At 63.6% G+C, this 57110-nt stretch carries 61 protein-coding genes and 1 pseudogene (1 of these 62 running past the window's edge); 4 read left to right on the forward strand and 58 right to left on the reverse strand.

Annotated elements, in window-relative coordinates:
* The 3 genes and pseudogenes from C7438_RS09415 to acpS all read right to left on the reverse strand — a co-directional run.
* Positions 1 to 149, reverse strand: a pseudogene (locus C7438_RS09415) (transposase); the annotation flags it as partial.
* Positions 150 to 1375: 1226 nt separating this feature from the next.
* A complete protein-coding gene (locus tag C7438_RS07245) occupies positions 1376 to 2395 on the reverse strand; it encodes a LolA family protein (protein WP_121444707.1) in 1020 nt (339 codons plus the stop codon).
* 58 nt (positions 2396 to 2453) lie between these two features.
* A complete protein-coding gene (gene acpS, locus C7438_RS07250) occupies positions 2454 to 2864 on the reverse strand; it encodes a holo-ACP synthase (RefSeq protein WP_121444708.1) in 411 nt (136 codons plus the stop codon).
* Positions 2865 to 2951: 87 nt separating this feature from the next.
* Here acpS and C7438_RS07255 point away from each other — a divergent pair, with 87 nt between their 5' ends.
* Positions 2952 to 3269 carry a hypothetical protein gene (locus tag C7438_RS07255; RefSeq protein WP_121444709.1) on the forward strand — a complete coding sequence of 106 codons (318 nt, stop codon included), beginning with the start codon at positions 2952 to 2954 and terminating at the stop codon, positions 3267 to 3269.
* Between the two features lie 65 nt (positions 3270 to 3334).
* Here C7438_RS07255 and C7438_RS07260 read toward each other — a convergent pair whose 3' ends face one another.
* The 4 genes from C7438_RS07260 to C7438_RS09275 form a co-directional block, all read right to left on the reverse strand.
* Positions 3335 to 4201 carry a 2-oxoacid:ferredoxin oxidoreductase subunit beta gene (locus C7438_RS07260; RefSeq protein WP_121444710.1) on the reverse strand — a complete coding sequence of 289 codons (867 nt, stop codon included), beginning with the start codon at positions 4199 to 4201 and terminating at the stop codon, positions 3335 to 3337.
* Positions 4170 to 5927 carry a 2-oxoacid:acceptor oxidoreductase subunit alpha gene (locus tag C7438_RS07265; protein WP_121444711.1) on the reverse strand — a complete coding sequence of 586 codons (1758 nt, stop codon included), beginning with the start codon at positions 5925 to 5927 and terminating at the stop codon, positions 4170 to 4172. The genes C7438_RS07260 and C7438_RS07265 overlap by 32 nt, the downstream gene beginning before the upstream one ends.
* Positions 5928 to 6100: 173 nt before the next feature.
* Positions 6101 to 8869 (reverse strand): phosphoenolpyruvate carboxylase, encoded by a 2769-nt coding sequence (gene ppc / locus C7438_RS07270; RefSeq protein WP_211322135.1) that lies wholly within the window; start codon positions 8867 to 8869, stop codon positions 6101 to 6103.
* Positions 8866 to 10371 (reverse strand): HD domain-containing protein, encoded by a 1506-nt coding sequence (locus tag C7438_RS09275; RefSeq protein ID WP_121444713.1) that lies wholly within the window; start codon positions 10369 to 10371, stop codon positions 8866 to 8868. The genes ppc and C7438_RS09275 overlap by 4 nt, the downstream gene beginning before the upstream one ends.
* 95 nt (positions 10372 to 10466) lie before the next feature.
* On the opposite strand from C7438_RS09275, the gene murG reads away from it, so the two are divergent.
* Together murG and C7438_RS07285 are read left to right on the forward strand one after the other, a co-directional pair.
* Positions 10467 to 11555, forward strand: coding sequence for an undecaprenyldiphospho-muramoylpentapeptide beta-N-acetylglucosaminyltransferase (gene murG, locus C7438_RS07280; protein WP_211322136.1), 1089 nt, complete (start codon positions 10467 to 10469; stop codon positions 11553 to 11555).
* A gap of 78 nt (positions 11556 to 11633) precedes the next feature.
* Entirely contained in the window at positions 11634 to 12341 is a 708-nt protein-coding gene (locus C7438_RS07285) for a peroxiredoxin (protein ID WP_121444714.1), read from the forward strand.
* Between the two features lie 90 nt (positions 12342 to 12431).
* On the opposite strand, the gene C7438_RS09165 is transcribed toward C7438_RS07285, so the two are convergent.
* The 43 genes from C7438_RS09165 to upp form a co-directional block, all read right to left on the reverse strand.
* Positions 12432 to 12977, reverse strand: a complete 546-nt coding sequence (locus tag C7438_RS09165) for a M15 family metallopeptidase (RefSeq protein WP_170143634.1) — start codon at positions 12975 to 12977, stop codon at positions 12432 to 12434.
* Positions 12978 to 13474: 497 nt separating this feature from the next.
* Positions 13475 to 14350: a peptidoglycan DD-metalloendopeptidase family protein gene (locus C7438_RS09570; RefSeq protein WP_170143635.1), complete on the reverse strand. Its 876-nt coding sequence runs from the start codon at positions 14348 to 14350 to the stop codon at positions 13475 to 13477.
* Positions 14351 to 14601: 251 nt separating this feature from the next.
* Positions 14602 to 15441 (reverse strand): M15 family metallopeptidase, encoded by an 840-nt coding sequence (locus C7438_RS07300; protein ID WP_170143636.1) that lies wholly within the window; start codon positions 15439 to 15441, stop codon positions 14602 to 14604.
* A 16-nt stretch (positions 15442 to 15457) separates the two neighbouring features.
* Positions 15458 to 16192: a glucosamine-6-phosphate deaminase gene (gene nagB / locus C7438_RS07305; protein WP_121444718.1), complete on the reverse strand. Its 735-nt coding sequence runs from the start codon at positions 16190 to 16192 to the stop codon at positions 15458 to 15460.
* 133 nt (positions 16193 to 16325) lie between these two features.
* Positions 16326 to 17465, reverse strand: coding sequence for a tRNA 2-thiouridine(34) synthase MnmA (mnmA, locus tag C7438_RS07310; RefSeq protein ID WP_121444719.1), 1140 nt, complete (start codon positions 17463 to 17465; stop codon positions 16326 to 16328).
* Entirely contained in the window at positions 17462 to 18340 is an 879-nt protein-coding gene (locus C7438_RS07315) for a DegV family protein (protein ID WP_121444720.1), read from the reverse strand. The genes mnmA and C7438_RS07315 overlap by 4 nt, the downstream gene beginning before the upstream one ends.
* A gap of 50 nt (positions 18341 to 18390) precedes the next feature.
* Positions 18391 to 19461 (reverse strand): GGDEF domain-containing protein, encoded by a 1071-nt coding sequence (locus C7438_RS07320; RefSeq protein WP_121444721.1) that lies wholly within the window; start codon positions 19459 to 19461, stop codon positions 18391 to 18393.
* A gap of 11 nt (positions 19462 to 19472) precedes the next feature.
* The gene (locus C7438_RS07325) at positions 19473 to 20201 is read right to left on the reverse strand and encodes a response regulator (protein WP_121444722.1); all 729 of its coding nucleotides are present in this window, start codon (positions 20199 to 20201) and stop codon (positions 19473 to 19475) included.
* A gap of 14 nt (positions 20202 to 20215) precedes the next feature.
* Positions 20216 to 21370, reverse strand: coding sequence for a sensor histidine kinase (locus tag C7438_RS07330; protein WP_121444723.1), 1155 nt, complete (start codon positions 21368 to 21370; stop codon positions 20216 to 20218).
* Between the two features lie 134 nt (positions 21371 to 21504).
* On the reverse strand, positions 21505 to 22725 hold the full coding sequence (gene metK / locus C7438_RS07335; protein ID WP_211322138.1) for a methionine adenosyltransferase: 1221 nt from the start codon (positions 22723 to 22725) through the stop codon (positions 21505 to 21507).
* Between the two features lie 127 nt (positions 22726 to 22852).
* Positions 22853 to 23659, reverse strand: a complete 807-nt coding sequence (locus C7438_RS07340) for a twin-arginine translocase subunit TatC (protein ID WP_121444725.1) — start codon at positions 23657 to 23659, stop codon at positions 22853 to 22855.
* Between the two features lie 31 nt (positions 23660 to 23690).
* A complete protein-coding gene (locus C7438_RS07345) occupies positions 23691 to 24572 on the reverse strand; it encodes an ROK family protein (protein ID WP_121444726.1) in 882 nt (293 codons plus the stop codon).
* Between the two features lie 35 nt (positions 24573 to 24607).
* Positions 24608 to 25528, reverse strand: coding sequence for a UTP--glucose-1-phosphate uridylyltransferase GalU (gene galU, locus C7438_RS07350; protein ID WP_121444727.1), 921 nt, complete (start codon positions 25526 to 25528; stop codon positions 24608 to 24610).
* Positions 25525 to 25986, reverse strand: a complete 462-nt coding sequence (gene fabZ, locus C7438_RS07355) for a 3-hydroxyacyl-ACP dehydratase FabZ (protein ID WP_211322150.1) — start codon at positions 25984 to 25986, stop codon at positions 25525 to 25527. Before fabZ ends, galU begins: the two co-directional genes overlap by 4 nt.
* 37 nt (positions 25987 to 26023) lie before the next feature.
* A complete protein-coding gene (locus C7438_RS07360; RefSeq protein WP_121444729.1) occupies positions 26024 to 26254 on the reverse strand; it encodes a DNA-directed RNA polymerase subunit beta in 231 nt (76 codons plus the stop codon).
* Positions 26255 to 26259: 5 nt separating this feature from the next.
* Positions 26260 to 27021 carry a flagellar hook basal-body protein gene (locus tag C7438_RS07365; RefSeq protein ID WP_121444730.1) on the reverse strand — a complete coding sequence of 254 codons (762 nt, stop codon included), beginning with the start codon at positions 27019 to 27021 and terminating at the stop codon, positions 26260 to 26262.
* Positions 27022 to 27087: 66 nt separating this feature from the next.
* The gene (locus C7438_RS07370; RefSeq protein WP_121444731.1) at positions 27088 to 27879 is read right to left on the reverse strand and encodes a flagellar hook-basal body protein; all 792 of its coding nucleotides are present in this window, start codon (positions 27877 to 27879) and stop codon (positions 27088 to 27090) included.
* A gap of 13 nt (positions 27880 to 27892) precedes the next feature.
* Positions 27893 to 28894 (reverse strand): rod shape-determining protein, encoded by a 1002-nt coding sequence (locus tag C7438_RS07375; RefSeq protein ID WP_121444827.1) that lies wholly within the window; start codon positions 28892 to 28894, stop codon positions 27893 to 27895.
* A gap of 105 nt (positions 28895 to 28999) precedes the next feature.
* A complete protein-coding gene (spoIIID, locus tag C7438_RS07380) occupies positions 29000 to 29293 on the reverse strand; it encodes a sporulation transcriptional regulator SpoIIID (protein ID WP_121444732.1) in 294 nt (97 codons plus the stop codon).
* A 96-nt stretch (positions 29294 to 29389) separates the two neighbouring features.
* On the reverse strand, positions 29390 to 30154 hold the full coding sequence (locus C7438_RS07385) for a M23 family metallopeptidase (protein ID WP_121444733.1): 765 nt from the start codon (positions 30152 to 30154) through the stop codon (positions 29390 to 29392).
* A gap of 95 nt (positions 30155 to 30249) precedes the next feature.
* Positions 30250 to 31296, reverse strand: a complete 1047-nt coding sequence (gene spoIID / locus C7438_RS07390; RefSeq protein ID WP_121444734.1) for a stage II sporulation protein D — start codon at positions 31294 to 31296, stop codon at positions 30250 to 30252.
* 172 nt (positions 31297 to 31468) lie between these two features.
* Positions 31469 to 32800, reverse strand: coding sequence for a UDP-N-acetylglucosamine 1-carboxyvinyltransferase (gene murA, locus C7438_RS07395; RefSeq protein WP_121444735.1), 1332 nt, complete (start codon positions 32798 to 32800; stop codon positions 31469 to 31471).
* An 85-nt stretch (positions 32801 to 32885) separates the two neighbouring features.
* Positions 32886 to 33128 (reverse strand): DUF1146 family protein, encoded by a 243-nt coding sequence (locus C7438_RS07400; RefSeq protein ID WP_121444736.1) that lies wholly within the window; start codon positions 33126 to 33128, stop codon positions 32886 to 32888.
* Positions 33129 to 33255: 127 nt separating this feature from the next.
* Positions 33256 to 34749 carry an NADH-quinone oxidoreductase subunit N gene (locus C7438_RS07405; protein WP_170143637.1) on the reverse strand — a complete coding sequence of 498 codons (1494 nt, stop codon included), beginning with the start codon at positions 34747 to 34749 and terminating at the stop codon, positions 33256 to 33258.
* Between the two features lies 1 nt (position 34750).
* Positions 34751 to 36610 (reverse strand): NADH-quinone oxidoreductase subunit L, encoded by a 1860-nt coding sequence (gene nuoL / locus C7438_RS07410; protein WP_121444738.1) that lies wholly within the window; start codon positions 36608 to 36610, stop codon positions 34751 to 34753.
* A gap of 30 nt (positions 36611 to 36640) precedes the next feature.
* A complete protein-coding gene (gene nuoK / locus C7438_RS07415) occupies positions 36641 to 36970 on the reverse strand; it encodes an NADH-quinone oxidoreductase subunit NuoK (protein WP_121444739.1) in 330 nt (109 codons plus the stop codon).
* On the reverse strand, positions 36967 to 37458 hold the full coding sequence (locus C7438_RS07420) for an NADH-quinone oxidoreductase subunit J family protein (protein WP_245956580.1): 492 nt from the start codon (positions 37456 to 37458) through the stop codon (positions 36967 to 36969). The genes nuoK and C7438_RS07420 overlap by 4 nt, the downstream gene beginning before the upstream one ends.
* The gene (locus C7438_RS07425) at positions 37458 to 37895 is read right to left on the reverse strand and encodes a NuoI/complex I 23 kDa subunit family protein (protein ID WP_121444828.1); all 438 of its coding nucleotides are present in this window, start codon (positions 37893 to 37895) and stop codon (positions 37458 to 37460) included. The genes C7438_RS07420 and C7438_RS07425 overlap by 1 nt, the downstream gene beginning before the upstream one ends.
* A gap of 75 nt (positions 37896 to 37970) precedes the next feature.
* On the reverse strand, positions 37971 to 38984 hold the full coding sequence (gene nuoH, locus C7438_RS07430) for an NADH-quinone oxidoreductase subunit NuoH (RefSeq protein WP_121444741.1): 1014 nt from the start codon (positions 38982 to 38984) through the stop codon (positions 37971 to 37973).
* A complete protein-coding gene (locus tag C7438_RS07435; RefSeq protein WP_121444742.1) occupies positions 38985 to 40091 on the reverse strand; it encodes an NADH-quinone oxidoreductase subunit D in 1107 nt (368 codons plus the stop codon). It lies immediately after the preceding gene.
* 3 nt (positions 40092 to 40094) lie between these two features.
* Positions 40095 to 40595: an NADH-quinone oxidoreductase subunit C gene (locus tag C7438_RS07440; RefSeq protein ID WP_121444743.1), complete on the reverse strand. Its 501-nt coding sequence runs from the start codon at positions 40593 to 40595 to the stop codon at positions 40095 to 40097.
* Positions 40588 to 41127 (reverse strand): NuoB/complex I 20 kDa subunit family protein, encoded by a 540-nt coding sequence (locus C7438_RS07445; protein ID WP_121444744.1) that lies wholly within the window; start codon positions 41125 to 41127, stop codon positions 40588 to 40590. Before C7438_RS07445 ends, C7438_RS07440 begins: the two co-directional genes overlap by 8 nt.
* Positions 41118 to 41486, reverse strand: a complete 369-nt coding sequence (locus C7438_RS07450; protein ID WP_121444745.1) for an NADH-quinone oxidoreductase subunit A — start codon at positions 41484 to 41486, stop codon at positions 41118 to 41120. Before C7438_RS07450 ends, C7438_RS07445 begins: the two co-directional genes overlap by 10 nt.
* A gap of 155 nt (positions 41487 to 41641) precedes the next feature.
* On the reverse strand, positions 41642 to 42061 hold the full coding sequence (atpC, locus tag C7438_RS07455) for an ATP synthase F1 subunit epsilon (protein ID WP_121444746.1): 420 nt from the start codon (positions 42059 to 42061) through the stop codon (positions 41642 to 41644).
* A gap of 12 nt (positions 42062 to 42073) precedes the next feature.
* Complete coding sequence (gene atpD / locus C7438_RS07460) at positions 42074 to 43489, reverse strand: F0F1 ATP synthase subunit beta (protein WP_121444747.1); 1416 nt, start codon at positions 43487 to 43489, stop codon at positions 42074 to 42076.
* A 63-nt stretch (positions 43490 to 43552) separates the two neighbouring features.
* Positions 43553 to 44473, reverse strand: coding sequence for an ATP synthase F1 subunit gamma (gene atpG / locus C7438_RS07465; protein WP_121444748.1), 921 nt, complete (start codon positions 44471 to 44473; stop codon positions 43553 to 43555).
* A 39-nt stretch (positions 44474 to 44512) separates the two neighbouring features.
* A complete protein-coding gene (gene atpA / locus C7438_RS07470) occupies positions 44513 to 46036 on the reverse strand; it encodes a F0F1 ATP synthase subunit alpha (RefSeq protein WP_121444749.1) in 1524 nt (507 codons plus the stop codon).
* 18 nt (positions 46037 to 46054) lie between these two features.
* Positions 46055 to 46618, reverse strand: a complete 564-nt coding sequence (gene atpH / locus C7438_RS07475; RefSeq protein WP_121444750.1) for an ATP synthase F1 subunit delta — start codon at positions 46616 to 46618, stop codon at positions 46055 to 46057.
* Complete coding sequence (gene atpF / locus C7438_RS07480) at positions 46618 to 47148, reverse strand: F0F1 ATP synthase subunit B (RefSeq protein ID WP_121444751.1); 531 nt, start codon at positions 47146 to 47148, stop codon at positions 46618 to 46620. Before atpF ends, atpH begins: the two co-directional genes overlap by 1 nt.
* 87 nt (positions 47149 to 47235) lie before the next feature.
* Positions 47236 to 47451, reverse strand: a complete 216-nt coding sequence (gene atpE, locus C7438_RS07485; RefSeq protein WP_121444752.1) for a F0F1 ATP synthase subunit C — start codon at positions 47449 to 47451, stop codon at positions 47236 to 47238.
* Between the two features lie 77 nt (positions 47452 to 47528).
* Entirely contained in the window at positions 47529 to 48242 is a 714-nt protein-coding gene (gene atpB / locus C7438_RS07490; protein ID WP_121444753.1) for a F0F1 ATP synthase subunit A, read from the reverse strand.
* Positions 48243 to 48684: 442 nt separating this feature from the next.
* Positions 48685 to 48936, reverse strand: coding sequence for a hypothetical protein (locus tag C7438_RS07500; RefSeq protein ID WP_121444755.1), 252 nt, complete (start codon positions 48934 to 48936; stop codon positions 48685 to 48687).
* Positions 48937 to 49107: 171 nt separating this feature from the next.
* Positions 49108 to 49737: a uracil phosphoribosyltransferase gene (gene upp / locus C7438_RS07505; protein ID WP_121444756.1), complete on the reverse strand. Its 630-nt coding sequence runs from the start codon at positions 49735 to 49737 to the stop codon at positions 49108 to 49110.
* Positions 49738 to 49906: 169 nt separating this feature from the next.
* Here upp and C7438_RS07510 point away from each other — a divergent pair, with 169 nt between their 5' ends.
* Positions 49907 to 50680, forward strand: a complete 774-nt coding sequence (locus tag C7438_RS07510) for an ABC transporter ATP-binding protein (protein ID WP_170143638.1) — start codon at positions 49907 to 49909, stop codon at positions 50678 to 50680.
* Here C7438_RS07510 and glyA read toward each other — a convergent pair.
* The 8 genes from glyA to C7438_RS07550 all read right to left on the reverse strand — a co-directional run.
* Positions 50659 to 51948 (reverse strand): serine hydroxymethyltransferase, encoded by a 1290-nt coding sequence (gene glyA / locus C7438_RS07515; RefSeq protein WP_121444829.1) that lies wholly within the window; start codon positions 51946 to 51948, stop codon positions 50659 to 50661. The two genes, C7438_RS07510 and glyA, sit on opposite strands and share 22 nt — an antisense overlap.
* Before the next feature lie 14 nt (positions 51949 to 51962).
* Positions 51963 to 52535: a TIGR01440 family protein gene (locus C7438_RS07520; protein WP_211322139.1), complete on the reverse strand. Its 573-nt coding sequence runs from the start codon at positions 52533 to 52535 to the stop codon at positions 51963 to 51965.
* A gap of 4 nt (positions 52536 to 52539) precedes the next feature.
* Positions 52540 to 52998 (reverse strand): ribose 5-phosphate isomerase B, encoded by a 459-nt coding sequence (rpiB, locus tag C7438_RS07525; RefSeq protein ID WP_121444758.1) that lies wholly within the window; start codon positions 52996 to 52998, stop codon positions 52540 to 52542.
* A 65-nt stretch (positions 52999 to 53063) separates the two neighbouring features.
* Positions 53064 to 53354, reverse strand: coding sequence for a DUF1292 domain-containing protein (locus tag C7438_RS07530; protein ID WP_121444759.1), 291 nt, complete (start codon positions 53352 to 53354; stop codon positions 53064 to 53066).
* A 12-nt stretch (positions 53355 to 53366) separates the two neighbouring features.
* Positions 53367 to 53969: a low molecular weight protein arginine phosphatase gene (locus tag C7438_RS07535; protein WP_211322140.1), complete on the reverse strand. Its 603-nt coding sequence runs from the start codon at positions 53967 to 53969 to the stop codon at positions 53367 to 53369.
* Positions 53966 to 55102, reverse strand: coding sequence for an L-threonylcarbamoyladenylate synthase (locus C7438_RS07540; RefSeq protein ID WP_121444760.1), 1137 nt, complete (start codon positions 55100 to 55102; stop codon positions 53966 to 53968). Before C7438_RS07540 ends, C7438_RS07535 begins: the two co-directional genes overlap by 4 nt.
* 157 nt (positions 55103 to 55259) lie before the next feature.
* Positions 55260 to 56558 carry a homoserine dehydrogenase gene (locus C7438_RS07545; RefSeq protein ID WP_211322141.1) on the reverse strand — a complete coding sequence of 433 codons (1299 nt, stop codon included), beginning with the start codon at positions 56556 to 56558 and terminating at the stop codon, positions 55260 to 55262.
* A 125-nt stretch (positions 56559 to 56683) separates the two neighbouring features.
* Positions 56684 to 57110, reverse strand: the 3' portion of a protein-coding gene (locus tag C7438_RS07550) for a stage II sporulation protein R (protein ID WP_121444762.1). It continues 317 nt past the right edge of the window; 427 of the gene's 744 nt are visible here — the last part of the coding sequence; its start codon lies off the right edge, out of view; the stop codon is at positions 56684 to 56686.

The raw sequence follows: 57110 nt of genomic DNA on the forward strand, positions 1-57110 counted from the left end.
GAATGATGGCCACCAGGCTTTCTCGGCTCGCTGGCTCCGCTCCAAAAGGATGGGGAAGCAGCTGCCTTTGCGGAACTTGGGGTCTTGAACTCAATGGTACCTAGGCGGGTATCCCAAAGGCGAGACCGATAGCCGTTTCGATACGCCTTACCTTACACCTTTTGGCCCGTTCATTCGTATATATATTCTTCCATGCAAACTTAATAAGGAATACCACTAGGCCAGGTAGAATTGGTAAGATAAATGGTTACAAAAATACATTAAAACAGAAAAATTGCCATTACTTTTTCAAACGACTACTGAGCTGTTCTGCATTGACCACTCGTAATTGGTAGCCAAAGCAATCTCTCCATCCAAAATTTAAACACTGAAAGTAAAAAATCTCTAAATTGTTGCCAGTCATAATAGGAAAATGAATATATTCAACTACTCAATTCCTGAAAAAATTTTAAAAATATCAAAATTTAACACTTCATTCCTGTAATAGACTTTAATAGTTACAGCGAAAAAGCCTCCCCGAAATGTCGATGTACGTATCTTCCGCCACAGTATGTTACAGTGCAAGTAGCCATCAATAGGTCGATAATAGGCCAACAGAAGCGTATCAGGGGGAATCCAGATCATAATATCATGAACATGTATCATTTTTCTTTTCATTTTTTTATTTTTCATACATCTTCCCGTTCACATCCTTATGCACATGATGGTTTTTTTATTATGACTTGTACACAAGAGACAAACCCCTCGTACTCATACGTTGTCAACGCCACAGCTCACATACACTATTCTTTCTGACAAAAGTGTATCAAAGAGTCTAAAAGGCAGACAAGCACCGCTAGTATAAATCGAAATGCTTAACCTTGAGCCGGTAAACGCCCCAGAACCACTTCTGGGCAAATCCGCACTTAGAACAGGGATCCGCGAGAAGATTTAAGAATTATAAGGAATACAACTAAGAATCATGGGTAGGACAACTCGGCGACATAGGATGTTAGTCATCTATCTTATAGGAGGGCCTCGAAGATGTTGTGCAGTTCTGCATATCCTGATACTTGAACCAACAGACGTTGAAACGGTACGTATATTCTTAAAGAACACGCCAGGTGATCTGAGAGAAGCAGAACAGAACTTCGATAAAGGCATCTAACTTACTATATTATTTGCCGATATTAACATTTTTGGAAGGCTGGATTTCAGGGATGGGCGCAGGTGAGAGACGAAGGCCGAGTCGCATATCGAGTTCGATGCGCGAGGCACGACAGGTTCGAGGATCCACGCCGGTCCCCTCCTCGTCCTCATCTTACCCGACGCGAAAAGGGGAGGCAAGAAGACCTGCCTCCCCGACGAATGCCCCAGACGTGCACACGAACGTCGGCTACTTCCGCGGCAGGAAGATGGACTGGGCGACAGCGACAAGTTCGTCTTCCGGGACGTCTGTGCTCATGAGGCGGACGTCGAGACCGCGGTAGGTGAAACGCAGGATCCGCAAGTCGTCGCTCCGCGTGAGCCCTCCCCATGTGAACAGAAGGTCGACGGGGACGCCGTCTTGGGCGGTCACCATGAGCTCCCGCGCCGGCGAGACGGTGAGGGTGAAGCTCCGGCTCCCCCCGTAGCTCACGGTGAGGGTAGGAACGCCGTCGTCGTAGGTGAGCTGCGAACCCCTCCGCACGACCCCCTCCGGAAGGTACGTAGGTTCGACGCCTGCGAGGTCTTGGGCGCTCGGCGCCGCGGCGCCCGCCTGCGAAGTCGGGTTCTGCCCGAACTGCTTTTCCACGGCTTCTCTTCGGAAGTCCTCGGGCGATAGCGTCGGATTCCAGGTAAAGCCTTCGACGACGAAGCTCGCAAGCGTCTGGCCCTCGGAATCTAAGACGTCTACCTGTTTGGGGGCCAGGGTGTCGCGGTCAAATCGAACGACTTGCTGAGACAGAAGTCGGTTGGGGGCGTGGGCCTTGACGCGGAAGACGTACGTGCCGTCCTCTACTTCCATCGCCCGACCCTCGTCGGCGCGAACGCTTTCGACGAGGGATTCGAGGAGGTAGATCTGCCCCCCTTCTCCCGGCCAACGACTCTGAAAACGGAAGGTCTTTTTGAGTTCGGGCGCAAAGATGAACACGCCCTCCTCGTTCTTCAAGACGACCTGCCGGGTCTCGTTCTTCTCGCCGAGGATTTCCACTCGGTAGTACGTAGGCTTGAGGTGGGCAACGCGCACGCGGTACGCGACGGGCTCTCCGCCCGTCTTGAGCGTGAGCGTCCCCGTGGTTTCGTACGCCTTGGCTTCCTCTGCGCGCTTGGCGATCCTGCCGACGACGTCTTCCGGACGATCGGATGCACGACAACCCGCGACGACGAGCATAAGAAGCGTGACCAACACCCCGAGGATGTACCCTCGCCGCACGCCTTTCGCCCCCTCCGGACGTTTGTCTCACCCCATGTCTATGGGGAGTCGGAAAAGCCTATGCCTCGTCGGAGGTGCCGGAACCGTCGATCCGGAGGGCGAGGACGAAGGCGACGCTGTAGTTCCGTTCATGGGAAAGGGTAGCGTACAATAGGACGGGAAAGCGTCGCCTCGCTTCCGGTGAGAGTTCGACGAGGGGCGCCCCGGAAGGAGTGCGAAAGACGCGCACGTCGTGAAAGCGAAGACGCCCCCCGATTCCAGTCCCCAAAGCCTTGGCCGTGGCCTCCTTCAAGGCGAAACGGCCCGCCAGGAATTCTCCCTGTCGCCGGGGCTCGTCCGGAAATTGTTCGCGTTCGCAAGGGGCGAGAAGGCGCGCGACGAGCTTAGGCTTGCGCGCCAAAATCTCGGAGATGCGGCGGTTGTCTACGATGTCTACGCCGATTCCCACGACGGCAAGCGGTATATGCATCTTCCCCCTCCCCGGTCGCGCAGATCCATCCCGCCTCGAACGAAGGGCAAAGGGCAGGAACCGGCCCGATGCGAAAGGAGATCCTCCGTGGAACACGTACCCTTTACCCTCGTCCACGACGAAGAGCTCGACCTCGAGCTTCCCGTAGCCCACATCCCGCCGGAGCGCATGCCACCCGCGGCTCGCGATGCCTACTTCGCCGCCGTCGAGCGGGCGAGCGCTGCAATTCGCGACGGACTACGCCAGCGGGAAGCGCGCTTTTCCGATCTATACGCGAAAATTTCCGGCGGAGAAGTTGACCTCGAACTCTGGGAAGCGCTGGGAAACCTCACGCGCGAAATCGAGCGGCTCAACGTGCTCTACTACCAGCTTCAGGGGGAGCACCTCACGCCCCCCCGCTGCTAGGCCGCTATTTCCCAGGAAATACCAAATCGAGAAACGGGCGGCGCCGTGCGGCGCCGCCCGTTCGCTCAACGGAACTCCTCTTCGAGCTCGCGCAAGAGGGCTTCGTCCATCGGCCCCTCCGGAATTTCTCGCGTCCGAAGTTCGTATCCGAGGGCCGTTTGGTAGTCCGGCGTTTCCGGGTCCACGTAGAGGATCCCGTGTACGAGTCCCCTGTGCTCTTTGACGAAGCGGATAGCCTCTTCGCGGGTCGGGAAGGGTTCCTCGACGGTCACGAGGTGCTCCTTGTAGTAGTCGTACGTGAGTACCTTGTTGTACGTGACGCACGGGCTCAGGACGTTTACGAGGGCAAAGCCCTTGTGCTGGATCGCCCGCTCCAGGATCTCCGTGAGGCGCTTTACGTCACCGGAAAACCCTTGGGCGACAAACGTCCCTCCCGCCGCAATGGCTACGGACAGCGCGTCTAAAGGACGTTCCTTGTTGCCGTACACGGTCGTACGCGTCACAAACCCCAGGGGGCTCGTGGGCGACGTCTGCCCTTTCGTGAGGGAATAGACGCCGTTGTCCATGACGACGTACGTGATGTCCATGTTGCGCCGGACGGCGTGGAGGAAGTGGTTCCCTCCGATGCCGTACCCGTCGCCGTCTCCCCCCGTCACGATCACGTGCAAGTCCTTCGCCCCCATCTTGGCCCCCTGGGCGATGGGCAGGGCGCGGCCGTGGAGGGAGTGAAACCCGTAGCTCCGCATGTACTCCGGAACCTTGGACGAACAACCGATCCCCGAAACGTTGATGACCTCGTGCGGGGGAATTTTGAGGTTCACCAGCGCCCGCTGGAGGGCGGCGAGAACGCCGAAGTGGCCGCAGCCTGGGCACCAGGTGTTTACGTCGCCGCGGTAGTCCTTAAGCGTGGGCGCGCTCGGCGCGATGCTCATCGGCAATCCGCTCCTTTGCCTCCCGGACGATCCGCTCCGCAAAGAACGGACGCCCGTCGTATTGGGTAATTGCGGTCGAGTGTTCGTGGATGGGAAGGTGGCGCCGGAGCCACCCGAGGAGCTGGCCGGTGTAGTTGTGCTCCACGGTGATCACGTGCCGCCCGACGAGGAGAGTGCGGAGCTCCTCCACGGGGAGGGGTGCGAGTTGCTGGAGAAAGAGCGTACCCACGTCGTACCCCTCTTCCCGAAGGGCCGCGGCCGCCTCTTCCACGGGCCCGCGCGCCGAACCTACGGCGACGAGGAGCGTCGCGGCATCCGGGTGATCCACGTAGAACGGGTTTTGGATCCTGAGGCCTGTGAGCTTGCGCATCCGCTTTTCCATCTGGGCATTGCGTGCCTCGATCGTCTCGTCGATGTGGCCGTCCTCGCGGTGCTCGTTGGAGCTCGTGAGCGCGACGGCGTAGGGGTTCCCCGGGAGCGGCCGCGGAGAAATCCCGTCCTCGGTGAGCCGGTAGCGCTTGAAGAAAAACTCTCCGAGGGCCTTGGCCTCTTCTTCGCTCACGATCTTTCCCCGCCGGATCTCCACGCGGCGCGGGTCAAAACGCGGGGTCGTCTGCTTGTTCATCCCCAAACCGAGGTCGGAGACGAGGAAGACCACGGTTTGGTAAATTTCGGCGAGGTTCAAGGCTTCGGCGGCGAGGTAGAAGGCGTCTTCTACGCTCGACGGGTAGAGGACGATGCGCGGGAAATCGCCGTGGGCGGCGTGCAGGAGGTGGTTGAGGTCCCCCTGTTCGTGGCGCGTGGGCATCCCCGTGGAAGGACCCGCCCGCTGCACGTCTACGACGACCACGGGGGTCTCGCTCTCCCCGGCGAGGGCAATGGCCTCCGTCTTCAACGCGATTCCCGGACCCGAAGAAGTCGTCATCGCCCGTGCTCCGGCAAACGAGGCACCGATGGCAAAGGTAATCCCCGCAATTTCGTCTTCCACCTGCATTACCGCTCCGCCCCGCTTCGGAAGCTTGGCGGCGAGCCATTCCATGATCTCGCTCGCCGGCGTGATCGGGTAGGCGGAGAGGAAGGTGAGCCCGGCCATGTACGCACCGAAGGCAATCGCTTCGTTCCCCGAAAGGTAGAGGCGGTTGGGATCGATCTCCCGCGCGGGAAGGGTCTTTACCTTGTGGGCCAGGTGCTCTTGGGCGATCTCATATCCGCGATCTACAGCCCGCTTGTTCGAGGAGATGACGTCTGCGCCCTTTCTCTTGAACTGCTCCTCGATGAAGTGGTAAAACGCCTCCCGCGGGAGGGAAATGAGCCCGCCGGTGATCCCCAAGGCGATCATGTTTTTGGCGAGCGGGTTCCCCAACTCCGTGGCGATCGCCTTGAGGGGAAAGACGGCGAGGGTGTAGCCGTCCTCTTCGGTCACCTTGGTCCCATCTCCCTCGAGGATTACCACGGCACCGGGCTTTAGCTCCGAACGGTGCACGGGAAGCGTCTCGTCGTCGAAGCCGACGAGGATGTCTACTTTGTCCCCGTGGAAGTGCGTCGGAGTGGGCGTCGCACGCACCTTGAAATCCGTGTGCCCGCCCTTGATCCGACTCTCGAATTGGCGGTACGTGGTCACGTAGTACCCGTAGCGGAAGAGCGTGCGGGCGAGAATCTCTCCCGTCGAGTCGATTCCTTCACCCTGTTGCCCACCCACCTTCCATTCCAGGGCCGCGAGTTCCATCGACTTCACCCCGCCTCAAGTGTTGTTCCGCCCTTCCCGCAGGGAGGGGCGGTCTGTGTATATGGGAAAGTATAGGGAAACGGCTCCTGTACTGCAACATCTCTTTGGGAAAATTTTTTCTTACCTGCGAGCCTCGCCGGACCGAGGAGCGCGCCCGCAGCCTGCCGCCGGAGCTACCCCGTGTTCCTCAGACCCACGGCGATTCCCCCGATGGTGAAGAGGACCTCCTGCGTGAGGGCGTGGATTTCCGAAGGATCGGCCCCTTCTTCGCGCCGACGGCGGAGGAGTTCGAGGAGCATGACCTGGAACACATTCAGTGGGTCGACGTGCGGATTTCGAAAGGCGATGGAGGCGCGAATGGTCGGAGAACGCTCGAGGAAATCCTTCTGCTCGGTGATCGCGAGAATCGCCTGGCGCGCGAGCTGGTAGTCGCGGGAGATCTCGGCAAAGATCCGCTCGGCTTCCGCAGGATTCCGCGCAAGGCGCAGGTAGCGCCGCGCCGCACCGAGGTCGGCCTTAAGGAGCGCCATCTGCAGGTTGTCGATGAGGGTTTCGAAAAACGGCCAGTGGCGGTACATCTCCCGGAGGCGCTCGAGCCCACCTTCCCGTGCGAGGAAGGAGGCGAGCGCCTCGCCAGAGGCGTACCAAGCGGGGACGAGCTGACGGCTCTGCGTCCAGGCAAAGACCCAGGGAATCGCCCGCAGGTCTTCGAACCCCCGACTCTCGCGGCGGCGGATGGGGCGCGACCCGATCTCGAAGTACTGCAGCTCTTCAAAGGGCGTCGTCTCTTCGAAGTAGCGGAGGAAGTACGGATCGCCGAAGACCGTCTCGCGGTAGCGGCGAAAGGACGTGGCGGCGATCTCCTCCATCGCCTCGCGCCATTCGGGATGGTTTTGCTCGTCAGCCCCGCCCAGGCGGTCGGCGAAGTAGTGGGCGAGCATCGCCGCCGCCGCCTGTTCCAAGCTGCGCAGGGCGATTTCCGGGAGGAGATAGCGGTCGGAAAGCACCTCGCCCTGCTCGGTGAGCTTCATTCCCGAACCACGGAGGACGAGGGGCCGGGAAAGGATGCTCCGGTGCAGGGGAGCTCCGCCCCGCCCCAATGCGCCCCCCCGCCCGTGGAAGAACTTGAAGCGTACGTGGAACCGCTCGCCCAAGGCGGCGAGCTCGACCTGCGCCTTGTAGATGTACCAGTTGGCCGCAAGCGTCCCGCCGTCCTTGCTCGAGTCGGAATACCCCACCATGACCTCCTGGAGATCGCCCCGCGACCTTAGGATGTCCCGATATGCGGAGAGGAGGAAGAGTTCGCGCATGACCTGGGGGGCGCGCCGGAGGTCGTCGATCGTTTCGAAGATCGGAACCACGTCGATGTCGCTCTCGGGAGTTCCGTCGGCGGAGAGGCGCACGAGCCCCGCTTCCTTGGCGAGCAGGAGGACTTCCAAAAGGTCGCTCGGTTCGGTGGCCATGCTCACGATGTACGTGTGCACCGCCTCGCGGCCGTACTCGCGCTGAAGCTCGCGCATGGCTACAAAGACGCGAAACACTTCCTCGGCCTCTGGATCGTAGCTGTAAAACTCCGAGCGAAGGGGGCGAGGGTCGCGAAGCAGGCGGGAGAGAAGCTCGACCTTGACCTCTTCGGGAAGCCGGGTGTAGTCGTCGGCGACGCCAGCCGCCTTGAGGTAGGCGGCCACGGCGCGCTCGTGCCGCGAGCTGTGTTCCCGAATGTCGAGCGAGGCGACGTGAAACCCAAAGAGTTCCACCTGGCGGATGAGCTTGCGCAGCGCCTCGGGCACGCGGCGCTTGGGGTGGTGTGCCTCCATACTCCGGGCAATCTGCCTGAGGTCCTGGAGGAACTCTTCAGCGCCGCGGTAGCGGCCCTCTTCCCCCCGCTCCGTGCGGCGGAGGCGCTCGGCGACGATCCTAAGCTTTCTCCGGTAGATCTCCCGCTTCCCCTTCCACGGGTACCCGTCTTTCAGGTAGCGGGCTTCTTCCTCCTCTACTTGGGCGATGAGCGTCGGGCTCACGGGAACGAGATCGGCCGACGGGCTTAGGCGCATGACCAGGTCTTCCACCTGGGCGAGGTACTTCCGTACGGCGAGTTCCCTGTGGCGTCTGAGCGTTTCCAGCGTCACGTCCACGGTGACGTGCGGATTGCCGTCGCGGTCGCCTCCGATCCACGAACCAAAGCGGATCACCGGGGGTACCTCGAAGCGAAACTCCGGATAGGCGCGGCGGAGCTCGTAGGCGAGCATCTCGTGGACTTCGGGAAGGACGTCCCACAAGGTCACGTCGAAGTAGAAGAGGCCGTGCATGACCTCGTCCAAAACCTTGGGGCGCTCCTCTTTGAGTTCCATCGTCTGCCAGAGGATTACGATCTCGTCGAAGAGGTCCTCTTCGAGGCGCTCCCGCTCGTCCTCCGTGAGGTCCTCGCGGTCGAGGCGGGCGAGGAGCGAAGCGATGCGCCGGTGGCTCTCCAATGTGGTGCGGCGTGCCGCCTCCGTCGGGTGGGCGGTAACCACGAGCTCGAGGGAAAGCGTATACAGGGCCGTCTGAATGCGTTCCGGGGGAACGCCCCGCTCGCGCAACCGGAGGAGGATGTCCCGGATGGAATTCGGCTGTGCCCCCTCCTTGAGGAGGTACTCGCGGCGGCGGCGGATTCGGTGGTTTTGTTCCGCGATGTTCACGAGGTGGAAGAACACGGCAAAGGCGCGGATCACGTCCCGGCGGAGCGTGGGAGAAAGGCGTGCAACGTAGGACCAGAGACGTTCTTCGGCTTCCGGACTCGGGGAGTTTCGCAGTTCGGTGGTGAGGGCGCGGATTTCCCGAAAGGCGCGCACGAGTTCCTCGCCGCCGTGAAAGGCGAGGACCTCCTCGAGGCGCGCGCCCAGGCGGGCTACGTCTTCCAGAAGAGGGCGCAGGCGAACTTCGAGCGCTTCCGTAGTCACGTGTTCACCTCCCCGGAGCCGCGAAGGGGGGAACCCTTCCGCCGTATTTTCTCCCAAATCTCTACGGCAAGGTCGGAAAGCTCGCGAAGGACGTAGATGCGCCGCTGCGTGAGGGGGCGGTTCGTGAGCACCTGAAGGAGGAGGGACACCTCCGAAAGCGGTTTCGCCCTGCCTTCGCGGTCGTACACGTAGACGTGGAGGTCTTCGGCGCCCGCCGCCTTCCCGTTCTTCCCGCGGGAAAAGAAGGTATCCTTGTACGGTACCGTGTCCGTGGAATCGTAGGCTACGGCGTACTCGCGGATTTCCTCTTCCCTCCACCCCGAAAGGGAGGGCGGTTTGCGGCGGAGGAGTTCCTCGAGGAGGGCATCGCGAAAGCGGACATAGACGGGGGGAAGCTCGCCCCCGCTGGGCGACTTTGGGGGGGTACTTTCGAAGGTGGCGGGATCCCCCTCCTCTTCTACGTCCAGCCCGCGCATGGGCCGCCTGGACCAAAGATCCTCCGCGAGCTTTCGGAGGACCGGATCGTCGCACGTACGGCGCACGTCGCTCACAAACGCCCACACGCTTTCGTCCGTAAGGGAGAGGTACGTAGCGACATCTTCGGGGCGGTTCGGTTGCAAATCCCCACGGAGGAAGGCGACTAGCGGCCGATCTACCGTGCATCCCCCGCGCACGGCGAGGTCGCGCGCGCGGCGGAAAAGCGAACGGGCGAGGATTTCCGCACCTCGGGTTGTCTTGTGGAGGTAAACGTGCTTATACATATAGTACCGAGCCATGAAGAAGTCTTCTGCGATGCTCACCCCCTTCTCACGGTCGAGCCCGACCTCGATGACGCCGTGCACGCGTCCCAACCGGAGCGAGTGGATAAGCCACGGCAGATCGAAACGCCCGTAGTGCGCCCCGGTCATATAGGCGTCGCGAACGAGGTAGTCCATGCGGTCTACGTCGAGTTGGCTCGCCAAAAGCTTCCGGAGGGCCGCCTCCCCGGGCTCTTCTTGGGACGCGTTGGCCGCGTGCGGTCGCTCGAGGATGCGCGCGACGGCCTCGGGAAGTTCGGCCCCTCCCGCACGCTCCAGGACTTTGCGCACGTCCGAATCGGAACGCACCACTGCCGCACTCCACATCTCGTGCGGCGCGTGTACGGCGTCTTCAAGGGCGTGCGAAAACGGCCCGTGGCCGACGTCGTGGAGGAGGGCGGCGGCGAGGGCCACCTTTCGCCGCTCGAGCAGAGCCTCGACGGCTTCACGGCCTTCGGGAGAACGCGACCGGAGCTCCGCCAGCTCCTGGTGAAAACGGTCGAGAACGCGGCGCATGAGGTGCGCCACGCCCAGGGAATGAAGAAAGCGCGTGTGTTGGGCACCGGGATAGACGAAAAACGAAAGGCCGAGCTGACGAATGTGATGTAGCCTTTGAAAGGCGGGCGTATCCACGAGGTCGAAGAGGAAGGCGTCTTCGTCGGCAAAGACGATGAGGTCGTGCAGCGGATCGCGAATCGCCCGCACAGCAAACCCTCCTCGCGCCCGCCGGATCCTGCGGGATCTGGGCGGGCGGTGGACAATTCTCCTGCCCCGCGCAGCCAGGGAAGGGGGCTTCCCGATTGAACAACCGACTTCCCAAGCGCATCGTCCTCACCGGCGGCGGAACGGCCGGGCACGTGATGGTCAACGTAGCGCTGATCCCGCACCTCCGCGCCCGCGGCTGGGAAGTACACTACGTGGGATCGCCCGACGGCATCGAACGCGACCTCATCGCCCGCATCGAGCCTCCCGTACCTTACACCGCCGTAAAAAGCGGGAAACTTCGAAGATACCTGGACTACAGGAATTTTATCGATCCCTTCCGCGTCCTGCAAGGAAGCGTCCAGGCCGCGCGCGTCCTCGGGAAACTCCGCCCGCGCGCCGTCTTTTCCAAGGGGGGGTTCGTCGCCGTCCCCGTGGTCTGGGCGGCGGCCCTGCGAAGAATCCCCGTCTTTCTTCACGAATCCGACCTCACTCCCGGCCTCGCCAACCGCCTTTCCCTACCCTTCGCCACGGAAGTGTTCGTCACCTTCCCCGAGAGCGCGGCGTTTTTCCCCCGGAAAAAGAAGGTAGTTCCCGTAGGCCCGATCGTGCGCGAAGAGCTCTTGCGGGGCGATCCGGCCCGCGGGAGGTCGATCTGCCGGTTCTCGTCCCATCGGCCGACCCTCCTCGTGATGGGGGGAAGCTTGGGTGCGGAGCCGATCAACCGCACGCTCCGCGCCGCCCTCCCCCTCCTCGACACCTTTCAAATCCTCCACCTCACGGGCCGCGGGCGCATCGATCCTGCGGTGCGGGCCGTCGGGTACTGCCAGCGGGAGTTCCTCTACGACGAACTTCCGGACGCCTTGGCCGCAGCCGACCTCGTCATCTCGCGCGCGGGAAGCACGGCGATCTTCGAACTCTTCGCCCTGCGAAAGCCTATGCTCCTCATTCCGCTCCCGCGCGGGAAGGGGCGCGGAGATCAGGTGGAAAACGCCCGGTATTTCGCCGATCGCGGGTGGGCGCGCGTACTCCCCGAAGAAGACCTCACGCCGGAACGCCTCACCGAAGAGATCCGCCGCCTCTACCGCGAACGCGAGGCGTACGTTCGTCGCATGGAGGCCGCGGCCGGAAACTTAGGCAACGGCCTCGAGACGATCGTCGCGCACCTCGAAACGCTCGTCCGCTGAAAAAAACGGGTAACCTGTGCACGGGATTCCGTCCCCCCGCATAGGGTGAAAGGGAAATCGCCTACGGGAGGGACGGGGATGGAGGACTTCGTGCGTATCGGCGACCGCTTCCCCGAGATGGAGGTCCTCACCACGCAGGGAACCCTTCGGCTCCCGGAACACTTCCGCGGCAGATGGTTCGTGCTCTTCAGCCACCCCGGAGACTTCACCCCCGTGTGCACGAGCGAGTTCATCTCCTTCGAACGCCATATCAACGAATTCCGCCGCATGAACACGGAGCTCATCGGCCTCTCCGTCGACGAAGTATACGCCCACCTGAAGTGGCTCGAGTGGATCCAACAGAAGTTCGGGATCCCGATCACCTTTCCCGTGATCGCAGATCCCCTGGGACGCGTGGCGAGCCGCCTGGGCATGTTGCCGCGCGGGGGCACCGCAACCGTGCGCTCCGTCTTCATCGTAGACGAAGCGGCGACCGTTCGCCTCATCCTGAACTACCCCGCCGAGGTAGGGCGCAACATCCCGGAAATCGTGCGCGCGGTTCGCGCCCTGCGCCTCGCCACCAGCCTCCACGTATCCACCCCGGCAAATTGGCCGCAAAACGAGATCATCGGCGCCCAGATCTTCCTCCCGCCGCCGCGGACGGGCGAGGAAATCCGCGAGCGCTACGAGCAGATGAAAAAGGGCGAGATTCAGTGCTTCGACTGGTGGATGTGCGTGGCGCAGGCCCAAGACGAAAAAAAGGCGCCTCCAAGCAAGCGGGGAGAGGCGGCCGCGAATCCTTCGTAGGCGCGGCGTCCGGCGAACGGAAAAAGGCCCCGGCCTTTCGGCGCGGGGCCGTTTTCCTCACGTTCACGCGTTTTAGGAAACACCAATTGGCTAGGGGGTTCCCCCGCCGGCCGAGGCGCGGCGGGCGAGGTATTCTTCCAGAACTTCCCCCGTTCGCGCCATCTCCAAAGCCGCCTCGCGACCCACGTACCGAAAGTGCCAAGGCTCAAACACCACGCGCGTCACGCTTTCTTTGCCCCGAGGGTAGCGAAGGACAAAGCCGTACTCCGGCGCGTGCGCCGCAAGCCACTTGCCGAAGGGAGTGTCGGCAAAGGTGGCGTCCATCCCGCGACCTTCTTCCAAGATGTCCGCCGCAAGTCCTGTCTGGTGCTCGCTCGCGCCCGGCGGCGCCACGCTGTAGATGTGGGGCTCATCCGTCCGGTTCCCGTACAGCGTGGCCTGAAGCTCGTAGGAACGGAAACCGGAGACGAGAATGGGGCGAAAGCCGGCCGCCTGGGCGTCGCGGAAGAGGGCCTCGAGCGCACGGGCCGCCTCCGCCCTAAGCAGGGCCCGTTCGTCCCCCCACGCGCTCCGCACGTTCACGCGCACGAGGTCCGGTGGGCGATACCCTTTGGGCAGGCGGTGCTCTGCGTTCACGAGGACGAGGATGCTCTCCCGTTCCGCGGGGGGGATAATCCCAGGCGACGAAGAAGGCTTCTCTGGTGGGGGCGTCGGCGGTTTCGAAGGCGGAGCTTGCGGCGGAGTCTGCGCGGGAGGAGGCTCTGGCCCGGAAGGCGTTTCCCCAGCTCCGGGCTCCGGAGCTTGTGGGGGCGGCGGAGGGAGATCTTGGGATGGGTCCTTCAGCGAAGTATCGGAAGAAGGAGGCGGTACCGCAGGCGGGGGTGTGGTCTCTTCGCCGCATCCTGCGAGCAAGACAAGAGAAAGGAGGAGTGTCCCGATCCCTGGCACCACTCGGATCTTTCTCCTGCCCGCTTCGGCCCCCTCTCTTCCCTTCCTGCGCGGCATCGGAATCCTCCTTACGGAACGTCTTTATCACTTGGAGTATACTCCGAAATCCTCTACTAGGAAACCGCCGCGACCCACTCCGAGACGAAGTGCCTGCGAACGCGCAAGAGACGTGTCTCAGGAGGAGATCAAGGCCGACGCACGAGCGTGAGGGGATCGACGGAGCGCCCGTTCACCCACGTACCGAAGTGTAGGTGAGGGCCCGTGCTTCTCCCCGTGTTCCCTGAGAGGCCGATGGTCTGTCCCAGGGAGACGCGCTGGCCTACCTGGACGTCCACCCGGCTCAGGTGCCCGTAAAAGGAGGTCACGCCGTCGCCGTGGTCGATGCGGACGTAAAGCCCGTACCCTCCGTTCCACCCGGCGTACGTCACCGTGCCGGCGCGAAACGCAAATACGGGCGTTCCCGAAGGTGCCGCGATATCGATACCGTCGTGAAATTTCCATTGTCCGTCAATAGGATCGATCCGCATCCCCCACGGGCTCGTAATCGTTCGGTAGGCGGTGGGAAGAGGCCATACGGATGCCGGACGTGTGTACTCCGCGGCGATGTACGCCGTATTGCCCCGGTATACAATCAGGTACCAGTTGTACGGAGAGCCGCGGACGAGGTGGACGACCTCAACCCGTTCTCCCCACCGCAGTTGGCCCAAGATGGCGTACCCCGTTCCCGGACCGCTGCGGACGTTGAGGACGTCCGCCGTGACCTCGACGACAGGCCATCCGCGGACTACGCGGGTATAGGCCCCGGAAATCCACCCACGCCCCGCCACGTGGTACCACGTGCTTACGCCCTCGATCGTCTGCCCCGACGGGGTGAGGTCGTCTACCGTTACCCTTTGCCCTCGGTATAGGACGCCGACGATGCGCGCGTTTGTCGTCGGCGCTTCGCGAATGTTGAGGGCGTCTGCCGTCACTTCGACCTCCGCCGTAGGGTCAATCGGCGGCCCGTCTGCCCAAACCGGAGCGGGAATGAGAAAGCTCGTCCAAAGCAGAAAAAGTACCATCGCGCTACCCGCTAAGCGCGCCGCCATGCGCCTTCTGTTTCCGGAAAACACCGATCCTACGCCTCCTTTCTTCTTCATCTCGGGATCCATGGAATCCCCAGAATTCATTGTACTTCGCGCATCCGTCCTTTTGTGTAAATTTTTGGTTAAGCACGAGCAAAAAAAAATGCTCCCGGGAAGTCCCTTCCCGGGAGAAAGCGTCGCCTTTTCGTCGGGCAGACGAAAGACAGAACGGCAGAAGGGGCCCAAACTCAGTTCCCTTCGCCCCGCGCGGCGAGGTACTCTTCGAGCACGACGTTTGTTCGCGCCATCTCTTCGGCGGCTTCGCGTCCGACGTATCGGTAGTGCCAAGGCTCGAAGACCACGCGGGTGATCGCTTCCTTTCCTGCAGGGTAGCGGAGGACGAAGCCAAATCGCGGCGCGTTTTCGCTCAACCACCGGGCGAGCGCCGTGTGCGCGAACTCGGGCTGCAAAAGGTACTTCCCGTCTTCTTGGCCCAGATCGACGGCGAGTCCCGTCTGGTGCTCGCTTGCGCCCGGCGGCGCCACGACAAAGACTTCCGGCTCTTCGTCTCGGCCCCCGGTCTGCCGCGCGTAGAGTTGCGCCTGAAGGGCGTAGGAGCGGTATCCCGAAACGAGCACGGGGCGAAACCCTCTCTCTTCCGCGGCGCGAAAGAGCTCTTCTAATGCCCGGGCGGCTTCTCTTCTGAGCAAGCCCCGCTCGTCTCCCTCGGGAATCCACGCCCGCACGGCGGGGCGGACGAGGTCCGGGGGGCGGTACTCGGCGGGCAGACGCCGCGTTGCGTTAACGAGGACGAGAACGCTTTCCCGCTCTTCCGGCGGAACGAACACCCACTTCGGCCGTTCCGCGTCGGAATGGAGGGGTTCTTTGGATTCCCCGGAAGGCGTCCCCGCTCCCTCCGAGGGAGCCGACGGTTCCTCCGAGGGAGCGGGAGAAGGGGAAGAAGCGTCGGACGACCACGACGGAGGGAGATGCGGGGAAATCCGGGCCGAACAACCTACCCCGCAAAAGGAAAGCCCGAAAAGCGCAAGGGCGAGCCCCAAGACCGCCTTCCGGGGGCGTAGGCGCAAAATTCCACCCCCTACCCTACCTGCGCACGCGCGAAAGCGCCGCTTCGTCCGCGATGACCCATACCTCGGGGTGGCGGTGGAGGGCAGAAGCGGGAAGTTCGGGATCGAAATCGCTCAACGATAGGAGTTTGGCCATCGCCTCGGCTTTGCTCTCCCCGCTCGCCAGGAGGATGATCTCGCGGGCGCGGAGGATCGTCCCAAGGCCCATGGTGATGGCGTGCGTGGGAACCTCCTCCGGTCGCTCGAAAAAGCGAGCGTTTGCCCGACGGGTGCTTTCCGTAAGCTCGACCACGTGCGTCCGGCTTTCCAGGGGAGTTCCCGGCTCGTTGAACCCGATGTGCCCGTTCGGGCCGATGCCGAGGATCTGCAAGTCTATCCCACCGGCGGCTTCGATGGCTGCTTCGTAGCGCGCGCACTCCTCGTCGAGGTCGGGGGCGATTCCGCTCGGAATATCCCACCGTCCCGCAGGCAGGTCGATGTGGTCGAAGAGGTGCTCGCGCATGAAATACGCGTAGCTCTGAGGGTGATCGGGAGCGAGGCCGACGTATTCGTCGAGGTTGAAGCTCCGGGCCTCGCGAAAGCTCAGCTTCCCCGTCTGAACGGCGGAAACCAAACGTTCGTACAGGCCCACGGGGGTCGACCCCGTTGCCAACCCCAAGGTGAGCTTCGGGTTGGCCGACATGCGCTCGTACACGATCGCAAAGGCTTCGTCGGACATCGCAGCGTAGTCCTTGACGCGGATGAGGCGCATCTCCTTCGCCCCCTACCCATTCCGAATCGGTCCCCGGAGGACCACGACGAATACTTTACGCCTCCCGAGGTCGGGTGAAAAGGGGGAATTTCGCAAAAGAAAATTCTGTGTTTCGGGGACGATGGGGGGGCATCTACACGAGTCGACCGAACGGGCGATCGGCGAAAAAGGGGCGCTCCACGCGAACAATCGTCGCGCCCCCTACCACCATCTCGCCCTCGTAGAGGACGAGGGCCTGGCCCGGCGTGACCGCCCATTGGGGGGTGGCAAAGCGAAGGTATACTCGGGTTTCGTCGGCGTCGAGGACTACGGCCTCCGCCTCCCGCTGGCGGTAGCGCGTGCGCGCGGCGAGGCGCGTTCCAGGGGCGGGTATTTCTCCGGCGGTCCACACGGCCTCCTCCGCCTCCAACCCGACGGCAAAGAGGGAAGGGTGTTCCCTCCCCTGGGCGACGTAGAGAATTCGGCGATCCACGTCTTTGGCGGCGACGTACCAAGGACCTCGCTTGCGACGTCCGCGGCCGCCGAGGCGCAACCCCTTTCGCTGCCCGTGGGTATAGAAGTGCACGCCCTCGTGCATGCCGAGGAGTTCTCCGTCGTCTACGTCGCGTATTTCCCCCGGGGCTTCCGGGAGGAAGGCGCGGAGAAACGGGCGCATGTCTTCCTCCCGACCGACAAAGCAGAGCCCCACGGAGTCCGGCTTCTCCGCCGTGGGAAGTCCTACAGAACGGGCAAGGGCGCGTACCTCGCGCTTCCGCCACGTTCCCAAGGGAAAACGGAGAAAGGGGAGCACGTGCGGCGCAAGCGCGTAGAGGAAGTACGACTGGTCCTTCGTTTCGTCGACGCCCTTGTAAAGGGCAAGGGCTCCGGCCTTTCTCGGGTGGGGAAGAATGCGCGCGTAGTGTCCCGTGGCGAGGAATTCGGCCCCCCGTTCGAGGACGTATTCGAGGAGGAGGCCAAACTTGACCTCGCGGTTGCAGAGGACGTCCGGGTTTGGGGTAAAGCCCTTCCGATAGGCGTCGAGGACCGGCGCAAGAACGCGTTCGCGAAAGGCTTCCGTAAAGCGCACCTCTTCTACGGAGATCCCGAGAAACTCCCCGACGCGGCGAACGTCGGCAAAGGAGTCCGCGCCGCACGTACCGCCGCAGGGAGCGTCCCAGTTGCGCATGTGCACGCCTCGGACCTCGTAGCCTTCCTCGCGCAAAAGGTACGCGACGACGGAAGAGTCCACCCCCCCGGAAAGGGCGACGGCAGCCCAACCGCTTCCGCTCTTCAGCCGATCTCACCTGCCCGTTCGGCAGCACTCAAGGTATACCACCCGAACCCCACGGTCCCCGGACCTACGTGTGCGGCGATGACCGGCGGAAACGTGCGGAGGACGAGCTCGACTTTGTCGCCGTAACGCCCCCGCAAATCTTCTACCCAGCGGCTCGCCTCTTCTGCCATGGCGCAGTGGATCACACCCACGCGGGCGAAATCGACATCTGCCAAAGCGCGGTCAAGTTCTGCAAACACGCGCGCCTTCGCACGGGCGAACGTTCGTTCCTTGTCGAACGGGACGAGTTTCCCGTCCTCAAAGGTGATGATCGGCTTGATGCGGAGGAGTGAACCTACGATGTACTCCGCACGCGTGAGGCGGCCTCCGCGGTGCAAATGGGAGATGTCGTCTACGACGAAGAGGGCGCGCAGGCGCGACGCCACCTCGTTCATCCAGCGGACGACGACTTCCACGGGCTTTCCCGCCCGGTGAAGGCGCATCCCCTCTTCGAGGATCCATACCATGGGGTGGACAGTCATCTTGGAGTCCACGGCGTAGAGGGGAAACCCGACCATCTCCGCTGCCTTCACCGAAGTCGCCCAAGTTCCGCTTAAGCCAGAGGAAATGTGGACGGCGATGCCTAGGTCGTAGGAGGCTTTGAGGCGCGTGTAGAGCTCTACGAATTCCCCGATCGTAGGTTGGGTCGTCGTCGGCAGGACGCGCTCTTCTCGGAGGCGGCGGAGGAATTCCTCTTCGCCGATGTCGAGGTTTTCCCGGTAGGCCTTTTCTCCAAAGACGACGGACAAGTAGACGATGTGCACGTCGTTCGCGCGGGCGAATTCGGGGTCGATGTTCGACGTGGAATCGATGATCCACGCGATGCGCTCGCCCATGGAGTCACCGTCCTTCGACAGGCATTCGTTCGCAGCGCGAAACTCTGGGTTCACGGTGGAGCTTGGTTTGCGCTGGCGATGCGGTTGCGGCCCCGGCGCTTCGCCCCCAGGTACATGGCCCGGTCGGCACGGTGGATGAGGCCGGCAACGTCATCGGCATGTTCGGGAAACGTGGCAACCCCGATAGACACCGTCACCCGGGGCGGATCGAGATCGGGGGTGGGAGAGGGAAGCTCGAGTCGGGCCACCCCGCCGCGCAGGCGCTCGGCGACGCGCAACGCCGCAGCGTGGTCCGTTCGTGGCAAAAGTACGAGGAACTCCTCTCCCCCGTATCGGGCGAGGACGTCTTCCTTGCGCGTCATTCCCTTGAGGAGCGCTGCAAGCTGGCGGAGAAGTTCGTTCCCCATCTCGTGCCCGTACGTGTCGTTAAAGCGCTTGAAGAAGTCGATGTCGAGGAGGAGGAGGCTCACCTGCTCGCCCCGCTCACGCGCCGCCCGAAGCACGCGTTCGCCGATCTCGCGGAAGGGGCCGAAGAGGAGAAATCCCGTGAGGGCATCGCGCTGCGTTTCGGCTTCTTCCTCGAGTAGGTGGCGTACCCGGACGAGGACGTCCTCCAGAAGTCGGGCCGCAAAGCGCAAACGCCGCTCTTCGCGAGACGTGAACGGGCGGAAAGACGGGCGCAAAAAGACGAGCGTACCCCCATCTTCCCACCGGGCGGCGAGGACAGCGTAAGGGCCTACGACGGTTTGAAGGAGGAAACGCCGGACTTGGCCGCGGCTTAAGCTCCCGCTTTCGAGAACTCGAGACTGCAATTCGCGGCAGAAAACCCCTTCGCGGTCTCTCCCCCACCCGAGGGCGTCCGCGTGCTTCCCGACGTAGCACTCGTCGCCTTCGGAAAGGTAGAGAGAAAAATCGAAGGGAAAGATCTTCTCGAACTCCGCAAAGGCCCGCGCGACAAACCTCTCTTCGTCGGGGGAGGAGTGAAGTTCCGCAAGAAGGCGGTGCAGGCGTGCGTATACCTCTGCCTCTTCTCGCCAAAGGTTCCACGTAAGGGCTCCCCCTGCGGCAAGCGCCAGAGCTCCCCCGCCCAAACACGCTAGAGAAAGCACTCCGGGTTCCATGGCCCGATGCCTCACGTCTTGCCCGCGGCGTCGCTTTCGCCGACGCGGCGGACGTAGTGGAGGGCTTCGATGGCGAGCTTGGTTCGCTCGCTGATGTTCAACTTGATCCGAATGCTCGCAAGGTGGTTCTTGACCGTCTTTTCGCTGATCCCGAGCCGTTTGCCGATCTCCCCGTTGGACAGCCCTTCGGCCATGAGGAGGAGGATGTCGCGCTCGCGCGCGGTTAGGCGTTCCCATCGTTCTCCAAGGACAGAATCTCGTTCGGCGGGAGAAGGAGCGCTGCTCGCGCGCGCCGGGCGCTCTTGAAGCGAAAGACGGCGAAGCTCAGCGATCACGTACCCGGCGAGCCGCGGATGGAGGTACGCACCCCCGGCGTGTACGGCGCGCACGGCGGAGACGAGCGTCTGGGCGTCGATCTCCTTGAGGAGGTAGCCGTCCGCCCCGGCAAGCAAAGCGCGTCGCACGTACTCCTCGTCGTCGTGAATGGAGAGCACGATCACGCGCGTGGGAAGTTGCAGGGCTCGGATCTTACGCGTGGCCTCGATTCCGTTCATTTCCGGCATGTTGATGTCCATGAGGACGACGTCGGGGGTGAGAAGCGCCGCCTTGTCTACGGCCTCGTGGCCGCTTCGGGCTTCCCCCACGATCGTAAATCCCTCTTCCTGGCCCAAGATGTGGCGCAACCCCTCGCGGAAGAGGGCGTGGTCGTCCGCCAAGAGGATCGTAATGCGCTCATTCACGCAGGAACCCTCCTTCATTCGCCGACGTCCCTCGGGATCTCCACCGTCACGATTGTCCCGCGGCCGGGCTCGCTCAGGACGTTGGCCTTCCCACCGACGAGCTTTGCGCGTTCGACGATTCCCATGAGTCCGTACGTCCCCCGCCCATCCCGCACCTTTTCGGGTACGAACCCCCTTCCGTCGTCGGCTACCGTTGCCCGAACGACGTGGGGGAGAAACGCGATCTCCACGGAGACGTTCCGCGCCTCTGCATGCTTGATCGCATTGGCCACCGCCTCTTGCACGATGCGAAACAAGGCGATCTCCACGGGACCGGACAGGCGTTGCTCTTCGCCGACGACGTGGAGTTCCACGGCAGGAAACCCCTCACGTCGGTACATCTCCAAATGCTTGGATAGGGCGGAAACGAGGCCAAGGTCGTCGAGATGCATGGGCCTTAGGTCGTAAATCACCTTGCGCACGTCGGCGAGGGCGGCGCGCAAGATTTCCCGGAGAGAACGCAACTCCTCTGCGGCGAGGGCGGCATCGCCTTCGCGGATTCGCCTTTCCACCAGTTCGACCTTGAGCAGGGCGAGGGCCAAACTTTGGGCGGGGCCGTCGTGAATGTCGCGGGCTATACGACGCCGTTCTTCTTCCTGCGCCTCGATTACCTTAAACCCGAAGAGCTGCCGCGAAAGGGCCGACTGAACTGCCTCGGACATGCGCGCGAGGTCGCCCTTGAGATAGTCGAGCACCACGCTCATCTGGAGGAGGATGGACTCCGCCTTGTCGATCGTGCGCAAGAGGTTCTTGTACCGCTGTTCGAGCTCGTCACGGCGCTTTCGCAGGAGCTTTTCGCGTTCCTGTCCGAACTGGAGCGTCGCGAGCATCTCGCTCGCCGCCTCGTACGCCTCGCGGATGTCGCGTTCCGAGTAGCGGGAAAAGTTCCTGCTCACCTCGACGAGGCGCTGGCGGAGCTTGCGGTATTCCCGCTCGCGTCGGTCGTTTTCGGCGATGAGGAACTCGATCTCCCGCTTGAGCTTTGCGAGTTCCTCTTCGACGGTCCGGCTTTCTTCCCGCGCCTGCTCCGCGATGTCGAAGACCTGGGCCTTTGCCGCCTCCATCGTGCGCACGGTGTGGTCGAGGATGCGCTCCAGCGTTTCCAGGGCAGGAAACGTCCCTTCCTCCATCCCGTTGCCCCCGCAGCATGCCTTTGTGCACGATTCTACCACAAGTGCCCGCCCGGGCGGCAAAAGGCCAGAATGAGAAAGCCCGGCACGTGTCGTGCCGGGCGGGGGATGTGCCACAGCCTTGGAGGAACCCTTTAGCGACCCCCACGGGCCGAAAGCCAAGCCTCGGCCGCGCGGCGGAGTACCTCGGCGCGGTCCGTCCGTTCCCACGGGACGTCCAGGTCCTCTCGGCCGAAGTGCCCGTAAGCCGCCAGGTTCCGGTAGATCGGCCTCCGCAGGTCGAAGTCGCGGATGATCGCGCCGGGGCGGAGGTCGAAGTGTTCGCGCACGAGCTCGACGAGCTTCGCATCGGGAATGCGGCCGGTGCCGTACGTATCCACGCGGATGGAAATGGGATGCGCCACGCCGATGGCGTAGGAAATCTGCACCTCCGCGCGGTCCGCAAGACCTGCAGCGACGATGTTCTTGGCGACGTAGCGGGCGGCGTAGGCCGCAGACCGGTCGACCTTCGTCGGATCCTTGCCGGAAAACGCGCCGCCGCCGTGGCGGGCGTATCCGCCGTAGGTATCTACGATCACTTTGCGTCCCGTCAGGCCGGCATCTCCCTGAGGCCCCCCGATGACGAAGCGCCCGGTCGGGTTGATGAAAAAGCGCGTACGCTCGTCGAGGAATTCCCGGGGGATCACCGGCCCCACGACGTGCTCGAGCAGGTCCTCCTTGAGCACTTCGTACGGAACGTCGGGGTCGTGCTGGGCCGAGATGACCACCGTATCGATACGCACGGGGCGATGGCCCTCGTATTCTACGGTCACCTGGGTCTTTCCGTCGGGACGAAGGTACGCGAGAAGGCCGCTCTTCCGCACCTCCGCCAGGCGACGGGCGAGGCGGTGGGCCAAGTCGATAGGAAGCGGCATGAGCGTCGGCGTTTCGTTTACGGCGAAGCCGAAGACCATACCCTGGTCTCCCGCCCCGATGCGCTCGGCTTCGTCTTCCGCTCCTCGGTCGCGCGCTTCCCACGCACGATCCACACCCATGGCGATGTCTGGCGACTGCTCCTTGAGCGACACGAGGACGGCACACGACGTCGCGTCGCAGCCGTACGCGGGATCCGTATAGCCGACTTCGTGGATCACCTGGCGCGCGATGTTGGCCACGTCTACGCGCGCCTTCGAGCTGATCTCCCCGAAGATGAAGACGAGTCCGCCCGTGGCCACCGTTTCGCAGGCGACGCGGGCGAAAGGATCTTCGCGCAGGTATGCGTCGAGCACCGCGTCGGAAATCTGATCACAGAGTTTGTCGGGATGGCCCTCGGTGACGGACTCGGAGGTGAAGTAGTGCCGTTCACCCGTGTCCACAAAGATCCCTCCTCTCGTTACTTCTGTTGTTCTCTCGCCCTCCTCGCAAGTATGCGCAAACGAATTGCGAACGCGATCTCTTTGGGGGGAGAAGTCGCGTCAAGTATAGTCAAGCCCTTCGGGGGTGTCAAGAAAGAGGCGGGGAGCTCTCTCCGGCGGTCGAAGAGGGAGGACGGTCGAGAAAGCGCGTCGAAAAAATCCCCGCTTCGTAGAGGAGGATCAAGGGCACGGCCCCCGAAAGGTGGGCCAAGATGTCCGGCGGGGTGATCATGGAAGCCGTTACGTACAGAATGAAGTAGGCGTACTTTCGGTAGCGGCGGTACACGGCGGGCTTTACCCATCCCAGGCGGGCCAAGGTGTACATGACGAGCGGCGTCTCGAAAAAAAAGGCCATGGGAAGCGACAGGCCCACCATGAAGGCGAAGTAGCGCTGCACGCTGTAGTACGGCTCGATGTGGAACGCCTGACTCAAAGTCAGGGTGAAGCGAAACAAAAACGGAAAGAAGACAAAAAGCCCGAAGAAGAGCCCAAGGACGAAGAGGAAAAAGGCGATGAACACGTAGCGAAACCCGCGGAAGGGACGTCCCGTGACCGAAGCGTAGACGAAGAGGGCCTCGCGAACGACAAGGGGGATGAGGCAGGCGATGGCGATCACGTTGCTCAGGAGGAAGTACACCTGAAAGCCGTCCATGGGGGCAAGCACGTAGAGGGTGATCTCAGGGCGAAAGAGCCGATACAGGTGCGGAGCCCCGAAGAACCCGAGTACGAGGAAGGCCGCGTACCCTACGAGGAGACGGATGAGCGACTTCCTCAACGCCGGGCCGTATAGGCGGAGCCATTCTGCCAGGGACTCCCGACCTGCGGCCACGATGTCGCGGCGGAAGCGCCGCCGGAGATACCGTTGCCCGGCCCGCACGAGAAGTTGCCAGGGCATGACCCTTCCTCCTTCTCCGCCGCTGCGCCGGCTAGGCGGGAAATTCTTCGCGCGCCAAAGCGAGGGCGCCGAGCACCCCCGAACGATCTCCCAAGGCCGGCGGCACGAGGTACGTCTCCGCGTGCATTGGGGCGTCGAAAGAAGTATACCCCGCCAGAAGAGCGGAGAACTTGGCGCGTACCAGCCGAAGCACGACCGGACGGCTTCCTACTCCGCCTCCGAGGACGATCCTCTCGGGGGCGTAGGCGTACGTCACCGCAAGGAGGCCGTGGGCGACGTAGTGGGCGACCGTGGGCCATACGGGGTCGTCTTCGGCGAGTTCTTCGCCCCGCCTTCCCGTCCGCCGTTCCACCGCAAAACCAGAGGCCAGTCCCTCCCAGCAAGACCTGTGGTACGGACATGCTCCGGGAAAATCGTCCCCATCGGCACGCGGGAGAAAGATGTGTCCGAACTCCGGGTGCCCGCCTCCGCCGACAAACCTACCCCGCTCTACGTAAGCCACGCCGATCCCCGTCCCTACCGTGACGTAGGCGAGGGAACGAAGTCCGACCCCAGAACCGAGGTGCAGCTCCCCCCACGCGGCGGCGGCGACGTCGGTGACCACGCGCACGGGGGCGCCGAGGACCTCTTCCAGGCGGGCACGCAAGGGAAATCCCTGCCAACCGGGCTTCGGCGTGGCCCGGAGCACACCGTAGTCCGGGCGTTCCGGAACGACGCCGACGGGGCCAAAGCTTCCCAGCCCCACGGCGACCAACGGATATGCGGCGAGCGTTTCCGCAACGCGACGGACGGTCCGCTCGGGATCTTCCGTTGGGATGCGGCATGTGCAGAGGGGAGGACCCGACCGTCCGCCTACGGCGAGGAGCCACTTCGTCCCCCCGGCTTCGATGCCCGCCCAATACCTACCTACCATCCCGCGCACCCCCGGGAACGACTGCGGCCGCGGAGCTACTCCCGCGCCGAACGACCCCGCCCACTTCCCCGCGGAGAAAGCTCCTCCCGCTCGCGGCGAATGCGTTCCTCGAGGAAGCGGAGCAAGGGAGCCCTCAGGTCTTCCCGCCGCAGGGCGAATTCGATGGAAGTGATGAGGTAATCGAGCTTCTCGCCTACGTCGAAGCGCTCGCCTTCGATCACGTACGCGTATACCGCCTCGTGTTCGTTGAGGCGGGCGATGGCGTCCGTGAGCTGGATTTCGCCGCCCCGCCCCGGAGGAAGTTCGTCGAGGATGGCGAAAATACGCGGCGTGAGGACGTATCGGCCTACGATCCCCAAATTCGAAGGGGCTTCTTCCGGGGAGGGTTTCTCCACGAGCCCTTCCACGGCGTAAAGCCCGGGAGCGATTTCCTTCCCGGCAATCACCCCGTAGCGATGGATTTCTTCCGAAGGAACCGGACGCACGGCGAGGATCGAGGCGCGGTACCGCTCGTAAAGGTCGAGGAGTTGGCGGAGACCCGGCTTTTCGGCGACGATGAGGTCGTCGCCGAGAAGCACGGCAAAGGGTTCGTCGCCGACGAATTTCCGCGCCGACCATACGGCATGCCCCAACCCTCGGGGTTCCTTTTGCCGGATGTAGTGGATGTCCGCTAGTTCAGAAGAGCGGAGGACCTCCTTGAGGAGGTCTTCCTTCCCTCGGGCCCGCAAAATCGCCTCGAGTTCCAGGTTGCGGTCGAAGTGGTCCTCGATGGCCCGCTTTCCCTTTCCGGTCACGACGATGATGTCCTCGATGCCCGATGCCGCCGCCTCTTCGACGATGTACTGGATCGTCGGTTTGTCGACGATGGGAAGCATCTCCTTGGGCATGGCCTTCGTCGCGGGAAGAAAGCGCGTCCCCAGGCCAGCCGCAGGAATGATGGCCTTGCGCACCTTCATCGGGCATCCACCCCTTCGGAAGCTCGAGCCTCTCGGGGGACGAGGCCGAAGGAAAGTTCGCCCTCGGCAGCAACTTCCCCCTCTACACTCGCCTTTCCGTATCCCTTTCCGGCCCTACCGCGCTGCCAGAGGAGCTCGACCTCCAGACGTAGGACGTCGCCGGGAACCACGGGGCGGCGGAAACGAAAGCGGTCGATCCCGCCGAACATCGCGAGCAGATTTCGATCCCTTTGGCTTTCGAGGACGAGGAGCGCACCCACCTGCGCAAGAGCTTCGACGACGAGCACACCGGGGTACACGGGGTACCCGGGGAAGTGCCCGGAGAGAACCGGATCGCTCATGGAAACCGCCTTGATCCCCACGGCACGCCGCCCGGGATCCAACTCGAGAATTCGGTCCACGAGGAGAAACGGCGGACGGTGGGGCAAAATCTCCGTGATCCACGAGACATCCCGCACGCGCATCGACTCCCTTCCCGATCCGGATGGAAACCGCTCAAAGCGACGTGAGAAAGCGGAAGAGGTGCCCCCAGGTACTCCCAGAAAAGAATCCGAGGACGGACCCCTTTCCGAAAACGACGTACCCGAGAAACACCCCGCCTACGAAGGCGAGCGTCCAGACGAGGAGGACGGCGAGCGCCGCAACCCTCCCCCAACGAATTTGCCTCCGGGGGGAGCGCCCCTGCGGGGGTGTACGCGACGGAGGACCCGACGTCGCCTGTGGCATCGCATCTACCTCCGAACGAGATCGGCGGCCATCCCCGCAAAGGCGTCCGCAACGCCCAACGTCCGGGCCGCCAGGGAAAGGTAGCGCGCCGCGGGAAGCGTTCGGGCGAGCACTTCCGCGTCGCCGGGAACCCCACGAACTCCTTGGCGAACAGCCACGGGAAGCGAAAACTCGAGAACGCCTGCGCCGGACGCGTAAAGGCCGTCCCCTATCGGGCGCAAGGCGTCGGGATTGGCAAGGCGTCCCACGGCAATGCGCGCGAGGAAGCGTTCGCCCCCTCCCTCCCGTACGAATACCCTTCCTTCTCCGTCCACGCGAAATGCCGCCCCGGGAGGAAGGACGAGCGGCTCGCCACCCTCCGCGAGCAAAACGTACCGCCCTACCGCGAGGCGATCTCCGTCCGCACCGGGAATACGCGTCAGGGAAAGGGTGGGGGCGTACACCACCTCACCCCCGTCCGTCGACCGAAGGGCGAACCACCCCCCGTCTTCGGCAAAGAGGTCGGTTGCACTTCCGGTTTCCACGGGAATTCTCCGATCTTCCCCAAGCGGCGTAGCGGCCAAGCGGATCCCCGCGCCCAGGTACACACCGCGCGGGTCGCTTTCCGGAGGCAAGAGGGTAAACCGAAGTCCGGGGTTTTCTTCGAGAACCGCCTCCCGCGGCAGCGCCCCGGGGGTGTCGAGGTTGGCGATGCGGTGCGCGAGAACGTCGAGCTGGCGATAGCCGGCAACCAATCCCTGAACGGACAGTGCGAAGCTTCGCTCCACGGGTAGAGGCCCCCTTCTCCTCTTCTCTCCCACATCGGGGATTCCTTCTTCGGGCCGAGGATCCGATTACCAGCGTCCGGCGGCGTCGGAAAGCCGTTGCAGGGCTTCGTAGGCAGACGCAAGGCTTCTGCCGCTGAATTCGGCAAACCTCAAGTTCGCCATGAGGGCCGGGAGCTCGCGCCCGAGGTCGACGTTGGAGCCTTCGTACACGCCGTTCCGTACGGTAACCCCCTCAGGAGGAAGCCAAGGCCCTCCGACCGCTACGTCCGTCAGGCGGAACACGCCGCCGCCGACGCGGTCGAGGCTTGCGAGGGGCGCTGGAGCCTCGCCTCCCAAGGATACCACGCCGAGGCGAACGATCCTCCCGGAGACGTCGAGGATGCCACCCGGACCAACGGTGAACGCCGCACCGCCGAGGTAGATCGGATTGCCCGCGTCATCCGCGACGCGCAGTCCGCCTGGGCCGTAGAGGAATCCGTCTTCGCCCGGGACGAAGCGCCCATCTCGCGTGGCGTACAGGTTGCCCTCGGGGTCCACGAGGAGGAAAAAGGGGACCGCACCGGCGGGACGTAGCGCCTCACCTTCAAACGCGAAGTCCAGCGGACGACCCGTCTCCACGAGGGGGCCGGGGGTGAACCGCGACCTTGTACCCGCCACGTACGCCGAAAGCACGCCTTCGCCGAGCGGGCGACGGGTCCGACGGATTTCTTCGAAGAGCACGGCCGCAAAGCCGCGAACGACGGGATCTTCCGTCCGGTAGCCGGGAGTATCGGCGTTTACGAGGTTGTGCGTGAGAATCTCGCCCCTCCGCATCCCGAGGAGAAAGCCCGCCGTTGCGGCGTCTGCACCCCTGAGCACGTCCTTCCCTCCCCTAGCGACCGCCGCGCGGCCGCATGAGCTTGTCCATCTGCTCGAGGAGGACGCCCGTGCCACGGGCGACGGCGGTCATGGGATCGTCGGCGATGAACACAGGAACCTTGAGCTCCTCTGCGAGAAGCCGGTCCATCCCCGCGATCAGGGCTCCTCCCCCGGTGAGCAGAATCCCCCGGTCGATGATGTCCGCGGCGAGCTCCGGCGGCGTCCGCTCGAGGACCGAACGCGCCGTCGCGACGATCTCCTCCGTGGCCTCCCGCAAGGCGGTACGCACTTCCTCGGAAGTGATCATCACCGTCTGCGGCAAACCCGTCACCATGTGCCTTCCGCGCACCTCGAGCGAGGCGTTGCGCACGCCGGGATAGACCTCGCCGATCTCGATCTTGATCGTCTCCGCTGTACGCTCTCCCACGAGCAGGCGATGTTTGTTCCGCAGGTACTGCATGATCGCCGCGTCGAACTTATCCCCCGCGACGTTGATCGACGCCGCGGCGACGATGTCGCCCATGGAAAATACCGCCACGTCCGTGGTACCGCCGCCGATGTCGATCACCATGTTTCCCGAAGGTTGGAAGATGTCCAGCCCGGCGCCGATTGCGGCCACTTTGGGTTCTTGTTCGATCCATACCTCGCGCGCTCCCGTCCGCTCGATCGTCTCGCGAATCGCCTTTTGTTCTACGGGTGTGATGTTTGTCGGCGCGCAGACCAAAACGCGCGGGCGGCGAAAGAACCCGCGCAAACCCACGCGTTCCAAAAACGTAGCCAACATCTTTTCCGTAACCTCGAAGTCGGCGATCACCCCGTCGCGCAACGGGCGCACGGCGACGATGTTCCCCGGGGTTCGCCCGACCATGCGGTAGGCTTCTCTTCCTACGGCCAAAACCTCCCCGCTTTCCGAAAGGGCGACGACCGACGGCTCGTCGAGGACGATCCCTTTCCCGCGCTGGTAGATGAGGACGTTGGCCGTACCCAAATCAATGCCGATGTCCCGCGTGATCACGCGCGGCGGCCTCCCCCATGCGCGCGTTGCGAAGAAGGCGCGCACATCCTCCCCAGTATACGATCAGTATAGCGCAAGAAGAAAAAAAAGAAAAACCGGGGCCGCCTACCGCGAATCCTCCTGGACTTCCCCGTAGGCTTCCCCGAGAACGCGTTCGCGTTTATACTTCCTCCGCGTCGCCTCTCCGCCCCGGAGGTGCCGAATCTGTTTGTGGTACTCGAGAATTTCTCGGACTTCTTTCCACAACTCGGGGTGGATTTCCGGCAGGCGTTCGGTGAGGTCCTTGTGTACGGTACTCTTGGAAATGTCGAAGTCCTTGGCGATCGCCCGCACAGTCTTCCGCGTCTCGATGAGGTGCTGGGCGATCTTCAGCGTGCGTTCTCGGATGTAATCATGCAAACCCCTCGCCTCCCTCGCCCCTCGGACCCCGCGAGTTGCTACAGTATATGGGCCCCGCAAAATGCGTAGACCTCCGTTCTCCGAAGGTACAGAGGGTCACGAGCGGGGGAGCGGAGGGAGGAGGGCCGCAGGATTTTCCGGACGATCGCCCTTCCGTACTTCAAAGTGGAGGTGGACGCCCGCATCCTTGTCGAACGCCGCGGTCCCCGCCGTACCGATCGCCGTGCCGCGTTCTACGGCGTCGCCGACCTTGACCTTGACCTCCGCAAGGCTCTCGTAGACCGTCGTACGTCCGTCTTCGTGGGCGATCCATACGACGTACCCGACGAGCGGGTCGCGTTCGGCGCGGACGACCTTTCCGGGGGCTGCCGCGAGTACGGCAAAGGGCTTCCCGTCCTTGCGCGCCAAATCGATCCCGCGATTCGGATAGTAGCTTCCCGCAAAAGAGACGAGGGCCTTCGCTCGGTCGGCGTCGCTCAGGTGTTCGTCGTCGTAGTAGGGACGGACGACCGCGATCTCCTCTTCGGCGGACACGGGCCAAACGTACGCCCCTGCTTCTTCCGCGGTGGGTACCACATGCGCCTCCTCGGAAGACGGACCTTGCGCCTCCTCAACGGTCCGGGGAGATTCCCCCGTCTGCGGGACGAAGGCCTGCTTCCCCGTCCAGAACACGAGGCTCAAAAGGAGGGCCGCGGCTCCCAGGTACACGGCCGGAAAGAACCACTTCTGTGCGGGCAGGCTGCGGAAGGTTCGCGCAAGGCGCGAAAGCATGCGGTCTTCGCGTCCGTTGCCTCCTGCGGCGTGGGCGGTCGAAGAACTTTGCCCACTTTCTTGCGTCTCGCGTGCGTGTTCCTTGTCCACGGAGCATCACCTCACACCCCATCTTGGACAAGGAACAGAGGGTTTAAACCTCCCCGAACCTTTCCCCGCGCCTGCACCGCACATCTCTTCGGATCTTACGGCGTTCGAGGGGGCTCCCGGGTGGCCACCGCCCCCGCAGAGCCGATGCGGGTGAGCGCCGTACCCGGATAGTAGTACGCGAGAATCGCCTCGTACGTCTTTCCCCCGCGGGCGAGGCGTTCCGCCCCCCACTGGCTCATCCCCACGCCGTGCCCGTGGCCGTACGTATCCACGATTACGGCATCGCCTTCGACGCGCATGCGGAAGGTCGCCGAAGGCAAGCCGAGCCGGCGGCTCACCTCCTTGCCGGCCCATTCGCGGGAACCGATGCGGATGCGCTTCACCTGTTTGCCCGCCGTCTCTTCGACAACCACGACCCGGGCGAGCTCGTCCACGGCAACCTCAAGCTTCTTTGCCACCTCCGCACGGGAAAATCGAAAGACCTTGTGGTATGTCGGCGCCTCTCGATCCCAAGGAGAAGGAACGCTGCGCAGGTAGGGGCGATCGCCGCCGAACACGTCTCGGGCGTCGTCCGTCTGGCCGTTGCTCACGGCAAAGTACAGGGTTTCCGCAGGGGTGCCCTTGTACGTGAGGATCTCCCCTTCCGTGGCGCGCACGGCTGCCCATACCTTTTCGTCGTACGTGGGGTACGCCTCGCCCCACTTTCCCCTGCGGATGGCCTCATCGTGGTAGACTTGGTCCCAGTCGTCGTCGCGCAGGGCAGACTTTGTTGCCGCCGTTCCCGCGAGCCCCAAACGGTACACGGCGTACGTTCGTGCGGCGACCGCCTGTGCCTTGAGCGCTTCGGGCGAGAAACTCGCGGGCATTTCCCCGGCGACTACGCCCGCGACGTACGTTTCCAGGGCCACCTGTTCTACGCGTTTGCTCTGGGTGCGAAAGACGGATACGACAAGATCCGGAGGCGCGTGCTCATCCGATGAGTCCACGGGAGCGAGGTACACCACTGCGCGCCCCTCGCCCGGAGGAAGGGAAAGGCGAAGCACGTGTGCCCCGATTCCGGCTCCTCCCGCGGCAAAGAGCGAAACGGCGCCGATAAAGAGCCACCTCCGAATTCCCGGATCCCGACGTCGAGGGCTTCGCATGCGTCCACCTCCCCGTACCGAACCCCATACCGGGTACCTACGCGGAAATGGGCGTTCTTAGAACAAAAGCCGGCCGGTTCGAAAGTTCGAACCGGCCGGCACGCATGCTTCCTTGGCCTTTTACGGAAAACCAGATCCGTCCGGGGGAACCGAGCAAAAGGCCGGATCGAGGCTACGTCCCCCGGCCTACGGTTTCCCCCGGAGCGAGGAATCGCGGCAAAAAGAGGGGGGGCGGCTCGGGTGTGAGGTCCTCGTCCTCTATGCGCTCGATCTTGGCCCCGATGCCCTTCAGCTTTTCTTCGAGCCGCTCGTACCCCCGTTCGATGTGCACGATCTCCAGAACTTCCGTCGTCCCCCGGGCGGCGAGTCCAGCGAGTACGAGCGCCGCCCCCGCGCGCAGGTCCGTGGCCCGTACGCGGGCTCCGACGAGGGACGTCCCTTCGACTACGGCCGTACGGCCTTCTATACGAATACGTGCGCCCATCTTCGCAAGCTCGGCGGCGTGGAGGAAGCGGTTTTCAAAGACGGTCTCCGTGACGACGCTTGTACCCGGAACGGTAGCGAGCAGGGCGAGGAACTGGGGCTGCATGTCCGTGGGAAATCCGGGGTACGGTTGGGTCTTCACGTCCACCGGTTTGGGATCCCGCGTGGCCACAATGCGGATCCCGTCTTCGTCCTCCTCGAGGTAGTGCCCCATCTCGCGAAGCTTTGCGATCACGGGGACGAGGTGTTCGGCGATCGCCCCCTCCACGTACCCCTCCCCTCCCGTCAGGGCAAAGGCGACGAGGTAGGTCCCCGCTTCGATCCGGTCGGGGATGGGGAGGTACGAAGTCCCGGAAAGACGAGACACACCCTCTACGCGGATCGTCCCCGTCCCGGCTCCGCGAATGCGCGCCCCCATGGCGTTCAAAAAGTTCGCGAGGTCAACGATCTCCGGTTCCTGGGCGGCGTTTTCGATCACCGTCTCTCCGTGGGCAAGCGTCGCCGCCATGAGCACGTTTTCCGTCGCCCCTACGCTCGGGAAGTCGAAGTAGATCGTCGTCCCGAGGAGGCGAGAGGCGCGGGCGGTCACGATCCCCTGCTCCAGCTGAACTTCCGCGCCGAGGGCTTGAAAGCCCTTGAGGTGCTGATCGATAGGGCGGCTTCCGATGTTGCAGCCGCCGGGTAAGGCGATACGTACCTCGCCCATCCGCGCAAGCAGCGGGCCCATGACGAGTACAGAGGCGCGCATGAGCCCGACGAGTTCCGCCGGGGGTTCGGTGGAGTGGATGGCCCGGGCATCGAGGCGATGGGTCGTTCCGCGGCGTTCGATGCGGACGCCGAGGGATTCGAGAACGGCTTCCATCGTCGCCACGTCGCGCAAGTTGGGAATTTCCTCGAGTTCCGTCGTCCCCTCTTCTGCAAGCAGCGCCGCTGCAAGAATGGGGAGAACCGCGTTTTTGGCCGTTCCTACGCGAATTGTTCCCGTGAGCGGAACCCCACCTTCGATGCGGTACAGGGCCAACGTCGTTCCCCTCCTGCCAGATCTCCTGCCGGCCGTGCACGGGCGGCGGCGCCCATCCAAAAGCGTAGGGGGAAACCTCCTCGAATCATCCGCCAAAGAGGTGGCGCAGGTCCCAAGACCAAAGGAGGTACTGCGCAAAAAAACACGACAAAACCGCCGCAAGCGCCAAGGCGAAAAGCGCCCGGAGCGTGCGTGTGCGGCGGGAGTGGGGGTCTTTTACGAAGTTCTCCCAACGGACGGCATCGACCGCCCAGAACGCGGCGACGACGAAGACGAGGGCGGCGAAGATGTTTACGAGGGCAAAAACGCCGAGGATCCGCAGGTCCACGAAAAGCCCTCCCTGGACATATTATACGGTTTCGTACAGCGGGGGGAAACCGCCCTTCCCCCATGCGCGAAAAAAGAGGCGGTGGAAGGGAGGTCCTCCACCGCCTCGAACTACCACGTGACTGCGCCTAAGCACCGAACATCCACGTGAGCGCTTGAAAGAACGACTCCGGCCACACTCCGCCGAGAAGCGTACCGATCGCCGTGAAGACGAGGACGGCGGCCTGTGGCCACGGAAGGGCGACGGGTGCCTCACTTTCTCCTTCGCGCATGAAGATCATACGCAAAATCTGGAAGTAGTACACGTACGCGATGAGGCTCGCCGCCGCCATGGCGATGGCAAGCGCCCGTTGCCCACCCCACATCGCGCCGAGGAAGAGGTAGAGCTTTCCCGTGAAACCCGCAGTCAGGGGAATCCCCGCCAAAGAGAGGACGAAGAGGGTCATAAACGCCGCAAGGAGCGGGCGCCGGCGGTAAAGGCCGCGGAGGGCGTCGAGGCTCTCGTCGCCGCGTTCGCGCGAGACGACATCCGCCACGGCAAAGGCGCCCAAATTCATGAAGAGGTAGGCGAGAAGGTAGAAGAGCATCTGTTCCAGAGCGAGCGGACTGGAGGCAGCGAAGGGGACGAGGATGTACCCGGAGTGGGCGAGGCTCGAGTACGCGAGAAGGCGCTTGAGGTTCGTCTGGCGAAGCGCCACGAGGTTGGCGACGAACATCGTAAGGACGCCAATCCACGCCGCAAGTCCGGCGACGAGCTGGGAGAATCCGCTCCACATTCCGGGGAGACCGATGAAGAGGGGGTAAAACAGGCGGAGGAAAAGGGCAAATCCGGCCGCCTTAGAGACGACGGCGAGAAAGGCGGTCGCCGAAGTTGGCGCTCCCTCGTACACGTCTGGCGCCCAGAGGTAGAGGGGAACGCTGGAAATCTTGAAGGTCAGCCCCGCAAAGACGAGCACGACGCCGAGGACGGCGAGGGGATAGACGTCCCAGGGCATTTCCGCAAAGCTCTGAAACAGGCGCGGCACGTCCGTCTCTCCAGCCACGCCGACGAGGAACGACAGCCCGTAGAGGAAGATGCCGCTCGCGATCCCCGAAAAGACGACGTACTTAAAGGCCGCCTCCTGCGAGGCCGTGCGCCTCCGCCGCAGGGCGACGAGGACGATCGCCGCTACGGTGAGGATCTCCATCCCCACGAAGAGGACGAGCAGGTCGTAGGACGACGCCATGAGCGCCGCGCCGAAGGTCGCCAAAAGGAGGAGGGCCGAGCGTTCTCCTTCGAGCTCGGCGTATTCACCAGTCACCTCCGCCCGACGCCCGGGCGTGAGGAGGAGGGAAAAGAGCGCGCCGAAGAGGAAAATCCCTTGGAAAAACGCGGAAAACCCGTCCAAAAACAGCGCCCGCCGCCCGAAAAGGGCGGTGGAGGGGAGGAGGGGGGTTCCCCCGACGAGAAACCTCTGCACGTCTCCTACGAGAAAGGCGAAGGAGAGGAGGACGAACACCGAGGCCAGATAGGGGAAACCCAGCCGTCGCTCGGGGGGGACGACGAGGAGGAGCAAGAGGAGGAAGATCCCGCCGAAAAGAAGCGTCCCCAGGGGGGCGAGAAGCAGGAATAGGTCGCTCACCTCACCAGAGCCCTCCTTTCCACAGCGCCAAGAAGAGGAGAAGGGCGATGCCCAGGGTGGCCACGGCGCCGTACGTCTGCACGCGTCCGTTCTGCACGGCGCTCCCGAGGCGCGCAAGGGCCTCCGTTCCGAGGACCACGAGGGCGACGGTCCCTTCTACGACGAAGGTTTGGATCGCCTGCGCGGCGCGACCGAGGGCGACCGCCCCCTGGACGAAGACGATGTGGTAGAAATCGTCGATGTAGTACCGGCGGGCGAGCACTTGGAATACGGGGCGGGTGAACCGGCCCCACGGGGCAAGGCGCGTCCCCTGAAGGACGGCGTAGCCGCCCACGAGGAGCCCGAGAAGTCCGACGCTCACCCCCAAGAGGACGTCCAGACCAAAGACGGGAGGGTGGATTTCGGAAACTGTCCCGTCTGACGCAAAGAAACGGCTGAGAAGCGGTGCCCAGGGAGTTTCCAAAAACCCATACCCGAGGGCGAAGGCGGTGAGGACGTACAGGGGGACGAGCATGACGGGCGGGCTTTCGTGCACCCCATGGGGGGTGCGGTTCTCGCCGAAAAACACGTAGCCGACAAGCCTCCCGACGTAGAGGGCGGTGACGAACGCGGCAGCCAGCCCCATGCCGTACAGGGCGGGGTTGGCCTCCAACGTACGCTCGAGGATGAACTCCTTGGAGAAGAACCCGGCAAACGGAGGAATGCCCACGAGGGCAAGCGCGCCGGCCAAAAAGGCGATACTCGTTCGCGGCAGGCGACGAAGGAGGCCGCCCATCTCGCGAATGTCCTGCGTCCCCGTGGCGTGGATGATGCTCCCGGCGGCGAGGAAGAGGAGCGCCTTAAAGTACGCGTGGGCCGTGAGGTGGAAGAGCCCCGCGACGTACGCCCCGACGCCCAGGGCGAGCGTCATGTGTCCAAGTTGGCTGATCGTCGAATAGGCCAAGACTCGCTTGATGTCGTACTCCGCCAAACCCATCGTCCCGGCAAACAGGGCGGTAAAGGCCCCAACCCAGGCGACGACATCGAGGGCGTAGGGGGCCGCGAGGAATACGGGGTAGGCGGCGGCGACGAGGTACACCCCGGCGGCGACCATCGTGGCCGCGTGAATGAGTGCGGAAACCGGCGTCGGACCCTCCATGGCATCCGGCAGCCACACGTGAAGGGGGAACTGCCCGGACTTCCCTACCGCCCCGAGGAAGAGAAGGAGGGCGATGGCCGTAAGGGCCCAATCGGGAATCACCCCTCCCGATACGGCGGCAAAGAGGTCGGCGTCGTCGAAGCTCTTCACGTAGGCAAAGATGAAGAGCAACGCGGCAAAAAAGCCGACGTCGCCTACGCGCGTGACGAGGAAGGCCTTTTTCGCGGCCTCCCGCGCAGCAGGCTTTTCAAACCAAAACCCGATGAGCAGGAAAGAGGCGAGACCCACGATTTCCCAAAAGAGGTAACGGGCGAGCATGTTGGCAGAAAACACAAGGGCGAGCATCCCAAAGGTGAAGAGGCTCAAGTGCGTGTAAAAGACGGGATACCGAGGATCGCCCTCCATGTACCCAACCGAATACACGTGTACGAGGAAGCTCACGAGAGAAACGGTGAGGAGCATGATCGCGCTCAGGGCGCTCACTTCGAAGCGCACGTCGACGACGAGATCGCCCAAGGTGAGCCACGTAAGCCGCGGCCCGACCACCGGCCCCTCTTGCAAGAAGCGAACGAGGAGGAGCGTGGCGGCCCCGGCGGAGAAAAGGGTGGCCGCGATCCCCACGAAATGGGCGCGACGGCCGAGCGAGGGGCCGAAGGCGAGGAGAAGGGCGAACGACGCGAGCGGTGCGAGGACGACCAGATACCCTAAGCCGAGGAGGTCCACCGCCGAGCACACCTCCGTTTCTGCGGTAGGTCAGTGTTTGAGGGAATCGTACTCGTCGGCCCAAGAGGTTCCCGTAAGGCGTGCGAGGGAAATCGTCACCGCAAGCCCTAAGGCGAGCTCCGCCGCCGCAATTACGATCGTAAACAGGGCCAGAAGTTGAAGGACGCCGGGATTCGCCATCGCCCCCGGGGAAACGAGGGGGTAGTGGGAAAAGGCGAGAAAGTTGAGGACGACGCCGCCGAGCATCACCTCTAAGGACAAAAGCACAAGCACCGCATGGCGCCGCGTAAACGCGCCGTAAAGCCCCAAGGCGACGAGCATCGCCCCGAGGAGGAGGTATTGGAGAAGCGACGCGCTCATGGTTCATCCTCCCTTGCGACGAGGACGGCCCCTATGAGGGCGAGAGCGAGAAGGAGCCCCCCGAGGACAACGGCGAGGCCGTAGGCGGGATCAAAGGCGAGTTCTCCGATGTCGTGCAGGCGGACAAACCCCTCTCCGGGCGCACCAAGGAGGGGGAAACGCGCCTTCCAGAGAAACGCCGCCACGAGGAGGAAAAAGCTCAGGGCGGAGACGAGCCCGAGGATCTCCCCCGTGGTGGTCCTCCCTTCCTCCCGATGGCGGGAGAGCATCACGCCAAATGCGGCGAGGATCGTTACGGCACCCGCGTACACGAGGATTTGAACCGCGGCGACGAACTCCGCCCCAAGAAGGAAGTAGAGGGCGGCCAATCCGAGGAAGGCCCCCATGGCGGCAAACACCGCGTGAAGGGTCTTCCGCAGGGAGAGGAGCAGAAACGCGCTGCCTAAGGTGAGTAACGCGAAGAGGAGGAAAAACGCATAGCTCCACATCACCGGCGGCTCGTCTCCTTCCGCACGTGGGCGAGGTTATGCGGATTTTCCGCGAGCCAGACGATGTCCTTGTGCAGGTCGTCCCGTCGGTACGCCGCATGCTCGACGGTAGCGGCCATCGTGATCGCGTCCGTCGGACAAACTTCCGTACACAGATCGCAGAAGATGCAGATCTCGTAGTTGATCTCGTAGAAATCCAAAACCTTGCCCTTCTTCGTCGGGTCGGGGTTGGGCTTTCCCCCCAAGGTAATCGCACCCGTAGGGCAGACGTTGGCGCACTGGTTGCAGACGATGCACTTGTCCACGTAGAGGACGTGGCTTCCGCGTAGGCGGTTGGGAAACTCGTACGGTTCGTCGGGGTAGAGGTGGGTTACCTTGGGTTCGAAAAGCTCCCGCAGAGTGACCCCGAGCCCCTTGAGAACGCCGGGGACCTTCACGTGCGCCACCTCCCGAATTTCGGTTTCGCGGAACTCCGACCTCACCCCACAGGCGCTTTTCGGGGGCTTCGAACCTCATGCTGCGAAAGCTCGGTATACGATCGTCGCGAAGAGGTTGAGGAGGGAAACGGGGAGGAGAACCTTCCAAGAAAAGACCATGAGCTGGTCGATGCGCATGCGGGGAAACGTCGCGTGAAACCAAAAGGGCACGAAGGAAAGGAGGAGCGCCTTGAGGAGGAACCAGATCCACCCAGGCACCGCGTCTAGCCCCGGAAGCGTGCCCCCGATGGGAAGCGGATACCAACCACCGAAGTACAGGGCCGTTGCGAGCGCTCCCATGGCCAAGAGGTATACGTATTCTCCGAGCATGAAGAGGGCGAAACGCATGCCGCCGTACTCCGTGAGGTATCCGCCGATGAGCTCGGACTCCGCTTCAGAAAGGTCGAAGGGCGATCGGTTGAGCTCGGCCACCGCGGCGACGGCAAACACGAGAAATCCGACGATTTGGGGAAACACAAACCAGACCTTCCGCTGGGCCTCTACGATGTCCGTGAGGTTGAGGCTCCCCGCGAGCACGACGACGCCTAAGGCGGAAACGATGAGGGGGATCTCGTAGGCGAGCATTTGGGCAACCGAGCGCATGGCCCCGATGAGCGACCACTTGTTGTTCGAAGACCAGCCGCCCATGAGCACGCCCACCGTAGTGAGGGACGATACGGCGATGTACAAGAGGAGCCCCACAGCAAAGTCGGAAAAGCGGAGCGTGGAAGACCAAGGCAACACGAGGAAGACGAGAAACGCCGGTGCAAAGGCGATCACGGGGGCGAGGTGGTACAGGGGGCGGTCCACCTGCGCGGGGATGATGCTCTCTTTCGCGAGGAGCTTTACGGCGTCGGCAATCGTCTGGAGAAGGCCGTACGGCCCCACGCGGTTCGGACCCAAGCGGCTCTGCATGAACCCGAGGAGCTTACGGTGCACGTAGATCGCGTACGTAGCGTACAGGAGGATGAGCGAGAGGAGGACAAGGGCGGCGACGGTGAGCCAGAGAAAGGTCGTAACGTTCGGGGGCCCCGCGAGCACTCCCGGCATTCAGGCATCCACCTCCCCGAGGACGATGTCGATGCCGCCAAGGATGGCGATCATGTTCGCGACGTTTTCGCCAATGAGAAGTTCGCGCAGGATCTGGAGGTTGTGGAACGAGGGACGACGGAAATGAATGCGGTAAGGATGGGGGGACTTTCCGTCGCTGAGGATGTACACCCCCTGCTCGCCGCGGGGCATTTCTACAGAAACGTACACCTCACCGGCGGGGGGACGGATGAGCTTGGGAACCTTGCCCATGACCGGCCCCTCGGGAAGTCCTTCGAGGGCCTGGAGGACGATGCGCTTCGACTCCACGATCTCCTCGAGGCGGAGGTTCATGCGCGCCCAAAGGTCCCCCTCGCTCCGCACGGGAATGCGGAAGTCGAAGCGGTCGTAGATCGAATAGGGCTTCGCACGACGCACGTCGTACGGCACGCCCGTGCACCGCAGGTTTACGCCCGTAAGGCCGTAGCGAATGGCCGTTTCCCGGTCGTAGCGGCCCACCCCTTTGAGTCGTGCCTGGACGATTTCGTTGCCGACAACGAGGTCGTAAAATTCCTGCATCGTGCGTTCCAAATCGTTTTCGAGGAAGGACTTTACGCGCGCGGGCCATGTCTCGTCGGGGATATCCCACTTTACTCCGCCGATGCGCATGTAGCTGTACGTAAGGCGGGCACCGGACAACTCGGCAAGGAAGTTCACGATCTTCTCTCGCTCGCGGAAGGCGTAGAGGAACGGCGTGATCGCCCCGAGGTCGAGGAGAAAGGTGCCGAACCAGACGAGGTGGCTCGCGATGCGGTTGAGCTCCATTGCGATGACGCGGAGGTACTCCGCCCGTTCGGGAACCTCGATCCCCATGAGCGTCTCGACGGCGTAGACGAGGGAGTAGTTCCCGATCATCGCCGAGAGGTAGTCCATACGGTCGGTGTAGGGGATGATCTGCGTGTACGTGAGGTTTTCCGCGAGCTTCTCCGTTCCCCGGTGCAGGTAGCCGATCACCGGTTCGGCGTCCACAACGGTTTCCCCGTCGAGCTTCACGATGATGCGAAAGACGCCGTGCGTACTCGGATGCTGCGGCCCCACGTTGAGCACGTATTCTTCTGTTCGGAGCACCGCCTACACCCCCTCGTCGTACGGCACGTAATCCTTGCGCAACGGATGCCCCACCCAATCCTCGGGGAGGAGGATCCGCCGAAGATCCGGATGGCCTTCGAAGACGATCCCCAAGAGGTCGTACGTCTCCCGTTCCGCCCAATCCGCCGCCGGCCAAACGTCCACCACAGAAGGCACGCGCGGGTTGTCGCGCTCCGCGCGAACGTGAACGGCGAGGAGGTGCGGATGGCGAAAAGACTGCAAGACGTAGAAGACGTCAAAATAGCTCCCCATGTCCGTTCCGTGGAGGTTGTTCAAAAACGAAAAGTCCGTTTCCGGGTGGTCGCGGAGGAGGAGGGCCGCATCGTGCCACACCTCCCGCGCGACGGTCAGCGTCGGGAGGTTGCGGCTCTTCTCATTTACGTGCGGTTCCGAAACGGCCGACTCGCCGAAGCGCTCGCGCAGGAGGGCCACCACTCGGTCGAGGAAGGATTGGGCATCGGGCAAAGCGGTGTGCTCAGCCACGGAGCATCTCCGCCCCCTTTCGCCGTGCCTCGTAGCGGATTTTGTCCTGAAGCCGGTTAATTCCGTAAATGAGGGCTACAGGGCTGGGCGGGCAGCCGGGAATGTACACGTCTACGGGAACGATTTGGTCGACGCCTTTGACTACCACGTAAGAGTTGATGTACGGCCCTCCCGCCGTCGCACAGCTCCCCATGGCGATCACCCATCTCGGCTCGGCCATCTGGTCGTAGAGGCGGCGGAGGAGCGGGGCCATCTTCTTCGTCACGGTCCCTGCGACGATCATCACATCTGCCTGCCGGGGGGAGTTGCGGAAGAAGACGCCAAAGCGGTCGGCGTCGTAGTGGGCGGCACTGGTTCCCATCATCTCGATCGCGCAGCAGGCGAGTCCGAACGTGAGGGGCCAGAGCGAATTCGAGCGCGCCCAACTGAAGAGGCGATCGAGGGAGGTGAAGAGGACGTTGCGCTTCACTTCCTCTACGTCCGCTTCCGGCAGCCCTTCGAGTCCGAGGTCGAAGTCGCGCCCTACTTCCATTCCAAGGCCCCCTTTCGCCATGCGTAGGCGTACCCGAGGACGAGGAAGAAGAAAAAGCCCAGGACGATTCCCGCGGCCGTCCACCCGCGTCCGGAAAGAACGAGGAGGGCGGGGGTAACGAGCAAGACGGCGATGTCGAAGGTGACGAAGAGAAGCCCGTAGAGGTAGTACTTTACGCGGAACGCGACGCGGGCGTCCCCTTGCGCCACGTTACCGCTTTCATAAATGGCAAGCTTTTCTTCGTACACACGCCTCGGCGCGAGGAGGTCGTTGAGGAGGATGACGACCACCGGAACGCCAAAGGCCAACACGGTGAAGATGAGGAGCGCGAGGAGCGATGTGAGGTAGTTCGCCGGCACGTAAACCCCCCTCCCTCGTTTTCTCTATGTCGGTAGAGTTAACCCGCGCGTTTACTTTGGGATTATACCAGGTTCCCCTCCTGTTGTCTAACAGAAAGGCCGCACAAAGAAAAAACCGAGGCTGTACCAAGAAAGCCCCGGCCATCCGGAAAAGGTCAGTCGCCCTCTGCACTCGATCCGACCTGCAGCCGTACGAGCGCCCTCCGAAGGGCGAGCTCAGCGCGCGTGTATTCCACATCCCGCGCCTTCTGGAGCGCCTTTTCCGCCTCGAGCTTGGCGCGCAGCGCACGGTCGAGATCGATCTCCTCCGGAAGTTCTGCCGCCTCGGCGAGAATCGTCACGCGGTCCCTCCGCACCTCGAGGATGCCGCCACAGACCGAGACGAGTTTCCGCGATCCGTCCGGAAAATGCAAGGCGGCCGCGTGGATGTCGAGCGTGGCGACGAGGGGAAGGTGGTTTGCCGCAATTCCGAGACCACCCTCGACCGTACGCGTGGAGAGGAAGACGACCTCCCCCGAAAAAACCTTGCGGTCGGGGGTAACGATGTCCAGGTGAAACGTGCGCGTCGGATACACCGGCGCACCCCCTTATACGAGGGCCTTGGCCTTCTCCACGGCCTCGTCGATCGTACCCACCATGTAGAAGGCCTGCTCCGGAAGGTCGTCGTGCTTCCCCTCGAGGATTTCGCGGAAACCGCGGATCGTCTCCTCCAGGGGCACGAACTTTCCGGGCGTGCCCGTAAACTGCTCGGCCACGTGGAACGGTTGGGAAAGGAAACGCTCGATGCGCCGCGCCCGGTGGACGACGATCTTGTCCTCCTCCGAAAGCTCCTCCATCCCCAGGATGGCGATGATGTCTTGGAGTTCGCGGTAGCGCTGGAGGATCTGCTGTACGCCCCGGGCTACTTGGTAGTGCTCCTTGCCGACGATGCTCGGATCGAGGAGGCGCGAGGTAGAGGCAAGCGGATCCACGGCCGGATAGATCCCCATCTCCGCAATGCGCCGTTCGAGATTCGTCGTGGCGTCGAGGTGGGCGAAGGTCGTCGCCGGAGCGGGGTCCGTGTAGTCGTCGGCCGGGACGTAAATCGCCTGGATCGACGTGATGGACCCGCGAACCGTGGATACGATGCGTTCTTGAAGTTGGCCCATTTCCGTCGCGAGCGTCGGCTGGTACCCTACGGCCGACGGCATGCGGCCCAGAAGGGCGGATACCTCGGCCCCGGCCTGCACGAAACGGAAGATGTTGTCGATGAAGAGAAGGACGTCACGGCCTTCGACGTCACGGAAGTACTCGGCCATCGTGAGGGCAGTGAGGGCCACGCGGAACCGCGCTCCCGGAGGTTCGTTCATCTGTCCGAATACCATTGCCGTCTTGTCGATGACGCCCGCTTCGATCATCTCGTGGTAGAGGTCGTTTCCCTCACGCGTCCGCTCGCCTACGCCCGCGAACATGGACAACCCGCCGTGCTTCATCGCGATGTTGTTGATGAGCTCTTGGATGAGCACGGTCTTGCCCACGCCCGCACCGCCGAAGAGGCCGATCTTCCCGCCCTTGGGGTAGGGCGTAAGGAGGTCGATCACCTTGATCCCCGTCACGAGGATCTCGTCTTTCGTGGAGAGCTCCTCAAAGGGGGGCGGGGGTTGGTGGATAGGCCGCCGCTCGCGCGCCTCCACGGGACCCTTGTGGTCGATCGTCTCCCCCAGCACGTTGAAGAGGCGGCCGAGAACCTCCGGACCTACGGGGACGGTAATCGGCCCGCCCGTGTCTACGACTTCCATTCCCCGAAAGACGCCGTCCGTGGAGGACATGGCGATCGTACGCACGACGTTGTCCCCGAGGTGCTGTGCGACTTCCAACGTGAGGTGCACGGGAATGCGCCCTTCGCGGTCGGGCTCGTAGTCGATGCGCAGGGCGTTGTAGATCGCCGGCAGGTGGCCGTCGTCAAAGACGACGTCGACAACCGGGCCCATGACCTGAAGCACCTTGCCCTTTTTCGTCTCCATGGACACCTCTCCTACGCTCGAGGATGACTCGGGAGGCCGCTCGCCGGGAAAGCGGACGCCGCTTTACCCCTTGAGCGCCTCCGCTCCGGCCATGACCTCGGAAATTTCCTGGGTAATCGCCGCCTGACGGGCGCGGTTCATGCGAATCGTCGTCGTGCGGATGATCTCCTTCGCGTTGTCCGTAGCGCTGCGCATCGCCGCCATGCGGCTCGCGTGCTCGCCCGCCTTCGCTTCGAGTACGGCGGAAAAGATGAGCGCTTCCGCGTAGCGAGGCAGGAGTACCTGAAGAACGGCATCCGGCGAGGGTTCAAACTCGTATTCCGCTTCCCCCTCCGAAACCGCCTCGGAAGCGTCTTCTTGGGATTGAAAGAGCCCTTTGCCCAAGGGGAGAAGCGTCACCGCCGTGGGGCGCTGTACAAGCGCGCTGTGAAAGGCGTTGTACACGAGAACGAGCTCGTCGTATACGCCCTCGGCGAAGGCCTGCACCGCCCCTTTGGCGATCTCCTGCACGTCTTCGTAGCGCGGAAAATCGCTCAGGCCGGTAACCTCTTTTACCACGGGAAATCCGCGGCGGCGGAAGAAGTCCCGCCCTTTCCGACCTACGGCGATGAGGACGAAGCGCGACCGATCTCCGCCGTGCCGCTCTTCGAGGGTGCGCAAGAGGAAGCGGAACAGGTTGGCGTTGTACGCCCCCGCAAGTCCCCGATCCGAGGTGATGAGGAGATACGCCGTGCGCTCCACGGGGCGCTGCACGAGAAGCGGCTGGCGGGAGACGAGTTCTTGGTAATCCGGCCGCGTCTCCAACCCGCGCATTATGCCGGCGATCGTGCGCCGCAACTCTTGTGCGTACGGCTTGGCGAGGAGGGCTCGCTCCTGCGCGTGGCGCAAGCGCGAGGCGGAGATGAGCTCCATCGTGTGCGTGATTTGCTGGGTCTTTTTGAGGCTGCGAATGCGCGATCGAAGCTCCCGCAACCCTTTGGCCATCGCGACTTCTCACCTCCTACCGCCACGTTCGGCGCAGATCTAGGCCCCCGTCGCCTCCGACGTGCGGAACATCCCCTTGAAGGTTTCGATCGCCTTCTTCAGGTCTTCCTCCGGCGGGAGGTCTTTGGTCGTACGAATGTGTTCGAGGAGCTCGGGGTGTTCGGTCTCGATGTAGGCGAGGAGCTCACGCTCGAAGCGGCGCACGTCCGCCACGGGGATGTCGTCGAGGTAGCCGCGCGTCCCCGCGTAGAGGGAGATCACCTGCTTCTCTACGGGCATGGGCTCGAAGCGGTCCTGCTTGAGGAGCTCCGTGAGGCGTTCGCCGCGGCGCAGGCGTGCCAAAGTCGCCTTGTCCAAATCAGAACCGAACTGGGCAAAGGCCGCAAGCTCGCGGTACTGGGCGAGGTCGAGGCGCAGGCTTCCCGCCACGCGCTTCATCGCGCGGATTTGCGCCGCACCGCCGACACGGGAAACGGATAGCCCGACGTTGATCGCCGGACGGATCCCGGAGTAAAAGAGGTCCGGCTCCAGGTAAATCTGCCCGTCCGTAATGGAGATCACGTTCGTCGGAATGTACGCGGATACGTCGCCCGCCTGCGTTTCGATGAAGGGTAGGGCGGTGAGGCTTCCGCCTCCCAGCTCGTCGCTCAGCTTCGCCGCGCGCTCCAGAAGGCGGGAGTGGAGGTAGAAGACGTCACCCGGGTAGGCCTCGCGCCCGGGCGGGCGGCGCAAGAGCAGGGAGAGTTCGCGGTAGGCGGCTGCGTGCTTGGACAGGTCGTCGTAGATGACGAGGGCGTGCATCCCCTTGTACATGAAGTACTCGCCCATGGACACGCCAGCATACGGGGCGAGGTAGAGAAGCGGCGCGGGGTCGGAAGCGCCCGCAGATACGACGATCGTGTAGTCCATCGCGCCGTATTGCCGCAAGGTCTCCACGACCTTGGCCACGGACGACTCCTTTTGCCCGATGGCCACGTAGATGCAGATCATGTTTTGCCCTTTTTGGTTGATAATCGTATCCACGGCAATGGAGGTTTTACCCGTCTTCCGGTCCCCGATGATGAGCTCGCGCTGCCCGCGCCCGATGGGGATCATGGCGTCAATGGCCTTGATCCCCGTAAGCATCGGCTCGTGTACGCTCTTCCGGTCGACGACGCTTGGCGCCGGCGATTCGACGCGGCGGTATTCCTTTGTCTCTATGGGGCCGCGCCCGTCGAGGGGCTGCCCGAGGGGGTTCACCACGCGTCCGATGAGCGCCTCGCCGACGGGGACCTCCATGATGCGGCCCGTACGGCGGACGATGTCTCCCTCGCGAATGTGGCGGTACGGACCGAGGATGACGGACCCCACGGAATCCTCGTTCAGGTTGAGGACCATCCCCATGGTCCCACCCGGAAACTCGAGGAGCTCGCTCGCCATCGCCCCTTCAAGACCCTCGAGGATCGCGATGCCGTCGCCCACCTGAATGACCGTACCGACCTCTTCCGTTTCGACCTCTACGGTAAACTCCTCCAAGCGTTTCCGCAGGACGGCGCTGATTTCTTCCGGCTTGATCGCACACATCGCCCGTCGGTCACTCCTTCACGAATTGACGGTTTGCTCGCCAAACACGAGGTGTCTACGGACGCGTTCGAGCTGTCCGGCGGCGCTCCCGTCGAAGAGAACTCCTCCCGCGCGCAGGCGAAAACCCGCGATGAGTTCGGGTACGTGGCGTACCTCAAGGCGTAGATCGTTTCCCAACCGGGCGGCAAACTGCGCCTGCAGTTGGGGAACGTACTCCTCGTCTTCCGGACGCGCAAGCTCGAGCACGCCGCGAACCACGCCTTCCCGGCGGTCGCGCTCCGCCCGAACGGCGTCGAGAACTTCCGGCAGCAATTCGATACGCCCCTCTCGAACGAGGAGGCGGATGAATCTCTGGAGTACCTCCGGCGCACCGGATAGGGCTTCCGCGAGCGCGGCTTCTTTTGCGGACGGAGGAAGGGAACGCGCCGCGAGGACCCGGCGCAGGTGCGGATCGAGGCGGACGGCCTCCACAAGCGCCTCGAGCACAGGGAGCACTTCGGAAAAGACACCCGCCGCAACCGCCGCATCGACGAGGGCACGGGCGTAGCGGCGGGCAATGCGCCGTCGTTCTAGGCTTCGCATCAGCGGCTCACTTCCTCGAGGAGCTTTTCGAGGTAGGTCCTGTCGCCCTTCGCCTCTACCTCGCGGGCGAGGATCTTTTCCGCCATGGCGATCGAGAGCTCCACGGCCTCACGCCGCAGCGCGAGGATCGCCTCTTCCTTGGCGCGGGCGATGTCCGCCTGGGCATCCGCCCGGATCTTCTCTACCGCCTGCCGCGCCTCTTCGAGCATGCGCTCGCGCTCTTCTTCGGCAATCCGCTCGCTTCGACGGAGGATCTCCTCCGCCTTGGCCCGAGCTTCGTCGAGAAGCCGTCGCTGCTCCTCGATGAGCGCCTGAGCTTCCGCGCGTTGGCGGGCAGCTTCTTCTAGGTCCGCGCGAATGCGCTCGCGCCTTTCTTCGAGCGCCCGCGCTACGTAAGGCCACGCATAGCGTTGGAGCAAATACACGAGAAGGAGAAATACGACGAGCTGAAAAAGCATCGTCCCGATCTGCACGGGAAGGCCGAGGAGCGTGAGGTCACCCCCGGCCGCTTGGGCTGAAGTCTCAGGCACGCGTCTCACCCTTTCGCGCGCGACTTGCGGCGGAGAAAGGCTGAGGTGGCCGGCGGCCACCTCAGCTCGATATCGTCCAACCGCATCTCATCGACCCAGGAGGATGAAGGCGATCACGATGGCGATGATGGGGAGTGCCTCGATGAGGGCGATCCCGATGAACATCGTCGTGCGGAACTGACCGCCGTATTCCGGCTGGCGCGCCGTGCTGGCGATCGTCTCCTTGACCACGATGGCGTCTCCGATGGCCGCCGCGAGAGCTGCTGCAGCTGCGATAATCGCTACCGCCAAGAGGCTCGTCATGTCTTCTTTTCCACCCCTTCTGTGGATTTGGTGCGATCTCCGGGATTTCCCGGGAAATCTATACCCTCGCCCAGGCGTCAGTGGGCTTCTACGCGCTGGGCGATGTACACCGCGGCCAAGACGGTAAAGATGAACGCCTGGATCGTTCCGATAAAGAGGCTAAACCCTTGCCAGATGAGGAGGGCGGGAGAGAGGAGAATCGCCATTAGAAAGCTGTACTTGAGGGTCCCTACGAGGAGCCCCACGAGAACCTCGCCGGCAAAGATGTTGCCAAAGAGACGAAGGCCGTGGGTGAGGGTGTTCGTGAACGTCTCCATGAGCACGAGCAGAGGTCCGATGGGGCTCGGCTGCAAAAGCCCCTTCAGGTATCCTTTGACGCCGTTGAGGCGGATGCTCATGGCGTGCGCCGCCACGAGTACGATGAGGGCCATAGTGAGCGTCACGTGCGCATCCGCCGTCGGGGACTTCCAGTAGCTCTTGTCCCCTACGACGAAGTTGAAGACGAGCCCCACCTGGTTGGCGACAAAGGTGTAGAGAAAAAGCGTGGCGAGGAAGGGGGAAAAGATCTTCGCCCGTTCCGAGGAAAACGCATCCCGGGCGATCCCTTCGATGAACTCGTAGTACCACTCCAACGCGTTTCCCAGACCTTGGGGGACCCCCGCCTGCGCGCTGCGCGCGCCGCGCAAGGCGAGCCAGAGAACCAAGAGGGCCGTCACCGTCGAAGAAATCGCCACGGATAGGTCGAGGTGCACACCGAAGACTTGAACCAACGGGGTCCCGTGCTCCCCCAAGAAAGTTCACCGCCTTCCCGCCGTAATCCTCGATCAATCCCCCCGTTCGGAAGGAGGGGGTCGGAGAGCCCTTCCTCCCGCGCGGAACCACCACCCTGCAAAGGAGAAAAAAAGGAGATAGAAGAAAGCCGCACCGCCCACCGCGCCGTACACACCGACCAGGCCGCCAACGTACCAGGCCGCCAACCCCGCGAAGACGGCCGCCGGAAGCCTCCCACCTGCTGCAAGGAGGGCGAGCAGCGTGAGCCTTCCGCCACCCAGAGAGGTTGCTGCCTTCCCCCAAAGGCGGTAGGCCGTAAAGAGGAGGGCGTAAGCAAGGAGCCATCCGACAAAAAAATTTCTCGCAATTTCACCTATACCGGAAACGATAAAAAACAGGAAAAATTTTGCGCCTAGGATTCCCGCGCCTATGCGAGTCCACAGGGCGAGAAAGCAACCCAGCTCATCGCCCTTCCCTCGGGCCACGGGAATCCTCCTCCCGCAGAAAAGGGCGAAGCGTTCGGAACACCGCGTACCACGCCAAGGCGAAGCCGCCAAGGCCGCCGAGCGCCGCTCCCACGGACGCCTGCCCCAGCTCCGCGCCCAACGCGCGACCGACGTACACCCCGACCAACACGGACCCTACGAACTCCCCGCTCAAGGTCGAGACAAGTGCCGCCGTCCGCCATAGGGACTGCGACCTCCTCGGCTTCACGGTGTTCACCGCTTTCCCCGCGAAATCCGGGCATTCACGCATATCCTAGCGGATCCGAGGGACGAAGTCAACCGACGCGGTTCCCCGCCCGTGAACGTTCTGTGAAAAAGTTTTTCCGTAAGAGCTACTCTTCTTTCGCAATCTCTTTCGTAACGCCGGCAAACGATCCAATCACTTCGTCCCGAAGAGGCGATCCCCCGCATCGCCGAGCCCGGGTACGATGTACCCGTGTTCGTCGAGGCGTTCGTCCACGGCAGCGACGTACACGTCCACGTCTGGGTGGGCATCCGTAAGGCGGCGAATCCCTTCCGGCGCGGCAATCAGGGAAACAAAACGCACGTGGGTTCCTCCGCGCCGTTTCACGGCGTCCACCGCCCAAACCGCCGACCCTCCTGTGGCGAGCATGGGATCGAGGAGGAAGAGATCGCGTTCGGGTAGGTCGGGGGGAAGTTTTACGTAGTACTCTACGGGCTCGAGCGTCGCCGGATCTCGGTACACGCCAATATGGCCTACCTTTGCCGCAGGAATGAGCCTCAACATCCCCTCCACCATTCCGAGGCCGGCGCGGAGGATAGGGATGAGACCAAGCTTCCGCCCGGCGAGCACCCGAGAACGCGCCACGGCGATGGGCGTTTCGACCTCCACCTCTTCCGTGGGGAGGTCGCGGGTCATCTCGTAGGCCATGAGCATGGCGATTTCGTTGACCAACTCGCGAAATTCCTTGGGCCCCGTCCGCCGATCGCGCAAGATCGTGAGCTTGTGTTGGATGAGCGGATGGTCGAAAACGTGCACCCGCGCCACGGGGTTGCCTCCTTCGCTTCGACAAGAAACCGCCTTGAAAAACCGCCAGGCCCATTATACCAGAGGGGCATCTGTACCCCAAGTCGGCCAAAGCCTTGGCATGACGGCACGTTTTGTGGTAGGGAAAAGAGAAACGCGCAACGCGATCCTCTCGAGGGAGGGACGTCCCGTGCTCGAACTTAAAAACGTCGGCGTGCGCCGAAAGGGGCGCACGCTTTTGGAGGACGTGAATTGGTCGGTGGAACGCGGGAGCGCCTGGGCCGTCCTCGGCCCCAACGGAGCAGGCAAAACCACCCTCCTCGAGGTCATCGGCGGCGAGCTCCACCCGAGTTCGGGGTACGTGCTCTGGGAAGGAACCCCCCTTTTCCGCATTCCGCTCGCGGAGAGAAGGCGCAAGATCGCCTGGGTCTCTTCGGCACTCGGGACCCGCCTCTATCCAGGGGATTCGCCTCTGGAAATCGTCGCCGGGGCGCTTTTTGCGGCAACGACCCTCTACGGGCGCGTGCCCCCGGAGGCCGCATGCCAGGCCGAAAGGGCCCTCGCGGGCGTGGGTCTCGCCTCCCGCCTCAACGTACCTTACGGCGAGCTTTCTCTGGGCGAACAGAAAAAAGTCCTCCTCGCACGCGCCCTCGTGCGCGCGCCGGAACTCCTCGTCCTGGACGAAGCCACGGAAGGACTGGACTTCGCCGCGCGGGAGGCGTTCCTCGCCACACTCAAGAGCCTAAGGTCTGCCCATCCCACCCTCACCATCGTCTTCGTGACCCACCGGCTCGAAGAGTTGGGGCCCTTTTTCGATTCCGTTCTCCTTTTGGGAGGTGGGCGAATCCGCGCCCAGGGGCCGCGCGAGGAGGTCTTACGTGCGGAAGTGCTCGAAGAGCTCTTCGGAGCACCGATGGAGCTCCGCTGGTGGAACGATCGTCCTTATGCCGTGCCGCGCGTGTGAGGCGGCGCCTCCCCGCCGACCGCCTCCCACAATTCGGGGTAGAGGGGAAAACGGCGCGTGAGTTCGGCTACGGACCCGCGCACCTCCTCGCGCACCCTTTCGTCGCCAGGGTGGCGAAGGACGCGGGCAATGAGGTCGGCGACCAGACGCATTTCGTCCGGCCCGAATCCACGGGTCGTAAGGGCGGCCGTCCCCAGGCGAATCCCGCTCGTCTTTGCGGGAGGCTCAGGGTCGAACGGCACGGCGTTCTTGTTTGCCGTAATCCCCACGGCGTCCAGGAGTTCTTCGGCCTCTTTCCCCGTGAGCCCCGTCCCGCGGAGGTCGACGAGCAAGAGGTGGTTGTCCGTGCCGCCAGAGACGAGGGAGAACCCGTGCTCGAGCAGGCGGGCGGCGAGCGCCTGGGCGTTTTCCACGACGCGGGCGGCGTAGGTGCGGAACTCCGGCCGCAGCGCCTCCCCGAAGGCAACCGCTTTGGCGGCGATCACGTGCATGAGCGGCCCCCCCTGTACCCCGGGGAACACCGCACGGTCGAGGGCGCGAGCGTGTTCGGCCGTCGTGAGCACAAATCCGCCCCGCGGCCCGCGGAGCGTCTTGTGCGTCGTCGAGGTGACGAAGTGCGCGTAAGGTACGGGATTCGGGTGCACGCCCCCCGCTACAAGGCCGGCGATATGGGCCATATCCACCATGAGGTACGCTCCGACTTCGTCGGCGATCTCCCGGAAGGCGGCAAAGTCGATCACCCGAGGATAGGCGCTCGCCCCCGCGACGATCATCCGCGGCCTATGTTCCCGGGCGAGACGACGGACTTGGTCCATGTCGATCCGGTGCGTCACGGGGTCCACGCCGTAACTCACCACGCGGTACATCTGCCCCGAGAAGTTCACGGGGCTTCCGTGCGTGAGGTGACCGCCGTGGGCGAGGTCCATGCCGAGGATCGTGTCGCCAGGCTTGAGAACGGAAAAGTACACGGCCATATTGGCTTGGGCACCGGAATGCGGCTGGACGTTGGCGTGCTCGGCCCCGAAGAGCGCCTTCGCCCGGCTGCGGGCGAGTTCCTCCACGACGTCGACGTGTTGGCAACCCCCGTAGTAGCGGCGGCCGGGGTACCCCTCCGCGTACTTGTTCGTAAGAACCGTCCCCATGGCTTCCAGGACGGCGAGGGAAACGAAGTTCTCCGAAGCGATGAGCTCGAGCCCGTGCTCTTGGCGACCGAGCTCGGCTATGATGGCCTGAAACACCTCGGGGTCGCCGGCACGTACGTGTTCCAACGGCGCCACCGCGTTCACCTCCGGTATTCGGGATAGCGGGCCCGCGGCCCCCCGATGAGTCGGGGACGCGTCACCGCCATGGTCACAAAGGCCTTACCGACAAATGGCTTAGGCGGCCGTACCGGGACGGCCACGGGCTTTAGGTGCATGCCGATGAGCGTGGCGCCGACGTCGATCCCCGCGTGGGCGCGGACGGCTTCTACGCACGTACCATCCCACGCGTCGTAAGCGACGGTGGCAAAGGCGCCGCCGGCTTCCGGCACGGGACGGACGAGCACGGGATCCAGGGCAAAGCGTTCCACAGTCTCGGGGCGCACGACGAGGGCGCGGTTGAGATGCTCGCAACACTGCACGGCGACGTGCACCCCCGTGTCCCGGCGAAACGCCTCGAGCACTTCGAAGAGGGCGTGGGCTACGGCGAGGTTGGACCCCTTCCCGATCGGCAGCCCCACAACTTCGCTCGTGCTGAGTCCTACCACGAGGAGGTGCTGGGAGGAGAGGGGAAAGCGCTCCCCGAGGTACGCGAGGTCCGCCCGGAAGGCCTCGGCCGCCTCCTCGATGCCGCCGCCGTGCCGCTCGCCTTCCACCGCGTCAGACCTCCTTCCTGCCTTCCTCCAGGGCGCGGATCTTCTCGAGGCGCCGGACGTGGCGCCCTCCTTCGAACTCCGCCGTGAGGTAGGCGCGCACGATTTCCTTCGCGAGTTCGGGGCCGACGACGCGGCCGCCAAAGGTGAGGATGTTGGCGTTGTTGTGCGCCCGCGCCATGCGCGCGGAGTACGGGTCTTGAACGTGGGCGGCGCGAATTCCGGGAATCTTGTTGGCGGCGATGGACATCCCGATTCCCGTCCCGCAGAGGAGAATCCCCCGCTGGGCTTCGCCTGCGAGGACAGCACGGGCAACCTTTTCGGCAAAGTCGGGGTAATCCACGGAGGTCTCGTCAAACGTACCCACGTCGAGGACCTCGTACCCTTCCGACCGCAGGAATTCCTTGACGACCTCTTTGAGGGCGTAACCGCCGTGGTCGGCTCCGAGGGCGATCGTCTCCTTCACACCCGTTCACCTCCGCGCGTGTTTCCCCATCTCCCACCACCGGAAAAACCCTTTGCCCGAGCTCACTACGCTTCGTCCTCGTCTTCGGAGTCTTCCTCTCCGTGGGCCGCCCGATACTCCGCCTCGTTGTAGGCGTCCACGACTTTTTGCCACTCTTCCGGATCCTCCACCGGTTCAAAGGTGTACCCTGCGTCTGTCTCCGCGATCCGAAAGACGACGCCCTCGTGGGAAAGCCCGAGGTTTTCGGGGAGGAATATGGCGTAGGCGACTCCCTCTACTTCGAGTACTTCGTCCAGGCGGTAGACGACCCCTTCTTCCCCTTCGATGCGCAACTCTCCCCAGGCTTCGCGAAACATGGGATCCCCCCTTTAGGCGTGCGCGTCTCCGTCCGGCCGCCCTTCCTCCGCGGTCCCGCCCGACAAAGCTTCCGCACCGCGGGCGGGAGCATCCGCCTCGGACGCGTTTTGCGCATCGCCGTCAGGACCGTTTCCGGAAACTGCCGCAACGCCGAGCTTCCCGGAGGAAAAGGCATCGGCCAGCGCGTGAAGGAGTTCTTCGAGACGTGCGGCCGTGGCCTCGTACGCCTCGATCCCCTTCCCGGCCGGATCTTCGATGTCCCCGCCGAGATCGCGGCCGCTCACCTCGGATACCCATTCCGCAAACGTCCAGATCTTCTCCCGAGCTTCGGGAAACGCGGCGAGGAGGGCTTCGCGGTGCGCGGCGGTCATCGCGAGCACGACGTCCGCCCAGGCGACATCTTCTGGACGCAGCTGGGCAGCGCGGTGCGCGCTGAGGTCGATCCCCCGCCGCCGAAGGACCTCCACTGCCTCCGGCGAAGCGGGGATCCCTTCCCAAGTAAAGATCCCCCGAGACCGAGGTTCCACGCCGTATTCCGCAAGAAGGTGACGCGCAAGCGCTTCGGCCATCGGACTCCGACACGTGTTTCCCGTACACACGAAGAGGATCTTCACGACCCTCCGCCTCCTTCCCGCGGTTCCTCCGGCGAACCGTCGCACACCTCGGAGGCCGCCGCAAGCAGGCGTTCGCGCAAAGGTCGGAGGACTTCGCCGGGGGGGAGAAACGCGAAGGCGGCGGCGACTTCTGCCGCCTCCAACGCCCGCAAGACCGGGTAGAACTGCCGCATTCCCGAGGCACCGCGGGGTAAGGCAAACGGAACGAGAAGGTGCGGAAAGGATCCCGGCGTGGGAACGCGGTAACCCTCGGGGAGGACTACGGCGAGGCGAAGGGGAGAGCCTTCTTCTCGCCCGCGGTGCGGAAGGACTCCTGCCCGGCGAAGCCGGGCAACCCCCCGAAGGAGGAGGGCGGCAAAAGAACCTTCATCCGCGGGCGGCGCCGCTTCCCAAACGAGGAGGGGGACACGGAGGCGAAGAAGGGAGGAAGTTGCCCCCTCCCGTCCCCCAGACGGATGAGCGGTAGCCTCAGGGGGGAGAAGGGGGTGCCCCAAAACTTCGGCGACGGCCTCCGCGGAAACCGCCCCCTCGCGAACGAGTCGGGGGAGATCCCCGCTCAGGTCGACAATCGTCGACTCGAAGCCCAGGGAAGTTTCTCCTCCGTCGAGAAGGAGGGGGAGCGAGCCCGCAAAGTCGCGGAGCACGTCCTCGGCACGCGTAGGCGAAGGACGAGCGCTCCGATTTGCGCTCGGCGCCGCAATGGGTTCGCCGACGGCCCGAAGGAGAACCCGGGCCACGGGATGGTCGGGGGAACGAACCGCCGCCCCCTTTAGCCCGTGCACGGCCGCCAACCGCACCCCGGGGCGAACGGGAAGGATGAGCGTGAGGGGACCGGGGACAAACGCTTCCCAGAGGCGTTCGGCCTGCGGGGAAAAGAGCACGAACGCCTCGGCCATCTTTCGGTCGAGGACGAGGAGGCTGAGCGGCTTCCCCTGCGGGCGCCCCTTCGCGGCGTAGATCCGTGCCAATGCCTCTGGCAGACGGGCAAGCCCCCCCAGTGCGTAGACGGTCTCCGTGGGAAAGGCCACGAGTTCCCCGCTCCGGAGGAGGGAAGCAGCACGCCGAATTCCTGGATGCTCGAGGTGCGCGTCCTCGGCGGAGATCGGCCACACCTCGGTCACGCCCTCCAGCAATTCCCCACCTCCCGCGTCGCCTCTTCTCCGCCCATTGTACCGTCCCGCCCTTTAGGCGACAAGGACGAGGGCGGAGAACGCCGGGGAAAATGCGGGAGGAGCGGGTCCCTTTGTCCACAGGATGTGGATAACTCTGTGCATAATCCTGTGGGCAGTCCTAGGAAAGCACGCGGAAAAGCGTGTGGACTTCCCGCACGAAGGGGAGGGAAGCAAACTCTTCCCGAGCCTTTTCCACGGCGGATAGGGGGGCCCGGTGGGTCAAAAACGTGATTTCTGCCGTATGGGTGTTGGGGATTTGGAGCATGCGCGAAATGCTCAGTCCGTGGCGGGCGACGACCGCTGTGAGTTCGGAAAGCACGCCGGGGACGTCGTCCGTCGTGAGGCGAAAGGCGTAGGGAAAGACGAACGCTTCCTCCGGAGGGACGACTTCCACGGACTGGCGCAAACGGATGTGCCCCCGCCCGCTTACGCCCAAGAGGGCGTTTTTTACAGCGGCCACGAGGTCAGAAACGACGGCCATGGCCGTCGGGAGATCCCCCGCGCCTCGGCCGTAGAACATCGTCTCTCCGACCGCCTCGCCGTGTACGTACACCGCGTTGAAGGAGCCGTGGACGTGGGCGAGCGGGTGGTCGCGCTTTACCCACGTGGGGGCGACGCCGATTTCGATGCGTCCGTCCTTCCGGGCCGCCCAACCGATGAGCTTGACGGTGTAGCCAAAGTCGCGGGCACGAAGGAGGTCTTCACGCGTCACCGAACGAATTCCCGCCACCCGCACGTCCGTCAGTCGGACGGGGGCGTGAAAGGCGAGGCGGGAGAGGATGACCATTTTGTAGGCCGCATCGAGGCCGTCTACGTCGTTGGTTGGATCGGCCTCCGCATATCCGAGTTCCTGGGCCTCCCGGAGCGCTTCAGAGAAGTCCACGCCTTCGCGGTCCATCTTGGAAAGGATGTAGTTCGTGGTACCGTTCACGATTCCGTACGTGTGCGTGATCCGATCGGAGGCAAATCCCTCGATCACCGTGCGCAAAAGAGGGATTCCGCCGCCTACGCTCGCTTCGTAAAAGAGGTCCACCCCGTTCTCCTCGGCAAGGGCGTGTAGACCAAGGCCATGCAGGGCGAGAAGGTCCTTGTTTGCCGTGATCACTGGCTTCCGCGCCCGAAGGGCAGCTTCGATCAACGCCCGCGTCGGTTCGATGCCGCCCATGACCTCTACGACCACGTCCACGTCGTCGGCGAGGACCACCTCCTCGCCGCGCACGGTGTACCGCGCCGTAGGCACTTTGACAGGGCGTTCCTTGGTCGGGTCCTGAACGAGAATTCGCGTGACCTCGAACCGCACCCCCGTTCGCTCGCGAAGTTCCTCCGCGTGCTGGGTGAGGATGCGCACGACGCCCGTTCCGACCGTGCCGAGGCCGAGAAGGCCGATGCGCACCGTTTGCCCCTCGCCGAACGCCACTGCTTCATTCCTCCTCCGGTGTACATCTGTTCTTCCCAGGTGGACGCCGTCCATTATACCGGCCTGGGGCACGGGCAGCAAGGGCGGAAAAAAAGAGCCGCCGCGTCGAACGCGGCAGCTCGGCTTCAGCGATAGAAGGTGCGCTCCCACAAGGAATGGACGAAATCCCACACGTAGAAATGCCAGGCGAATTTCCCTTCCTGCCGCCCCTCCGCCTCCGCTCTCGAAGGGAAAGGCAAAAGCGGCGAAGGTTCGGATCCGCCCGTAAGGGCGAGCTGATCGACCCGATCCGGAAAACGGCGTTCCTCCTCCCGTTCGTGCGAAAGCGCGTTTCCCTCCGATCGCGGCGGAGATTCCTGCAGGTACGCGCCCTTGGGAGTGAGGTGGGGAAACAGGAGGGTCCAAAAGTTGTGCCCCTTCCCCTCCCCTAGGGTGATGAGGATCGTGGGCGCCTCGCCTGCGGCGAGGAGGTGCCCCCCGTACGTGCGGGGGGGCTGGGCAATCTCGCCGACGTCTATGCGAAATCCGTATGGCACGCCGCCTTCGGCGAGC

Source organism: Brockia lithotrophica, from assembly GCF_003633725.1.
In the GTDB taxonomy this organism is placed as follows: domain Bacteria; phylum Bacillota; class Bacilli; order Thermicanales; family DSM-22653; genus Brockia; species Brockia lithotrophica.

Coding starts and splice junctions, on each gene's coding strand:
- nuoH (WP_121444741.1), bottom strand. CDS start 38,984: ATGCCGGGAGTGCTCGCGGGGCCCCCGAACGTTACGACCTTTCTCTGG.
- C7438_RS07445 (WP_121444744.1), bottom strand. CDS start 41,127: ATGGAAGTAGGGCGCGACTTCGACCTCGGACTCGAAGGGCTGCCGGAA.
- C7438_RS07420 (WP_245956580.1), bottom strand. CDS start 37,458: ATGTGGAGCTATGCGTTTTTCCTCCTCTTCGCGTTACTCACCTTAGGC.
- C7438_RS07345 (WP_121444726.1), bottom strand. CDS start 24,572: ATGGTAGGTAGGTATTGGGCGGGCATCGAAGCCGGGGGGACGAAGTGG.
- C7438_RS07530 (WP_121444759.1), bottom strand. CDS start 53,354: ATGTTTCGCGAAGCCTGGGGAGAGTTGCGCATCGAAGGGGAAGAAGGG.
- C7438_RS07360 (WP_121444729.1), bottom strand. CDS start 26,254: ATGCCACAGGCGACGTCGGGTCCTCCGTCGCGTACACCCCCGCAGGGG.
- spoIID (WP_121444734.1), bottom strand. CDS start 31,296: ATGCGAAGCCCTCGACGTCGGGATCCGGGAATTCGGAGGTGGCTCTTT.
- atpD (WP_121444747.1), bottom strand. CDS start 43,489: ATGGAGACGAAAAAGGGCAAGGTGCTTCAGGTCATGGGCCCGGTTGTC.
- C7438_RS07260 (WP_121444710.1), bottom strand. CDS start 4,201: ATGAGCATCGCGCCGAGCGCGCCCACGCTTAAGGACTACCGCGGCGAC.
- C7438_RS07330 (WP_121444723.1), bottom strand. CDS start 21,370: ATGGAGGAAGGGACGTTTCCTGCCCTGGAAACGCTGGAGCGCATCCTC.
- atpH (WP_121444750.1), bottom strand. CDS start 46,618: ATGCGAAGCCTAGAACGACGGCGCATTGCCCGCCGCTACGCCCGTGCC.
- C7438_RS07320 (WP_121444721.1), bottom strand. CDS start 19,461: ATGGAACCCGGAGTGCTTTCTCTAGCGTGTTTGGGCGGGGGAGCTCTG.
- C7438_RS07265 (WP_121444711.1), bottom strand. CDS start 5,927: ATGGAACTCGCGGCCCTGGAATGGAAGGTGGGTGGGCAACAGGGTGAA.
- C7438_RS09570 (WP_170143635.1), bottom strand. CDS start 14,350: ATGGTACTTTTTCTGCTTTGGACGAGCTTTCTCATTCCCGCTCCGGTT.
- C7438_RS07340 (WP_121444725.1), bottom strand. CDS start 23,659: ATGCCCTGGCAACTTCTCGTGCGGGCCGGGCAACGGTATCTCCGGCGG.
- atpG (WP_121444748.1), bottom strand. CDS start 44,473: ATGGCCAAAGGGTTGCGGGAGCTTCGATCGCGCATTCGCAGCCTCAAA.
- atpA (WP_121444749.1), bottom strand. CDS start 46,036: ATGTGTGCGATCAAGCCGGAAGAAATCAGCGCCGTCCTGCGGAAACGC.
- nuoK (WP_121444739.1), bottom strand. CDS start 36,970: ATGAGCGCGTCGCTTCTCCAATACCTCCTCCTCGGGGCGATGCTCGTC.
- nagB (WP_121444718.1), bottom strand. CDS start 16,192: ATGCGCCTCATCCGCGTCAAGGACTACGCTGCGATGTCCGACGAAGCC.
- C7438_RS07285 (WP_121444714.1), top strand. CDS start 11,634: ATGGAGGACTTCGTGCGTATCGGCGACCGCTTCCCCGAGATGGAGGTC.
- galU (WP_121444727.1), bottom strand. CDS start 25,528: ATGAAGGTGCGCAAGGCCATCATTCCTGCGGCTGGCCTGGGGACGCGC.
- atpE (WP_121444752.1), bottom strand. CDS start 47,451: ATGACGAGCCTCTTGGCGGTAGCGATTATCGCAGCTGCAGCAGCTCTC.
- C7438_RS07315 (WP_121444720.1), bottom strand. CDS start 18,340: ATGGGCGAGCGCATCGCGTGGATCATCGATTCCACGTCGAACATCGAC.
- acpS (WP_121444708.1), bottom strand. CDS start 2,864: ATGCATATACCGCTTGCCGTCGTGGGAATCGGCGTAGACATCGTAGAC.